The 52,494-nt window shown below is 42.3% G+C and carries 47 protein-coding genes and 1 other annotated feature; of the genes, 36 read left to right on the top strand and 11 right to left on the bottom strand.

Annotation, left to right across the window (positions count from 1 at the left end; translation table 11 throughout):
- The first annotated feature begins 155 nt into the window (after positions 1-155).
- A complete protein-coding gene (locus AAHB12_RS06870; RefSeq protein ID WP_342044726.1) occupies positions 156-1,418 on the top strand; it encodes an NAD(P)/FAD-dependent oxidoreductase in 1,263 nt (420 codons plus the stop codon).
- 214 nt (positions 1,419-1,632) lie between these two features.
- On the opposite strand, the gene AAHB12_RS06865 is transcribed toward AAHB12_RS06870, so the two are convergent.
- Positions 1,633-1,815: a sporulation protein Cse60 gene (locus tag AAHB12_RS06865; RefSeq protein WP_129727870.1), complete on the bottom strand. Its 183-nt coding sequence runs from the start codon at positions 1,813-1,815 to the stop codon at positions 1,633-1,635.
- A gap of 1 nt (position 1,816) precedes the next feature.
- Positions 1,817-2,047: a DUF2553 family protein gene (locus tag AAHB12_RS06860; protein ID WP_129727869.1), complete on the bottom strand. Its 231-nt coding sequence runs from the start codon at positions 2,045-2,047 to the stop codon at positions 1,817-1,819.
- A 258-nt stretch (positions 2,048-2,305) separates the two neighbouring features.
- On the opposite strand from AAHB12_RS06860, the gene AAHB12_RS06855 reads away from it, so the two are divergent.
- On the top strand, positions 2,306-3,955 hold the full coding sequence (locus tag AAHB12_RS06855) for a putative polysaccharide biosynthesis protein (protein WP_129727868.1): 1,650 nt from the start codon (positions 2,306-2,308) through the stop codon (positions 3,953-3,955).
- A gap of 378 nt (positions 3,956-4,333) precedes the next feature.
- Positions 4,334-5,053 (top strand): pseudouridine synthase, encoded by a 720-nt coding sequence (locus AAHB12_RS06850; protein ID WP_129727867.1) that lies wholly within the window; start codon positions 4,334-4,336, stop codon positions 5,051-5,053.
- A 129-nt stretch (positions 5,054-5,182) separates the two neighbouring features.
- Here AAHB12_RS06850 and AAHB12_RS06845 read toward each other — a convergent pair whose 3' ends face one another.
- Positions 5,183-5,404: a DeoR family transcriptional regulator gene (locus AAHB12_RS06845; protein WP_129727866.1), complete on the bottom strand. Its 222-nt coding sequence runs from the start codon at positions 5,402-5,404 to the stop codon at positions 5,183-5,185.
- Between the two features lie 353 nt (positions 5,405-5,757).
- Here AAHB12_RS06845 and pepV point away from each other — a divergent pair, with 353 nt between their 5' ends.
- The 5 genes from pepV to AAHB12_RS06820 all read left to right on the top strand — a co-directional run bounded on the left by pepV (position 5,758) and on the right by AAHB12_RS06820 (position 12,699).
- Positions 5,758-7,161 (top strand): dipeptidase PepV, encoded by a 1,404-nt coding sequence (pepV, locus tag AAHB12_RS06840; protein WP_342044725.1) that lies wholly within the window; start codon positions 5,758-5,760, stop codon positions 7,159-7,161.
- Between the two features lie 235 nt (positions 7,162-7,396).
- Entirely contained in the window at positions 7,397-8,596 is a 1,200-nt protein-coding gene (locus tag AAHB12_RS06835; RefSeq protein WP_342044724.1) for an MFS transporter, read from the top strand.
- A complete protein-coding gene (gene thpR, locus AAHB12_RS06830; RefSeq protein WP_129727864.1) occupies positions 8,593-9,144 on the top strand; it encodes an RNA 2',3'-cyclic phosphodiesterase in 552 nt (183 codons plus the stop codon). The genes AAHB12_RS06835 and thpR overlap by 4 nt, the downstream gene beginning before the upstream one ends.
- Positions 9,145-9,396: 252 nt before the next feature.
- Entirely contained in the window at positions 9,397-11,541 is a 2,145-nt protein-coding gene (pulA, locus tag AAHB12_RS06825) for a type I pullulanase (protein ID WP_342044736.1), read from the top strand.
- Between the two features lie 354 nt (positions 11,542-11,895).
- Positions 11,896-12,699 carry a phosphotransferase family protein gene (locus AAHB12_RS06820; RefSeq protein ID WP_342044723.1) on the top strand — a complete coding sequence of 268 codons (804 nt, stop codon included), beginning with the start codon at positions 11,896-11,898 and terminating at the stop codon, positions 12,697-12,699.
- Here AAHB12_RS06820 and AAHB12_RS06815 read toward each other — a convergent pair.
- Positions 12,696-12,974: a YtzH-like family protein gene (locus AAHB12_RS06815; RefSeq protein ID WP_129727862.1), complete on the bottom strand. Its 279-nt coding sequence runs from the start codon at positions 12,972-12,974 to the stop codon at positions 12,696-12,698. The genes AAHB12_RS06820 and AAHB12_RS06815 overlap by 4 nt on opposite strands.
- A gap of 414 nt (positions 12,975-13,388) precedes the next feature.
- Between AAHB12_RS06815 and trmB the strand changes: the two genes are divergently transcribed.
- A complete protein-coding gene (gene trmB / locus AAHB12_RS06810) occupies positions 13,389-14,042 on the top strand; it encodes a tRNA (guanosine(46)-N7)-methyltransferase TrmB (protein WP_342044722.1) in 654 nt (217 codons plus the stop codon).
- 76 nt (positions 14,043-14,118) lie between these two features.
- Positions 14,119-14,976: a YtnP family quorum-quenching lactonase gene (locus AAHB12_RS06805; RefSeq protein WP_342044721.1), complete on the top strand. Its 858-nt coding sequence runs from the start codon at positions 14,119-14,121 to the stop codon at positions 14,974-14,976.
- 143 nt (positions 14,977-15,119) lie between these two features.
- On the opposite strand, the gene AAHB12_RS06800 is transcribed toward AAHB12_RS06805, so the two are convergent.
- Positions 15,120-15,431: a PepSY domain-containing protein gene (locus tag AAHB12_RS06800; RefSeq protein ID WP_129727859.1), complete on the bottom strand. Its 312-nt coding sequence runs from the start codon at positions 15,429-15,431 to the stop codon at positions 15,120-15,122.
- Positions 15,432-15,879: 448 nt separating this feature from the next.
- Between AAHB12_RS06800 and AAHB12_RS06795 the strand changes: the two genes are divergently transcribed.
- The 7 genes from AAHB12_RS06795 (at position 15,880) to murC (ending at position 24,916) form a co-directional block, all read left to right on the top strand.
- Positions 15,880-16,950, top strand: coding sequence for a M42 family metallopeptidase (locus tag AAHB12_RS06795; RefSeq protein WP_342044720.1), 1,071 nt, complete (start codon positions 15,880-15,882; stop codon positions 16,948-16,950).
- 46 nt (positions 16,951-16,996) lie between these two features.
- On the top strand, positions 16,997-17,500 hold the full coding sequence (locus tag AAHB12_RS06790; RefSeq protein WP_342044719.1) for a DUF84 family protein: 504 nt from the start codon (positions 16,997-16,999) through the stop codon (positions 17,498-17,500).
- 64 nt (positions 17,501-17,564) lie between these two features.
- Complete coding sequence (locus AAHB12_RS06785) at positions 17,565-17,885, top strand: thioredoxin family protein (RefSeq protein ID WP_342044718.1); 321 nt, start codon at positions 17,565-17,567, stop codon at positions 17,883-17,885.
- Positions 17,882-18,691: a DUF1444 domain-containing protein gene (locus AAHB12_RS06780; RefSeq protein ID WP_342044717.1), complete on the top strand. Its 810-nt coding sequence runs from the start codon at positions 17,882-17,884 to the stop codon at positions 18,689-18,691. The genes AAHB12_RS06785 and AAHB12_RS06780 overlap by 4 nt, the downstream gene beginning before the upstream one ends.
- Positions 18,692-19,195: 504 nt before the next feature.
- A complete protein-coding gene (locus AAHB12_RS06775; RefSeq protein WP_342044716.1) occupies positions 19,196-22,069 on the top strand; it encodes a DNA translocase FtsK in 2,874 nt (957 codons plus the stop codon).
- A gap of 101 nt (positions 22,070-22,170) precedes the next feature.
- Positions 22,171-23,298 carry a nicotinate phosphoribosyltransferase gene (locus AAHB12_RS06770; RefSeq protein ID WP_342044735.1) on the top strand — a complete coding sequence of 376 codons (1,128 nt, stop codon included), beginning with the start codon at positions 22,171-22,173 and terminating at the stop codon, positions 23,296-23,298.
- A gap of 313 nt (positions 23,299-23,611) precedes the next feature.
- Positions 23,612-24,916, top strand: a complete 1,305-nt coding sequence (gene murC / locus AAHB12_RS06765) for a UDP-N-acetylmuramate--L-alanine ligase (protein ID WP_342044715.1) — start codon at positions 23,612-23,614, stop codon at positions 24,914-24,916.
- A 159-nt stretch (positions 24,917-25,075) separates the two neighbouring features.
- Here the strand turns inward: murC and AAHB12_RS06760 are convergent, their stop codons facing one another.
- Positions 25,076-26,191: an aminopeptidase gene (locus AAHB12_RS06760; RefSeq protein WP_129727852.1), complete on the bottom strand. Its 1,116-nt coding sequence runs from the start codon at positions 26,189-26,191 to the stop codon at positions 25,076-25,078.
- Between the two features lie 190 nt (positions 26,192-26,381).
- On the opposite strand from AAHB12_RS06760, the gene AAHB12_RS06755 reads away from it, so the two are divergent.
- The 3 genes from AAHB12_RS06755 to ccpA all read left to right on the top strand — a co-directional run bounded on the left by AAHB12_RS06755 (position 26,382) and on the right by ccpA (position 29,710).
- Positions 26,382-26,855 carry a DUF948 domain-containing protein gene (locus AAHB12_RS06755; RefSeq protein WP_129727851.1) on the top strand — a complete coding sequence of 158 codons (474 nt, stop codon included), beginning with the start codon at positions 26,382-26,384 and terminating at the stop codon, positions 26,853-26,855.
- 253 nt (positions 26,856-27,108) lie between these two features.
- Positions 27,109-28,200 carry a bifunctional 3-deoxy-7-phosphoheptulonate synthase/chorismate mutase gene (locus AAHB12_RS06750; protein WP_129727850.1) on the top strand — a complete coding sequence of 364 codons (1,092 nt, stop codon included), beginning with the start codon at positions 27,109-27,111 and terminating at the stop codon, positions 28,198-28,200.
- A 508-nt stretch (positions 28,201-28,708) separates the two neighbouring features.
- Entirely contained in the window at positions 28,709-29,710 is a 1,002-nt protein-coding gene (ccpA, locus tag AAHB12_RS06745) for a catabolite control protein A (protein ID WP_342044714.1), read from the top strand.
- Positions 29,711-29,934: 224 nt separating this feature from the next.
- Here ccpA and AAHB12_RS06740 read toward each other — a convergent pair whose 3' ends face one another.
- The 3 genes from AAHB12_RS06740 to AAHB12_RS06730 are packed head-to-tail and all read right to left on the bottom strand — an operon-like array spanning position 29,935 to position 31,896.
- On the bottom strand, positions 29,935-31,104 hold the full coding sequence (locus AAHB12_RS06740) for an acetoin utilization protein AcuC (RefSeq protein ID WP_446715521.1): 1,170 nt from the start codon (positions 31,102-31,104) through the stop codon (positions 29,935-29,937).
- Complete coding sequence (locus AAHB12_RS06735) at positions 31,101-31,250, bottom strand: hypothetical protein (protein ID WP_342044712.1); 150 nt, start codon at positions 31,248-31,250, stop codon at positions 31,101-31,103. The genes AAHB12_RS06740 and AAHB12_RS06735 overlap by 4 nt, the downstream gene beginning before the upstream one ends.
- Positions 31,251-31,263: 13 nt before the next feature.
- Complete coding sequence (locus AAHB12_RS06730) at positions 31,264-31,896, bottom strand: GNAT family N-acetyltransferase (protein ID WP_342044711.1); 633 nt, start codon at positions 31,894-31,896, stop codon at positions 31,264-31,266.
- A 234-nt stretch (positions 31,897-32,130) separates the two neighbouring features.
- Here AAHB12_RS06730 and acsA point away from each other — a divergent pair, with 234 nt between their 5' ends.
- The 5 genes from acsA (at position 32,131) to AAHB12_RS06705 (ending at position 37,768) form a co-directional block, all read left to right on the top strand.
- Entirely contained in the window at positions 32,131-33,849 is a 1,719-nt protein-coding gene (gene acsA / locus AAHB12_RS06725) for an acetate--CoA ligase (protein ID WP_342044710.1), read from the top strand.
- Between the two features lie 252 nt (positions 33,850-34,101).
- Positions 34,102-34,328 (top strand) — a binding site (T-box leader).
- A gap of 146 nt (positions 34,329-34,474) precedes the next feature.
- On the top strand, positions 34,475-35,731 hold the full coding sequence (gene tyrS, locus AAHB12_RS06720; protein WP_129727845.1) for a tyrosine--tRNA ligase: 1,257 nt from the start codon (positions 34,475-34,477) through the stop codon (positions 35,729-35,731).
- 65 nt (positions 35,732-35,796) lie between these two features.
- On the top strand, positions 35,797-36,519 hold the full coding sequence (locus AAHB12_RS06715; protein ID WP_342044709.1) for a mechanosensitive ion channel family protein: 723 nt from the start codon (positions 35,797-35,799) through the stop codon (positions 36,517-36,519).
- A gap of 195 nt (positions 36,520-36,714) precedes the next feature.
- Positions 36,715-37,107, top strand: coding sequence for a CidA/LrgA family protein (locus AAHB12_RS06710; RefSeq protein ID WP_129727843.1), 393 nt, complete (start codon positions 36,715-36,717; stop codon positions 37,105-37,107).
- Positions 37,082-37,768, top strand: a complete 687-nt coding sequence (locus AAHB12_RS06705; RefSeq protein WP_129727842.1) for an LrgB family protein — start codon at positions 37,082-37,084, stop codon at positions 37,766-37,768. The genes AAHB12_RS06710 and AAHB12_RS06705 overlap by 26 nt, the downstream gene beginning before the upstream one ends.
- 101 nt (positions 37,769-37,869) lie before the next feature.
- On the opposite strand, the gene rpsD is transcribed toward AAHB12_RS06705, so the two are convergent.
- The gene (rpsD, locus tag AAHB12_RS06700) at positions 37,870-38,472 is read right to left on the bottom strand and encodes a 30S ribosomal protein S4 (protein WP_129727886.1); all 603 of its coding nucleotides are present in this window, start codon (positions 38,470-38,472) and stop codon (positions 37,870-37,872) included.
- 332 nt (positions 38,473-38,804) lie between these two features.
- Positions 38,805-39,284 carry a GAF domain-containing protein gene (locus AAHB12_RS06695; RefSeq protein WP_129727841.1) on the bottom strand — a complete coding sequence of 160 codons (480 nt, stop codon included), beginning with the start codon at positions 39,282-39,284 and terminating at the stop codon, positions 38,805-38,807.
- A 157-nt stretch (positions 39,285-39,441) separates the two neighbouring features.
- Here AAHB12_RS06695 and refZ point away from each other — a divergent pair, with 157 nt between their 5' ends.
- From refZ to AAHB12_RS06640, 11 genes are all read left to right on the top strand, one after another.
- Positions 39,442-40,071 (top strand): forespore capture DNA-binding protein RefZ, encoded by a 630-nt coding sequence (gene refZ / locus AAHB12_RS06690; protein WP_342044734.1) that lies wholly within the window; start codon positions 39,442-39,444, stop codon positions 40,069-40,071.
- 695 nt (positions 40,072-40,766) lie between these two features.
- Positions 40,767-42,467 (top strand): septation ring formation regulator EzrA, encoded by a 1,701-nt coding sequence (gene ezrA, locus AAHB12_RS06685; protein WP_342044708.1) that lies wholly within the window; start codon positions 40,767-40,769, stop codon positions 42,465-42,467.
- A gap of 323 nt (positions 42,468-42,790) precedes the next feature.
- On the top strand, positions 42,791-43,930 hold the full coding sequence (locus AAHB12_RS06680; protein WP_129727839.1) for a cysteine desulfurase family protein: 1,140 nt from the start codon (positions 42,791-42,793) through the stop codon (positions 43,928-43,930).
- A gap of 4 nt (positions 43,931-43,934) precedes the next feature.
- Complete coding sequence (thiI, locus tag AAHB12_RS06675) at positions 43,935-45,152, top strand: tRNA uracil 4-sulfurtransferase ThiI (RefSeq protein WP_342044707.1); 1,218 nt, start codon at positions 43,935-43,937, stop codon at positions 45,150-45,152.
- Between the two features lie 80 nt (positions 45,153-45,232).
- Positions 45,233-45,433 (top strand): alpha/beta-type small acid-soluble spore protein, encoded by a 201-nt coding sequence (locus AAHB12_RS06670; RefSeq protein ID WP_129727837.1) that lies wholly within the window; start codon positions 45,233-45,235, stop codon positions 45,431-45,433.
- 268 nt (positions 45,434-45,701) lie between these two features.
- On the top strand, positions 45,702-47,270 hold the full coding sequence (gene mbcS / locus AAHB12_RS06665) for an acyl-CoA synthetase MbcS (protein ID WP_342044706.1): 1,569 nt from the start codon (positions 45,702-45,704) through the stop codon (positions 47,268-47,270).
- Between the two features lie 339 nt (positions 47,271-47,609).
- A complete protein-coding gene (locus AAHB12_RS06660; protein ID WP_342044705.1) occupies positions 47,610-48,242 on the top strand; it encodes a DUF2953 domain-containing protein in 633 nt (210 codons plus the stop codon).
- A 64-nt stretch (positions 48,243-48,306) separates the two neighbouring features.
- Positions 48,307-48,705 (top strand): GerW family sporulation protein, encoded by a 399-nt coding sequence (ytfJ, locus tag AAHB12_RS06655; RefSeq protein ID WP_129727834.1) that lies wholly within the window; start codon positions 48,307-48,309, stop codon positions 48,703-48,705.
- 396 nt (positions 48,706-49,101) lie between these two features.
- Entirely contained in the window at positions 49,102-49,602 is a 501-nt protein-coding gene (tpx, locus tag AAHB12_RS06650; protein ID WP_129727833.1) for a thiol peroxidase, read from the top strand.
- A 271-nt stretch (positions 49,603-49,873) separates the two neighbouring features.
- Positions 49,874-50,866 (top strand): class I SAM-dependent methyltransferase, encoded by a 993-nt coding sequence (locus tag AAHB12_RS06645; RefSeq protein WP_342044704.1) that lies wholly within the window; start codon positions 49,874-49,876, stop codon positions 50,864-50,866.
- Between the two features lie 230 nt (positions 50,867-51,096).
- The gene (locus AAHB12_RS06640) at positions 51,097-52,287 is read left to right on the top strand and encodes an acetate kinase (protein WP_129727831.1); all 1,191 of its coding nucleotides are present in this window, start codon (positions 51,097-51,099) and stop codon (positions 52,285-52,287) included.
- Positions 52,288-52,494: the final 207 nt, after the last annotated feature.

Raw genomic sequence — 52,494 nt, 5'->3', positions numbered from 1 at the left:
GTCATTCGACGTAGTCGGAAATTTTAGGAATACAGTATAAGTGCAACTACGCCTCTGTCTTCGCTCAAGAGCGGGGCTTGCCAGTCGGCGAGTTTTCTTTATTCCTTCCTTTCTGCTATGCTTAGTTTACAGTAATTCTTATGAAGGGTGATCGTATGAACTATGATGTAATTGTAATCGGCGGCGGACCGTCTGGCTTAATGGCAGCAATTGGCGCGGCTGAGGAAGGGGGGAAGGTGCTCCTTCTTGATAAGGGGGACAAGCTCGGACGAAAGCTCGCCATTTCCGGCGGTGGTCGCTGTAATGTCACAAATCGTCTTCCTGTCGATGAAATTGTTAAGCATATTCCCGGCAATGGCCGGTTTTTGTATAGCGCATTTTCTATTTTTAATAATGAAGATATTATCTCATTTTTTGAAAAGCTTGGTGTGCATCTAAAGGAAGAGGATCATGGGCGGATGTTTCCTGTTTCCGATAAAGCGCAGTCTGTTGTAGATGCACTGCTGCGCAGGTTAAAGGAACTGCAGGTTGAGATTCGTATAAATACGCCTGTCCAAACTGTACAGTATGAAAATGGACAAACAGCAGCAGTTATACTGCAAACAGGCGAAGTAATCCCTGTGAAGCACGTTGTCATTGCCGTCGGCGGTAAATCAGTGCCTCATACAGGCTCTACTGGAGACGGCTATGCTTGGGCGGAAGCAGCGGGACACACGATTACGGAGCTGTTTCCGACAGAAGTGCCGATTACGTCCAGCGAACCGTTTATTCAAGATCGCAGTCTGCAAGGACTTTCCCTCCGAAATGTTGCTCTAAGCGTAGTAGATCCGAAAGGCAAACTTGTCAAAACACATGTGATGGATATGATTTTCACACATTTCGGTATTTCTGGTCCAGCGGCTCTCCGCTGCAGCCAATATGTAGTAAAAACCATGAAAAAATTTCAAACAAAGACAGTAATGATGCGGATTGATGCACTGCCGGAGGAAAAAGAAGAACCGTTATTCCAGCGCATTATCCAGCAAATTAAGAACGAACCGAAAAAGGGAATCAAAAATGTGTTAAAGGGCCACGTGCCTGAAAGATATCTTCTCTTTTTGCTTGAGAAAAACAATATTGATCCAGCACATGCTGCCGGACAGCTGTCAGCTGAAAGTATTCGCAGCGTTATAAAGGACTTGAAAGGTTTTTCGTTCACTGTAAATGGTACACAGTCCTTAGAAAAAGCCTTTGTTACAGGAGGAGGCGTGTCAGTCAAAGAAATTTCTCCAAAAGAAATGGCCTCTAAGCTGATGAATGGCTTATATTTTTGTGGGGAAATTCTTGATATTCACGGCTACACAGGAGGCTACAACATTACCGCAGCACTCGTAACAGGACGAATTGCAGGTACATCTGCAGCGCGGTATGCCAAATAAGAAAGGCGGGTCTTGGGGGCTAGACATCCCCCCGAAAAGTTATACTTTCTTATCTTGTAAAGAAAACTCGCCGATTGGCGAGCCCTGCCCTTGGGCGAAGACAGAGGCGTAGTTGCTCTTATACTTTGTTCCTAAAATTTCTCGCTACGTCGAATTTGCTTTGATCTGGAATTTTATATTTTCTTAAAATATGAAAAGAGAGCCTAACGGATTGTTAGGCTCTGTATACAATCATAGCAGAAAAACAGTAGATTTGATTCTCCTCATCATTATTGCAAACTGCAACCTGATATTTAATATCTACTACATTCTCCTCATCTATTTTCTTTAAAAATACATTCACTGATTCTTCTAAATCTTTTTCATGACCTTCGTCAAATATCTTCACCCGAATCATCTCAGCACCATCCTACACTGCTTTCTTCTGAATGATTTCTATCACGACGCGTCTGAATCAATCGATAAAATCTTCCGTTTTCGTATATATATCCTTCTTCTAAATCATATTTCTTGTCTGCATGTATATAAAACTTGCCAATTCTAAATTTATGAGAATATAACTCCAAATATTCTCCTTTAAATTTCGCTGTTACTTTTTCAGTAATATCAATCTTCAGTGTTTTCTCCACACCTTCCCCCTCCCTTCAAAAGAGAGTGATTTGCTTTATTTTATTATGCAACAAAAAAATTATGATACGGGACATGTAAATTTCTTAAAGAAAACTCGCCGCCTGACGCCCTGCTCTTGGACGAAGCCAGAGGCGTAGTTGCCCTTATACTGTATTTCGAAAATTTCCTACAATGAAAGAAAAACGAGGCCTGTCTTTAGAAACTAACAGCAATTGTGATACAATACTAGGGTTAGAATGCATGAGGGGGCTTTTTTGATGTCCGATTCGAAGTTTTTGCGCGGCACGCTTATTGTGACGCTTGGAACGTTTTTAGTAAAGTTTTTAGGTATGATTTATGTATTTCCGTTTCACGCTTTAGTACACACAAATGGCGGCGCCCTATATAATTATGGGTATGTCCCGTATACTATTTTTTTAAGCGTTGCAACGGCGGGTGTACCGCTTGCGGTTGCCAAATTCATCTCGAAATATAATGCACTTGGCGACTACGCAACAAGCAGGAGAATGTTTCGTTCTGGTATGAAGCTGATGATCGTGATGGGAATTCTTTCATTTGCTGTTCTCTACATAACGGCTCCGCTGTTTGCTAAGGCGTTTCTTGGCAATGGGAACCTGGAGAATACAGTGGAGGAAGTAACGCTAATTATTCGTCTTGTCAGCTTTGCACTTCTTGTTGTTCCTGCGGCCAGCTTGATTCGCGGATTTTTTCAAGGTCATCAGTCTATGGGACCGACGACTGTGTCGCAAATTATTGAACAAATTATCCGTATCGTAATCCTTCTTGGCGGCAGCTTTGTTGTAATTAAAATTTTGCACGGTACTGTCGCTACTGCCATTGGTGTGTCGACGTTCGCTGCCTTTATTTCAGCGCTTGGGGCACTTGGCGTATTGCTAGTGTATTGGAAGAAGCGAAAGCCGCACTTAGACCGATTGCTGGAATCTCAGACAGTGCAGCCGTCTAGCGTGAGCACAGGACAGCTTTTTAAGGAATTGTTTGCCTATGCACTTCCATATGTGGTGGTTGGTTTGACGATTCCATTATATCAGGCTGTGGATACTGTAACCTTTAACCGCATGATGCTGGCAATTGGTGAAGGGAAAATTGCTGAAGCGGCCTACAGTATTTTCACGATGTGGACGCACAAGCTCATTATGATTCCTGTTTCACTCGCAACTGCTTTTAGCTTAACGCTTGTCCCAACGATTACCAAATCGTTTACAGAGCGCAATGCTGCCTTGCTGCAAAAACAAATTTCGCAAACTTTTCAAATCAATGCGTTTGTCACGTTTCCTGCCGTGGTTGGTATCTCAGCGCTAGCGTATCCTATTTATAGTGCGTTTTATGGTGCGAGTGAGCTTGGCGGTCAGATTTTGATGTGGTATGCACCAGTGGCGATGCTGTTTGCTTTATTTTCTGTAACAGCTGCTATTTTGCAAGGAATCAATCAGCAGAGGCATGCTATTATCGCACTTGCGATTGGTATCTCGTTAAAGCTGATTGGGAATCTTGTATTGATTCGATATTTCGAAACTGTTGGTGCTGTTCTCAGTACGGGCATCGGCTTTTTGGTCTCCATTTTGTATACAAATGTACAGATTCGTAAGTATGCAAACTTTGATTTTACGCTCGTGTATAAACGGATATTCCAGATAGCTATTCTAAGTGGCGTAATGACAATTGTTGTAAAGCTTGTGCAATGGGGATTGTCACCGCTGTTTGGAAATTCCAAAAGTCAGCTTGCAGCTGCTGTTGTTGTTGCAGCGGGGGCAATCATTGGTGTAGCTGTCTATGGTTTCCTGGCGATTCGGACGGGCATGCTGCAGCGGATATTTGGGGACGAGCTTTTGGATAGACTAAAACAGAGATTTGGAAGAAGATTTAAGATAAAGGCAAAAGGGGCATAAGCTTTCTTTTTGCACTGTAAGAGTATAAACTTTCAGTTAGAAGTGAATCCGACATAGTCGGAAATGTTAAGAATACAGTATAAGGGCAACTACGCCTCTGTTTTCTTTAAACCAGCCTCTTTCTGTAAGATATTCCTCAACATAAAAAGGCAAAAATGCTTTTGATGCTGGGGAATATTTTACACTGTAGGAAAGTATAAATTTCCAACTAGAAGTGAATTCGACGTAGTCGGAAATTTTAGGAATACAGTATAAGGGCAACTACGCCTCTGGCTTCGCTCAAGAGCAGGGCTCGCCAATCGGCGAGTTTTCTTTGTTATAGGAGCAAAGCAGGCTAGATCCGTTTTTCATATTGATAAGCATAAAGAAGGTGACAGAATGAGAATTGATAAAATTTTATCTAATATGGGCTATGGCAGCCGTAAAGAAGTAAAAAAGCTGTTAAAGGATGGGGCGGTACAGGTAGACGGTGTACCGGTAAAGGATGCGAAGCAGCATGTTGATGTAAATGAGCAGGAGGTTACGGTACACGGTGAAGTTGTCGAATATAAAGAATTTGTTTACTTGCTGATGCATAAGCCGCCAGGTGTGATTTCAGCAACAGAGGATGATGTTCATGAGACCGTGATTGATTTGCTTGAGCACGGGGATTTGATTTTTGAACCATTTCCTGTTGGACGTTTGGATATTGATACGGAAGGCTTGTTGCTGCTCACAAATGATGGGCATTTATCGCACCAGCTCCTTTCTCCCAAAAAACATGTTCCGAAAAAGTATTATGCGCACGTGCACGGTCGGGTAACAGAGGAGGATATCGAGGCGTTTCGAAAAGGAGTTGTGCTTGATGATGGTTACGAAACAAAGCCAGCAGAACTCACGATTTTGCGGCGTGGGGAAACGTCGGAAATTGAACTTATCCTCACAGAAGGGAAGTTTCATCAAGTAAAGCGTATGTTTGAAGCAGTCGGAAAAAAGGTAACATATTTGAAGCGTACTGAGATGGGCCCGCTTACGCTTGGCGATTTAGAGCTTGGAGAATATCGTGAGCTGACGGATGAGGAAGTGCAGCAGCTAAAGGAATACCGCGTAGAGGTATAGCTTGTTCTGAAGACAGGAGTAGTCGAGGGCTAGGCAATGGTTGTCAAAAGATATATGTTCCTATCCTCACAAAGAAGGCCCCTTTCTATTTATTTTATAGAAAGGGGTATGTATATACCGCGTTATTTGCTAAGATGTTAATTTGACTCTCTTTCCTGTTGTTGTCCATTTCCCCCGAGTCGGGCTGTATACGAGCTCGTTGAACTCCAGCACGTTTAAGTCGCGCTGTACCGTTCTAGGGGTAATACCGAATTCATCCACAAGGTCTTGTGTGGTAACAGTACCTTTTTCATTAATGTACATGTAAATTGACTTAATCCTTGTTAGCATACGAGAAGTTGTGAGTTTCAAAAAACCACTCCTCTACGAATTTTTTATTGACCAACAGAGAAAGAGAACTATTTATTTCCATTGTACTCTATTTACTAAAATTCATGCTCTTACTAATGTAATTTTAACATGATTTTAACATGTCTATCGAAAATGGAAAAGGTATGTTGTGTAATGTTCACAGAATATTTTTTATGATTTTCCATACATATAAGCAAAAATTCTACAAAAAATGAGGAAATCCTTTATTTTCTTTGGGGAATATTGGACTGTAAATAATTTGATCTCTTTATATATTTCTACGGTATTTTGTTTGATTTCATAAAAGGAATATATTTAGTTAATAGTTTTAGATTAATGAAGAGGTGAGTAGGATGTCGAGTATCAATTGGTTAGAAGAGGTGCAAAAGCAGCAGCAGGGTTTAATTGACGATACACAGCAGTTTTTACGCGTGAAAAGTGTTCTTGACGAAACAACCAAGGGTGATGGTGCTCCCTTTGGAGAAGGTATCGCTCAGGCTCTTTCATTTATGCTTGAGAAGGGAAAGCAGGATGGTTTTGTAACAAAGGATTTGGATGGGTATGCAGGTCATATCGAAATGGGGCAAGGCGAGGAGTTAATCGGTGTATTATGTCATGTGGATGTAGTACCTGAGGGAGATGGATGGAAAAGTGATCCATACGCCGCTGACATTCGGAACGGTAATATTTATGCGCGTGGTGCAATTGACGATAAAGGTCCAACGATGGCTGCTTATTATGCGATGAAGATTGTGAAGGAGCTGGGACTTCCTTTGCGAAAGCGCATTCGAATGATTTTGGGTACAGATGAGGAAAGCCATTGGCGCTGCGTAGAGCATTATTTTCGTCATGAGGAAATGCCGACAATGGGATTTGCCCCGGATGCGGATTTTCCAATCATTAATGCGGAAAAAGGTATTTGCGATCTCTATCTAGCGCAGCAGCCCTCCCCTACTGATGGGGAAAATGTACTTTTATCGTTCCAATCAGGCAGACGACTGAATATGGTACCAGATTATGCGAAGGCAATAGTACAAACAAAACAAGCGCAGCAGCTTGCTGCTGTATATGAAGCGTGGCTGCAGTCTGCGGGATACAGAGGGAAAGCAAATATGAGCAGCGATGAGGTAGAGCTTGAGTTAACCGGGCGTTCCGCACATGGATCAACTCCAGAAAAAGGTGAGAATGCAGGTGTGCGTTTAGCAGGATTTTTAGCAGAACACGAATTGGATAAGCAAGGTGCTGCTTTCGTACGTTTTGTTTCCCGATCTTTTGGAAGTGATACTAGAGGTATACATTTAGGCATACAGTATAACGATGATATTACTGGTGACTTAACTGTTAACGTTGGTCTTCTTTCCTATAGAAAGGAGGAAGGAGGTACATGCGGTCTTAATATTCGCTATCCAGTTACGACAGATTTAAAGGATACCTTGCGAGTTTTACGTAACTCTGTAGGAGCTCAAGGCTTTGGAGTACGAGATATCTCTGATTCTAAACCGCATCATGTAGATAAAGAGCATGTGTTGGTGCGGACACTTCAGCGGGTATACGAAGAACAAACGGGAGAAAAGGCTGAGCTGTTGGCAATCGGTGGAGGGACGTATGCTCGCTCACTACAAGCAGGTGTAGCGTTTGGACCGCTATTTCCGGGAAAGGAAGAACTTGCGCATCAAAAAGATGAGTATATCGAGATTGAAGATTTGCTAAGGGCAACTGCTATTTATGCACAAGCGATTTATGAATTGGCGAAATAAAGAAAACTCGCTGACTGGCGAGCCGTTAGGCGAAGACAGAGGCGTAGTTGCCCTTATACTGTATTCCTAAAATTTCTCACTACGTCGAATTGTCTTCTAGCTAGAAATTTATGCTTTTTTTAAAGGATAAGCATACCGCTCTCCGGGAAGGGGAGCGGGCTTCTTTTTGCTTTATAGCGTGGGAAAGGGACATTTTTTAGGGATGTGTCCGCTTTTCTGATAAGGAGGAAGAAATATGAATATCTCTACACAGATGGAAAAGCGAAATGTCGGAAACGTATTTCGTTTATATTATTTTGTTGTTTTCTTTGGTCTAGGAGCATTGTTTCCGTTACTTGGGGTATACTTAAAGGAATATGTGCATTTATCGGGTGTACAAGTCGGAAATATTATGTCCATTGGTCCGGTGATTATGATTTTTGCTCAGCCACTCTGGGGAATGCTATGTGATTATACGCAAAGGCCCCGGCAAATTCTGCTTCTAACGCTGCTTGTGACTGCAGGGATGGCTTTTTTGTATTCCATGACCGTAGTATATCCACTACTGCTTCTCATTGCTGTTTTGCTTGCATTTGGACAAAGCGGTGTTATACCTGTTTCAGATAGCATTACGCTCAGTTACGTACAAAGGGTGGGCGGCAATTATGGAGCCATTCGCTTGTATGGAGCGCTTGGTTATGCAGCAGCCGTATTAATCTCAGGGAAAGCAACGGATTATTTCGGTGTTCATGTAATTTTCTACATATTTACTTTTGTTTGGATTATGGCAGCGTTATTAACAGGGCTTTTGCCAAAGCAGGGAACACCCCTTCGCGCCAATATTATAGAGGGTGCGAAAACGTTGCTGAAGAAGCGTGAGTTTGCTGTGTTTTTAGTGTGTACATTTCTAATTTTCGGCCCATCTCAAGCAAGCAATACATACCTTGGTTTGCTTATCTCAGAGCTAGGGGGGACGATGACCGGTATCGGTTTTGCATTTTTGTTGGCCGCTGGCAGTGAAGCTCCGTTTATGAGAATGGCAGCGTATTGGATTCAGAAGGCGGGCATGAATCGAATCCTTATTCTTGCTGCTTCAGTCTCCGCGCTGCGCTGGCTATTATACTTTTTTGAGCCTCCTTTAGCGATTATATATGCAACGACAATTTCGCAAGGGATATCGGTTGGTTTATTTATTCCAACTGCCTTACAGTATGTTCGGGATATGACTCCGCCTTCCATGCAATCCACAGCTGTATCATTATATGCCACAGCTGGCGGAGGGGTTGGGGCGTGGTTTTGTACGTTTATCGGCGGTTTCCTGCTAGACCGATTTGGAATCCAAAGCGTATACTTAGCTTACTTCATTTTAACAATGGGCGGTCTATTAGTATTTCTGCTAGAAGCGGCGCGAACAAAACAAATAGAGGAAGGGCTAGAAAGAAAGGAGAGTGCATGATGAAGTCACATTACTTTCTTGCTGTTTCGTTGCCGGAAACGGTGAAGGATGCTTTAGAGGCATGGAGGCAGCAGCACCAAAAGGAGCTTCCATTTCAGTCATGGGTGCACCATGACGATTATCATATTACACTCGTATTTTTAGGAGAGGTGTCATCCCTCTTGTTATCTCGTATACAGGAGGAGATGCAGCAGCTTTCTATCAATCGAAGATTTTCTATTACTGTACAAGGAATTGGAGCCTTCGGGTTAGCTGAACGTCCTCGGGTTTTATGGGCTGGGATTACGCATCCGCCTGAGCTGTTTGCTTTGCAAAAACAAGTGTACAATTTTTGTGAAGCTCTTGGCTTTTCACTTGAAACACGTCCGTATCGTCCCCATATTACACTAGCGAGAAGATGGCGCGGCGAATATCCATTAACAGACTTGCAGCAGCGAAAAAACCATGAGCTATCATTTTTGGTTGAGAAAATTACATTATACAAAAGTCATTTGCAACGGACGCCAAAGTATGAGGAGATTTTTAGTATCCTTCTGTCTGAATCTTGAAACCGTTTACTTAAAATGTGAATATACTGTTACAAATAAGAAAGTGGAACACGACTCGTTTTGTTCCAAGAGTACAATGACTTGCTTACAAAACATGCGGCTTTAGCGAAGCTGATTCATGGAAGCCTTCTGGGTGTTCCTCACCCCGGAGGGAAATTTTTTCTCTCTTTTTGTATTGGTATTGCATAGAAGTTGGCAGACTGAAGAAGTAATATAAATTTGGAGAACGAAGGGAAGGATGGTGAGCACGGTATGCTGAAGATTGAACGTCTATTTGAGGCGTATTTAGACGGTATGGACTATATTGTTGTATTACTGCCGCACTCGTACGGTGTTTCTAGCCAATTTCTCCTACGGAAGGGAAAGCAGGAATGGCAGCTTCAAGTAATACACGTACACAATCTTCCCGGCTTTACCAAGTATGAATGCAAAGCAAGCGAGTATATCGAGATTGGAACGCCTTACCTTGTAATTGATGATCGGGAAAATGAGACAGACTTGCAAATTGGCGCTGTTATTCGTACGAAGGAGTTTGATGAGGCGTATTATTATGACGGAGATGATCTAGGGGTTACCTATACAGCACAAGAAAGTATATTTAAGGTGTGGTCTCCTCCAGCTTCTTTGATGAAACTGCGTGTGTATCAAGAGGATGGGTACATTGATCATGATATGACTCGCAGAGAAAATGGGGTTTGGAGCTATAGACTTTCCGGGGACTGGGAGGGTGCGCGATATACTTTTGTCGTGTGTGTTAACCTTGTGTGGCGCGAGGTAACGGACCCATATGCAAAAGCAATCACAGCTAATGGAGAGCATGGAGTCGTTATAAATATGGAAAGAACAAGAGAGAAGCAAACAATAGGTTGCCCGTCCCTTGTTAATTTTACAGATGCTATTATTTATGAAGCACATATTCGAGACCTTACAGTTCATCCAGATAGCGGAGTCCTGCAAAAAGGAAGATATTTAGGCATGACTGAGACGCAAACGATGAGCACAAAAGGGACAACAACAGGTCTTTCCTATTTGAAGGAGCTTGGAATTACGCATTTAGAGCTGCTGCCGTTTAACCACTTTGGAGAAGTGGATGAGCAAAATCCTAAGGCAACATATAATTGGGGGTACAATCCTCTCCACTTTAATGCGCCAGAAGGAAGCTATGCAACAAATCCAGCTGATCCGTACAGCCGCGTCATTGAATTAAAACAAATGATTGAAGCTCTGCACGAAAGCGGTATTGGGGTTATTATGGACGTTGTATACAATCATGTATATATACGCGAGGAATCATCATTTGAGAAGCTTGTACCAGGATATTACTTCCGTCATGATGCAAATGGCATGCCCTCAAACGGAACAGGGGTGGGGAATGATATTGCATCTGAACGGCGTATGGTTCGTAAATTTATTTTGGATTCTGTGCAGTACTGGTTGCAGGAATACGGCGTAGACGGTTTTCGCTTTGACTTAATGGGAATTTTGGATTGGGGGACAATGAACGAAGTCCGCCGCGTTGTTGATGCCATTCGACCCGATGTTTTAATTCTTGGGGAAGGTTGGGACTTAAATACACCGCTTCCTGCTGATCAAAAGGCAACCTTGGGAAATGCCAAATATATGCCGCGAATTGCGCATTTTAATGATCGATTTCGGGATTACATCAAGGGGAGTACTTTTTCGATCTTTGACCAGGGCTATGCATTTGGTAATTGCAGTCATCTAGATGAGGTTAAGCGAGTAATTAGAGGAAGTGTCCCATTGCAGCCGCACGACACGGATTTGTTTGCTGAGCCTGAACAAACTGTTAATTATGTGGAATCACATGATAACCATACGATGTGGGATAAACTATCTCAAAGTAATGGAGAGGAGTCAGAAGCGCTGCGCAAGCACCGTCATCTGCTTGCAACTGCCATTACCCTTTTATCGCAAGGCATTCCATTTTTACACGCCGGTCAGGAGTTTTATCGCACAAAGCAAGGGATTGAAAACAGCTATAACTCTCCAGATCATATTAATCAGATTGATTGGAAACGAAAAGATCAAAATAGTGCGGCAGTTGAATATGTAAAAGGACTAATTCGTTTACGCAGGTCACACGGCGCATTTCGTTTTGCATCAACCAAGCTTATTCAAAAGCATTGTTCTTTCTTAGATGCTCCTGCACCTATTATCTTATATCACTTACATGATGTGGCTGCTTTTGGTCAGTGGAAAGAGATTCTCGTGTTATTTAATACGGGTGTGGATCCAAAGGTAGTGAAATTGCCGAGTACGGGAGAATGGCAGGTGCTTGTCAATGAGACCGAATCAGGTTCTCTTCCTATTACTAGTCATGAGGGAGAAGAATTTGCAGTTGCACCAGTTAGCGCCTATGTCTTGGCGAAAATGTAGTATCGCTACTTGACGATAAGAATGTAATACAGGTAGAATTGATGAAGGTAGCTATTTTGGTCATAATACCATAATAGCTCTCTCTTTTTTTATAGAGGAAAGAGCAGCTCGGGCGTCTCTTTATTTTGTATGCTTGCTTCATTTATGGACTGTAAAGCATCATAGAATGACAAGGGAATCTTTACTTAGGAGTAGAGCTGTCTGCTATATTTTTGAAATTGCAATCCTGTACGAGTACTGATCATCAATTATATTTTGTATCGTATACAGGGTGTGAAATAATAAACGTGATAGAGACAGCAAGGAAGAGATGGATCGGAAATTCACTACAACAAAAGGAATTGTTAGCGGGTAATGAACATGAAATGGTTGGAACAATGGTTAGGAGAAGATTGGAAGGTGACACCGGCCGGCGGAGCGACAGGTGATGCATATATTGCTCAGCAGGGGGAACGAAAGCTGTTTTTAAAGCGGAACTCGTCACCTTTTCTTGCCGTGCTTTCGGCTGAAGGCATTGTTCCAAAATTACTTTGGACAAAGAGAATGACAAATGGAGATGTAATATCCGCCCAAGCGTGGCTAAATGGGAGAAAGCTGGAGTCTGCAGAAATGAAGAACGAGAGTGTAGCGCTTTTGTTACAAAAAATTCACTCGTCTCAAGCATTGCTGCAAATGATTCAAAAGCTTGGAAAGAAGCCTTTTCTTGCTAACGATATTTTAAACGAGCTCCTCTCTATATTAGAGGAGAAGGTGAGCCAGAAGGGCGCTGTACAAAAAGGGCTTCAATATTTGCGTAGTTCGCTTGCGGAGGTTGCACATGAGGAGCTTGCTGTTTGTCATTGTGATGTCAACCATAACAACTGGATATTATCTGATGATGATAAGTTGTATTTAATTGATTGGGACGGAGCAGTTATTGCAGACCCTGCTTTAGACATTGGGATGCTGTTATACTGGTATGTACCGCAAAGTGAATGGAAATCATGGCTGAAGCATTATGACATTGAGATGACGAATTCACTTTTACGCCGTATGGAATGGTACGTTATTGCTCAGTCTATTATATCTCTGCAGTGGTATACAACAAAGGGGAAGCAGGAGGAAGCTTCCTATTGGCATGATTACTTAGAAAGCCTCCTAGCCTCCCGCTCCTTTTAGGATAGGCTATCTATTCCAGAAATCCATTGAGAAAGTTCATTCTGGTGATTCGAAATATGCTGATCTAAATCAGGAGAATATTTTCCTGATTGGCTATAATAATAGACGTCGTTCAGCATAGTTCTTGTATCGTCAGCTACATTGTCGTTTGTCATGAGTGACTTGATAATGCGTTCCATTTGTTCGCATTCGGCTATAGTTCCGCAGCAGTCACACTGATGATTTGTTAGAATGTCTTTTAATACAGTCATTTGATGCTCATGGTTGAGAGGCATATCAACACATCCTTTTGTAAAAGAATAAGAAAGTAGAACATTTGGGGCTTTGTCTAGCGGACTCGGTCTAGCCCCTTTTTGTAAAAGCATCTTCTCTATAAACAGAAAAAGTGTCTTTCTGTGGGAAGAACCGTTTACTGTGGGAGAAACTTCAGCTGTGTCTGCTTTGCTTGTTGTTCCTTTGTAGTTTCCGTGATTGCTGTTTGTTTTATACGAGAGAAAGACCGAGTGCGCGTGTACTTGGTTTTTTACACTGTAAGAAAGTATAAATTTCCAGCTAGAAGTGAATTCGACGTAGTCGAAAATTTTAGGAATACAGTATAAGTAGGGCTACGCCTCTGTCTTCGCCCAAAGGCAGGGCTCGCCAGTCGGCGAGTTTTCTTTATTTGTTGGATTAAGAAGGGAAGAATACTGATGCGTCTTAGACATAAACCATATGCAATGGAAATGATTGAAACTTATCCGCAATTTGTAATTGCCGATCCAGAGGCTTATAAAGGCAGCTGGGGAAAACTTTTTGGAAATGATAATCCGATTCACATCGAAGTTGGGACAGGGCGCGGTCGTTTTATTTATGAAATGGCAAAAGCACATCCCCATATTAATTATATCGGTATTGAGAAATTTTCAAGTGTGGTTGTTGATGCCTTACAAAAGCTGATTGATGAAGAAGTGCCGAATTTGAAACTGATTAATAAGGATGCGAAGGATTTAACTGTATTTTTCGCAAGTGAAGAAATTGATCGTGTCTATTTGAATTTTTCTGATCCATGGCCAAAGGCTCGACATGAAAAACGGCGTTTAACGTATAAATCGTTTTTGCGAAATTATGAGCAAGTGCTGGTAAAGGATGGAGAAATTCACTTTAAAACGGATAACCAAGGATTGTTTGAATATTCTCTTATGAGTCTTGCGGAGTATGGCATGCTGCTGCACTATATTAGTCTTGATCTGCATAACAGCGATTTTGAAGGTAATATTATGACGGAGTATGAAGAGAAATTCTCAAGTAAAGGAAATCGTATTTATCGCGTAGAAGCAAGATTTCGTAATGAACCTGTGCTATGAAGCACAGGTTTTTTGCTTTGTTGTGTAATAACTTCTTTTAGGTATGTTACAATTACTGGAAAAGGGGAGTGGTAACATGGATACAATGCAGATAGGAGAAATCAGTGTTACATGGCTTACAGGCGGGCGAAGCAACTTAGATGGCGGAGCGATGTTTGGGGTGGTGCCAAAGCCGCTTTGGTCACGCAAGTACGAATATAATGAACAAAATCAAATTCCGCTTCGCACAGATCCAATTTTGTTACAAACAAAAGACGGGAATATGTTGATTGACTCGGGAATTGGAAATGATAAAATGAGCGACAAAATGAAGCGGAATCAAGGGGTAACCGCAGAGTCTGCTGTTAGTGAATCCCTTTCAAAGCTTGGATTAACACCTCAGGATATTCATATTGTTCTCATGACACATTTGCACTTTGATCATGCCTCCGGTTTAACAAAGAAGGAAAATGGACAATTAACGTCAGTATTTCCGAATGCAAGGATTTATGTATCAGAGGTTGAATGGAACGAAATGCGCGGTCCGAATATTCGTTCACGAAATACATATTGGAGAGAGAACTGGGAACCAATTGTGCATCAGGTGCAAACATTTCAAAAGGATATTAGGATTACAGAGCAGGTACGTATGGTGCATACAGGAGGTCATAGTGATGGACATGCAATTGTGCTGGTGCAGGACAAGGGGGAAATATTACTGCATCTTGGGGACTTATTGCCAACGTATGCGCATCAAAATGTTCTTTGGGTTATGGCGTATGATGATTATCCAATGACATCCATTTCGCAGAAACAACAATGGATATCATACGGTGTAGAACAGAAAGCTTGGTTTACGTTTTATCACGATTATTATTACCGTGCGGTTAAGTGGGATAGAGAAGGAGTGCTAACGGAAAAGGTGGAAGCAGAGGGAAATAAAAAGTCCCTATAAGAAGGACTTTACTTCACTGTAAGAAAGTATACATTTCCACCTAGAGACGAATTCGACGTAGTCGGAAATTTTAAGAATACGGTATAAGTGCGACTACGTCTTCGTCTTCGCCCAAGGGCAGGGCTCGCCAGTTGGCAAGTTTTTTAGTCTTCAATTACTTCTAAAATTGTTCCTGTCTTGGCATCTACTAAAAATTCAAATCGTTCCTGCATACCGTCGATGAGAGCTGTAATGCCACCGCGATACACATCGTATGTTAAATTGTAGCGTTCTAACACCTCTGGTACCATGTGAATCCAAGAGCCTGTAATTTCACCTTTATCTTCAAATGATTTTTTTGCCATGTGCAATGCTTTTTCGGACGAAAGATGACTGCCTTGCTGCAATTTTACTGCTGCGAAATATCCGGCAGTTACACCTAAGCCCATACCGATGAGCAAGCTTTTCCAATTCATCGCTTCCACCTCTATTGAACAGAATGGTTTTTATTTCACTGTAGGAAAGTATACATTTCCGGCTAGAAGTCAATTCGACGTAGTCGGAAATTGTCGGAATACAGTGTAAGTGCAACTACGCCTCTGTCTTCGCCTAACGGCTTATCAGTCGGCGAGTATTCTTTATCAAGTATAATCGAAAATCCTCAAAAAAAGAAGAAACTAGCGACATTTGTAGAATTTCGCTACAATAAGAATCAGAGTATATAGGAAAAAGTATCCTATGGGAAAAGTGGAATCGTCTCGTTTTGCTTTCTTGCACTTTAAGAAGGTATAAATTTCCAGATAGAAGCGAGTTCAACGCAGCAAGGAATTTTAGAAATAAAGTGTAGTGCACCTACGCTACGCTTCTAATAGCTCGCTAATCGGCGAGTTTTCTTCACCCTAATCAAAAAGAGGAGGTCATTTGATGAATCAAGAAACGTTGAATCTATTTCGTACATTAACGGAGCTTCCCGGCGCATCGGGGTTTGAACACAGTGTTCGCCGCTTTATGAAGGAAGAGCTTAAGAAATATTCCGATGAAATCCTTCAGGATCGTCTGGGCAGTGTTTTCGGCGTGAAAAAGGGCGATGAAAATGGTCCTCGCGTGATGGTAGCCGGTCATATGGATGAAGTTGGCTTCATGGTGACGCAAATCACGAAAAATGGCATGCTTCGCTTTCAACCGCTCGGTGGTTGGTGGAGTCAGGTATTACTTGCGCAGCGTGTACAAATTATAACCGATGACAAGCCGATTATTGGCGTAATTGCCTCCATTCCGCCGCACATCTTAAGTGATGAGATGCGTGCTAAGCCAATGGATATAAAAAATATGCTCATCGACGTTGGAGCCGATGATCGTGAGCATGCGCTGGCTCTCGGGGTCAAGCCAGGACAGCAAATTGTGCCGATATGCCCGTTTACGCCAATGGCAAACGACAAGAAAATTCTTGCAAAAGCATGGGATAATCGTTATGGATGCGGCTTAGCGATCGAGCTTTTAAAAGAGGTACAGAATGATAAGTTGCCAAATGTGCTGTATTCTGGTGCGACTGTGCAGGAGGAGGTTGGTCTTCGCGGTGCGCAAACGGCGGCAAATATGATCCAGCCTGATATTTTCTTTGCCCTTGACGCAAGTCCGGCAAATGATGCAGCCGGTGATAAGAAGGAGTTTGGGCAGTTGGGGAAAGGAGCGCTTTTACGTATTTTTGATCGCTCCATGGTTACGCACAAAGGAATGGTTGAGTTTATTTTGGATACGGCGGAAACAAATCAGATTCCGTACCAATATTTTGTTTCGCAAGGTGGAACAGATGCGGGGCGCGTTCATACTAGCAATTCTGGTGTTCCGTCTGGTGTAATTGGTGTATGTGCTCGTTATATCCACACACATGCATCAATCATGCACGTAGATGACTACGCCGCAGCAAAGGAGCTGCTTGTAAAGCTTGTGAAAGCAACTGATCGTACAACACTTGAAACGATTCGGAGCAAGTAATAGAAGAGTAAGCATTACTGATGTTTTAAAAACGGAGGAACGATGGATGAAGGTAGCAGTAGGTTCTACAAATAAAACAAAAACGGGTGCGGTACGGAATGCGTTTCCAGAAGCAACACTTGTCTCCGTTCTTGCTTTGTCTGGTGTAGCTGATCAACCATTTTCTGATGAGGAGACATTACAGGGTGCTGTGAATCGGGCTAGAAATGCCTTAGAACAAACAGATGCTGATGTTGCAATCGGCCTAGAAGGCGGTGTGCTTGAAACAGGACGAGGTCTGTTTTTATGCAACTGGGGAGCGCTTGTGACTCGTCACGGGGAAATGTTTTATGCGGGAGGAGCACGTATACAATTACCTGATGAATTTTTGCATCCGCTTCTTTCTGGAAAAGAGCTAAGTGAAATTATGGATAATTATACGAAACGTCGAGATATTCGCAGCAGTGAGGGCGCAATTGGTATTTTTACGAATGGGTATATAGATCGGGAAGAGATGTTTACCCATGTAGCAAAACTGCTCGTTGGGCAATATATGTATTCAAAAGCATAACAGTTGCAAAAGGCCCGCTGGGACAAGTAAAGTAAACAGCAGAAGAAAGAAGGAGAGTGTACATATGAAAGTACTTGAAAGCGTGGAACAGTTCCAGACATTACAACAAGAACAGAACGTTGTATTTTTATTTTCAGCAGATTGGTGTCCGGATTGTGTATTCATTAAGCCATTTATGCCGGAGGTGGAAGAGGCATATAGTGATTTTACATTCGTTTTTGTTGATCGTGACAAGTTTATTGACCTTTGCCGCGAACTAGATGTATTTGGAATTCCGAGCTTTGTTGCTTATAGCAAGGGAGCAGAAATTGGAAGATTTGTGAATAAGGATCGAAAAACGCAAGAGCAAATTGAGGCATTTTTGGAAGGACTTCGCAAGCAATGAAAATAACAAGCAAGAAAGTGAAGGATGAGCTGATCAGGAGGCTGGAACGGCCAGAATGGCAGTTTCAATATGACAGGGAAAAAGAGACGCTACGGATCGAGGATAAGGAAACTAAAAAAGGTATTACAGTTTCCTTGCCAGGTATCGTTGCAAAATGGGAGCAAAAGCAAGAGAAGGCTGTAGAGGAAATCGTGTATTACGTAGAAGAAGCACTGCTCGCGATGCATAGAGAAGGGACACAGGCAGAGCGGATTTTACCTGTTATCCGCTCTACTTCCTTTCCTATGGAGCAAGAGGAAGGAAATCCGTTTGTTACAACAGAGCACACAGCAGAAACAAGGATTTATTATGCTCTTGATTCTGAAAAAACATATCGTCTCATCGATCAACGTCTCCTTCAAAATCTAGGTCTTGATGAACAGCAGGTAAGGGAGATGGCCCTGTTTCACCTTCGCTCCCTGCCGCGTAAGGTAAAGTCTGACGAAGTAGCGGGCAATGTATTTTACTTTTTTAATCAAAATGATGGTTATGATGCCAGCCGAGTGCTAGATGATTCCCTTTTAATAGATATGAAGGGGCAGATTGAAGGAGATATGGTCGTTGCGGTGCCGCATCAGGATGTGTTAATCGTTGCAGATCTTCGAAACGAGATTGGCTACGATATTATTGCGCAAATGACGATGAAATTTTTCTTTGAAGGTCGCGTTCCAATTACCGCTCTTTCTTTTATGTATGAAAATAAGGAACTAGAGCCAATTTTTATTTTAGGGAAAAAACGTCGGCAGAAGGATAATGAGAAAGAGTAAAAAGTCTGTGAATCCATTATGTTTTCTTAGGTAATTACTGCTTTTGCACTTAAGAAAGTATAAATTTCCAGGTAGAAGTGAATTCGACGTAGCCAGAAATTTTAGGAACAAGGTGTAAGTGTAACTACGCCGCTACTTTTGCCTAACGGCTTGCCAATTAGTAAGTTTTCTTTACCCTACAGCGACGATAAGGCAGTAGCATCTAATAAATGGATTCAAAAGCAAAAGCCGCTATCTAGGTGGTTTTTGCTTTTTTGTGCTTCTAAGAAGGCGTAAATTTCCAGGTAGAAATGAATTCGGTGTAGTTAGAAATTTTAGGAATGTAGTATGAGTGCAACTACGCCTCTGTCTTCGCCCAAGGGCTGGCTCGCCAATCGGCGAGTTTTCTTTACATATTATGTAGTGTTGCTAGGGGATTTTGTCTCCTATAATTTTTTTCCCCACATTCGCTATAATGCTGTTACAATAAAAGATGTTATTATTTTGCAGAAAGAGTGGTACTGCATGTTAGATTGGATGAAAAAACTGTTGAAGAAGGAAGAGAGTGTACCTGAAGCTCCTCAAACAGATCATTCGCCTGTTATAGACAAATATGAACCGTTACAAAAAGAAATAGAGGCTAGAGTGACTTATCAATACCCAAAGGGGAAATTTCGGTTTCCGCTAGATATTAATGAACCGCTTGAGAGACGTGAGCCTGTTCGAACTGATCAGGTAAAAAGGCAGCCTTCTATAGAACAGGATAGAAGCAGGCCTCGCCCTCGTTCATTGCAGTGGGAGCAGCCTGAACAAGCACGGCCTTCTGTGCCGCAGCATGTAACGGAACCTACATTGCAGCAGCCTGAGGAGCAGGTCGTTACTCGTCCACAATTGCCAGAGTCTAGCCGTGTTCCTTTTCGTCCGACTGAAGTCCCATCGCCTGTTTTTGGTTATACACGTCCAGGGCAGGTGGAAGAAAAGCGTCCGCCTGTTGAGGATGAGGATATCATACTGTCAAATGAAAGAAAATCAGTAGTGGATGCATGGCTTGAGAAAAATGGATACGTATCAGTTTTTGAGAAGACGGAAGCGATACACATCGAAAAGGCATACGGAGATACTGAAGAGCAAACACTCTTAAGTAAGGAGTATGTGGAAAAGGCTTATGAAAAGCCAGAGGTAGTGCAAGTTGTGCAGAACGAAGCACTAACAGAACTAAAAACAGTGGGGCTACCTGAGCTGGAGGATTTTGCATCAGAAGGAGAACAGCAGGAGCAAGGACCCTCTGAAGAGGCAGAGGCAGTAGAAACAAGTGAGCTATTGGAGGAAGAGGAAGCTAAAGAGCAGCAGGAGCAAAAATCTTCTGAAGAGACAGAAGTAGCGAGTGAGCTATTGGAGGAAGAGGAAGCTAAAGAGCAGCAGGAGCAAGAATCTTCTGAAGAGACAGAAGTAGCGAGTGAGCTATTGGAGGAAGAGGAAGCTAAAGAGCAGCAGGAGCAAGAACCTTCTGAAGAGGCAGAAGTAGCGAGTGAGCTATTGGAGGAAGAGGAAGCTAAAGAGCAGCAGGAGCAAGAATCTTCTGAAGAGGCAGAGGCAGTAGAAACAAGTGAGCTGCTGGAGGAAGAGGAAGCTAAAGAGCAGCAGGAGCAAGAATCTTCTGAAGAGGCAGAGGCAGTAGAAATAAGTGAGCTGCTGGAGGAAGAGGAAGCTAAAGAAGAGCAAGAGCAAGAACCTTCTGAAGAGGCAGAAGCAGTAGAAGCGAGCGAGCTACTAGAGGAAGAGGAAGCTAAAGAAGAGCAGCAGGGACAAGAGACTTCTAAGGTGGTAGAGGCAGCGGAAGAAAAGGGGCCTCTTGAAAACCCTCAGTCTGTAAAGGTCGAGGGGCGTGAGAGAAAGCGGTTTGTGCCGTATAACGTAATGATGCTTAAGCAGGACAGGCTTCGCTTGGAGCAAAAGCAGCAAGAAATGCCACTATATACGCTACCGCCTATACATTTATTGCATGTTCCATCGCGTTTAGAAGTGAATGATGACGAGTGGCTGCAGGAGCAAATGGAATTGCTCAATACAACATTCTTTAATTTTAATGTAGGTGCCAAGGTTGTGAATCTGACACAAGGACCTTCTGTTACGCGTTTTGAAGTACAGCCTGACCCAGGAGTCAAGGTTAATAAAATTACTAATTTATCCGATGATATTAAGCTGAATTTAGCTGCACGCGATATTCGTATTGAAGCGCCGATTCCGGGCAAGAATGCAGTTGGCATTGAGGTGCCGAATAAGGAAAGCAAGCCAGTGTTTTTGCGAGAAATTTTGCGTAGTCCTGAGTTTGCAAAAAGTGATTCGCCTCTAACGGTTGCGCTTGGTTTGGATATTTCCGGTGCACCGATTGTAACTGATATCCGCAAAATGCCGCATGGGTTGATTGCAGGCTCGACCGGATCCGGAAAGAGTGTGTGTATCAACGCAATTTTGACAAGTATCTTATATAAAGCTATGCCTCATGAGGTGAAGCTTATGTTGATTGACCCGAAAATGGTCGAGTTGGCACCGTATAATGAAGTGCCTCATCTTGTATCTCCAGTGATTACAGATGCAAAAGCAGCTACGGCTGCGTTGAAGTGGGCTGTAGAAGAAATGGACCGTCGATATGAGTCATTTGCACATGCAGGTGCCCGTGATTTAACAAGGTATAATGATCTTGTTGAGCAAAAGCAAGCGCCAGGACAGCAGCTGCCTTACATTGTCATCGTAATTGATGAGTTGGCAGATTTAATGATGGTAGCAGCTGCTGATGTAGAAGAAGCTATTTGTCGTATTGCGCAAAAGGCGCGTGCATGTGGAATTCATTTGCTTGTCGCGACGCAGCGCCCGTCTGTGGATGTAATTACTGGGCTCATTAAGTCAAATATACCGACACGTATTGCTTTTACTGTATCGTCTCAGGTTGACTCTCGGACCATTATCGATACTGCAGGGGCAGAAAAATTACTTGGACGCGGGGATATGTTATTTTTAGAAAATGGCACATCAAAAACGGTTCGTCTGCAGGGGGTATATGTATCAGATGAGGAAATTGAGCGTACCGTGCAGCATGTAAAACAGCAAATGAAGCCATGCTATATGTTTCAGCAGGATGATTTGCTGGCGAAGGCAGAGCAGCACGCAGCAGAGGATGAGCTATTTTATGATGCTTGTCAGTTTGTATTGGAGCAGGGCGGCGCATCTGCCTCATCTGTGCAACGCCGCTTCCGAATTGGTTATAATCGTGCTGCACGTCTTATTGAAGAAATGGAAGCACAAGGCATTATTTCGGAGGCTCGGGGAACAAAGCCGCGTGATGTTCTCATCACAGAGGGAGAGCTGGCTGCTATGCAGGATATGAATGGACAAGGATAAGGGCATTGACCTCCTCTTCCTGTTTATAAACACACGGAAGCTGGATTAGACGGGTTATACTAAAAGAACTGATGAGATGGATGGGTAGGGAATCAATCATGATGAAAGAAATAGAATGGAAGCTACAAGGCAAAATTAAGCGTCTTACAAATCAAACCTTTAAGTTTGATGAGCGCGTTGGAGAAGGCTGGTTTTCTGCGGTTTACTTTTTGAAGACTCGTGAGATTATTCAGCATACTCGTCCGGGAACAGTAGTAACTATGCAGTTTTTCCAGCGGGAGCATGCGGTTTTATGCGGTACGGATGAAGCGATTGCGTTATTGCAAACTTTTGCGGCGCATCCGGAGAAGCTGGAAGTCCATTCTTTAAAGGATGGCGATAAAATTAGTCCGTTTGAAACAGTACTAACCATTCGTGGACCTTATGAATACTTTGGATATTTAGAAGGTGTTATTGACGGTATTTTGGCTAGACGTACATCAGTGGCAACGAATGTGTACAACGTTGTGCAAGCAGCGCGCAGCGGCAGCAGAGAAAAGCCAATCATTTTTATGGGGGATCGTGACGACCATTTTACACAGCAGGCAGGAGATGGGTATGCAGCCTATATTGGGGGAACAAGTGCTCAGGCAACTCATGCGATGAACGAATGGTGGGGAAAAAGCGGTATGGGTACAATGCCTCATGCGCTTATTCAAATGTTTGGCGGAGATGTTGTTGAGGCGACAAAAGCCTACTATCAACAATTTCCAGAGGATGACTTAATCGTGCTGATTGATTATAATAACGATGTGATTACTGATGCGCTTCGCGTGGCGAGGGAATTTGGTCAAGACTTAAAAGGTGTACGCCTTGATACATCTCGTACAATGATTGACCAATATTTCATTCGGCATCCAGAGGTGCTCGGCACTTTCGACCCGCGTGGTGTGAACCCGCAGCTTGTTTTTGCGCTTCGTCAGGCGCTTGACGCAGAGGGCTATGAGCACGTGAAAATTGTAGTAACCGGCGGATTTGATGAGAAGAGAATCCGTGCATTTGAGTCACAGGATGTCCCGGTGGATATGTACGGGGTGGGAAGCAGCTTGCTTAAAATGAATATTGGCTTTACAGGGGACAATGTGGAGCTTAATGGAGAGCCGCAAGCAAAGGCTGGACGAAAATATCGTCCGAACCCGCGGTTAGAACGTGTTGAGTTATTAGAAAAACAAGAGGTATATGAATTCTAACACTGATTGTGCTTGTTATGATTTCAGATATGCTTGGGCGTGCTGCAGGGTACAGTTTTTTGTGCCTGCAGCACGCTCCTAGATTGTTAAGAAGCAGTTGTGTTTTTCTCGGCCGAACCGGTTGCAGCATTGTTTCTTGGTCCTATGCAGCTTGGGGAATTGTCTATAATGGCTACGTTATGTGTTTGTTTCGTGTTTCGAGATAACAATACAGGAAGAATTTTTATTGTCATTCCCAAAAACGAAAACACCATCATATACTGTCTTACAGATAGGCCGTTGTATTAGTTATAGATGTTGGAGGTTCTTTAAAATGACAGTTTATCACTTTGTAGGCATCAAAGGAACAGGTATGAGTGCGTTGGCGCAAATCCTGCATGATATGAACTATGCCGTTCAAGGATCTGATGTGGATAAGCATTTTTTCACCCAAACAGAGCTTGAAAAACGTGGAATCGCAATTTTGCCTTTTGATAAAAATAATATTCAAGAGGGGCAAGTGATTATTGCTGGTAATGCATTTCCAGATACGCATGAAGAAATTGAGCGTGCGAAGGAGCTGGATTTGCCGATTTATCGTTATCATCATTTCCTTGGTGATCTAATGAGCCGTTATACGAGCATTGCTGTTTCCGGTGCACATGGTAAAACATCTACGACCGGTCTGCTTTCCCATGTGATACAGGGCGCATATCCAACGTCGTATTTAATTGGTGACGGAACGGGAAAAGGCGTAGAAGACAGCAAATATTTTGTGTTTGAGGCATGTGAATATCGGAGACACTTTTTGTCTTATCACCCAGATTATGCAATAATGACGAACATCGACTTTGATCATCCGGATTATTTTGCGGACATTAACGATGTGTTCAGCGCGTTTCAAGAAATGGCGCTGCAAGTGAACAAAGGGATTATTGCCTGCGGTGACGATGAGCAGCTACAGCGAATGCAGGCCAAGGTACCTGTCATCTTCTACGGCTTTGACGAGCATAACGATTTTCAAGCGCGCAACATCCAAAAGGGAACAGATGGAACACGTTTTGATGTGTTTGTACGAAATACGCACTATGGAACATTTCAGATTACGGGATATGGCAACCATAGTGTTTTAAACGCACTGGCAGTTATTGCACTATGTCACTATGAAAATATATCTATAGATATTGTGAAGGAGCAGTTAACAACCTTTGGGGGCGTAAAGCGCCGTTTTAGCGAGAAGAAGTTTAGCACACAAATTATCATTGATGATTATGCCCATCACCCTACAGAGATAAATGCTACGATTGAAGCAGCGAGGCAAAAATATCCAACGCGCGAAATTGTTGCAGTATTCCAGCCGCATACATTTACGCGTACGAAAAAGTTTCTAGATGAATTTGCAGCAAGCTTGCAGAAAGCAGATCAAGTCTATTTATGTGACATTTTCGGTTCTGCACGAGAGGATCAAGGAGAACTTTCCATCCGTGACCTGCAGCAAAGGATTGATGGCTCTGAGCTTATTAGCGTCATGACAACAGATGTATTGAAAAAGCATCATGATGCCGTGCTGATCTTTATGGGTGCAGGAGATATTCAGAAGTTCCAAAAAGCCTACGAGAAGGCAGTCGAAGTGAAGTAGAAAAGAGGAGGCGGAAATTCCGCTTCCTCTTTTCTTTACACCCTGGGAAAGGATAAATTTCCAGCTAGAAGTGAATTCGACGTAGTTGGAAAATTTAGGAGTGCAGTGTAAGTGCAACTACGCCTCTGTCTTCATCTAGCGACTCGCCAATCAGCGAGTCTACTTTAAATTCTCAGGGTTTAATGCTTCTAGCTCAGCAATTACAAAACGGCCGTCTTTTCGAATGAGTACATCATCGAAGTATATTTCGCCGCCTCCGTATTCTGGACGCTGAATGCAAACTAAATCCCAGTGGATATTAGAGTTGTTTCCGTTATAGGCTTCGTCATATGCTTGGCCTGGTGTGAAGTGGAAGCTGCCGTCAATTTTTTCGTCAAATAAAATATCGCCCATTGGATGGAGAATGTAAGGATTAACACCAATAGCGAATTCCCCGATAAAACGAGCACCTTCATCTGTATCAAAAATGTCATTAATTCTTGAAGTATCATTTGCCATTGCTTCCACGATTTTACCATCTTTAAATGTAAGCTTTACGTTTTCAAATGTGTAACCGTTATAAGGAGACGGTGTGTTATATGTAATGGTTCCGTTTACGGAGTCTTTTACTGGAGCTGTAAACACCTCACCATCTGGAATGTTCATTTCGCCCGCACATTTAATGGCCGGGATGTCCTGAATGGAGAATGTTAAGTCAGTACCAGGGCCCGTAATTCGTACTTTGTTTGTACGATTCATCAGCTCAACGAGTCCGTCCATCGCTTCATTCATTTTGCCGTAGTCAAGGTTGCAGACATCAAAATAGAAGTCCTCAAATGCTTCAGTGCTCATTTTTGCAAGCTGTGCCATAGAAGCTGTCGGATAGCGAAGGACGACCCATTTTGTTTTCGGGACACGAATCTCACGGTGTACCTTTTGACCGACTGTTTGGTTGTAAATCTTCATCTTGTCACTTGGAACATCTGCCAGTTCATTAACATTGCTGCCGGAGCGAAGTCCGATGTAAGCATCCATGCTTTTCATGACTTCTGCTTCAAAGTCTGCAATTTGCGAAAAATGCTCTTCTGAGGCATCCATCATTAATGCACGGTTCACCTGGTTATCTTTTAAGGATACGAATGGATAGCCTCCTGCTGCGTATGCTTCCTTAATAAGTGCACTGACTAGCTCACGCTCAAGCCCGAAATTTTCAATTAAAACTTTTTCACCTTTTTTTAGTTTTACAGAATAATGAATGAGGTTGTTTGCTAACGTTTCAATACGTGGATCTTTCATATGTGTACCCCTCCTAAATTGAGATATCAAAACTATTGTAACCCACTTTTTCTCGTTTGTTTACTAAGATGCTAGCTATTTTCCAAAAAAATGAAATGTTTGTATCGTTTCGGGTCATCTTATGAGAAGATTAGAATAGCAACAAAAATCGTTGTATAATACTAACAATAGAGCCGAAGGGGTGAACGGTATGGAAATCATTTTATATGTAAGTGCGCTAATTGCAGCTATTGCATTTGCGGTGCTGGCGGCGTACCTTGGCAATACACTCGTGGCAATGCGCAAAACGCTGCTAAGTCTTGCGCGTACAACAGCTGCGCTGGAGAAGCAATTACAGGGTGTTACATATGAAACAGAGCAGCTGCTTCACAAAACAAATGCATTAGCTGAAGACATTCAGCAGAAATCCCAGTCACTGAATAAGGTAGTAAAGTCAGTAGAAGGCATTGGCACAACAATTGATTCTATTAACGGTAAGCTGGCTCAGGCGACGAACTCTGTTACCCATCAGGTAGAGCAAAATGCAGATAAGGTCGCACAGGTCATGCAGTGGAGTACGGCAGCGATTGAGGTATATGGCCGTCTTCGAAAACGAAAACTTGAAAAGGACGAGCAACGGGAGCGCAAACAGGAGAGGCCTCCGGTGCGGGTACGCGGTGAATAAATGAATAATTAGAGCAAGCGCATTACTTGAAAAATGATTTTTATGAAAAGATTTGTAAATTTTCAGAAAAATACATTGACGAGCTCTACATTTATAGTATTAAATGGAAAAAATGGAATTTCTGTGTGTGAAGTTGCAGCGTGATAGTGTAAGGGATGTATACAAGAGACTGCAGACAGTAATTTCCCTTTTTGCTAGGCTAGAACAGCTATTTATAATGTTTGGTATACCATTTCTGAAGGGGGTCTTTACCTTGTCATCAAAAGATTTGGAAACATTACGCTTGCAAGTGGATGAAATCAATTTAAAGATTTTACAGCTGTTAAATGATCGCGGCAAGGTTGTACAGGAAATTAATAAGCTAAGGGAAGTGCAAGGTGTAAAGCGGTTTGATCCTGTGCGTGAACGTAAAATGCTCGATATGATTTCAGAGAATAATAATGGACCATTTGAGACGTCTACACTGCAACATATTTTTAAGCAAGTTTTCCAAATGAGTCTTGAGCTGCAGGAAGATGACAATCGAAAGGCACTGCTTGTCTCTCGTAAGAAGAAACCGGAAGATACAATTGTTGAAATCAATGGTGAGAAGATCGGTGACGGTCAGGTTCATTTCATTATGGGACCATGCGCAGTGGAAAGCTATGAGCAGGTAAGGAGCGTTGGTCAGGCGCTGCAGAAGCAGGGATTAAAACTCATGCGAGGTGGTGCCTTCAAGCCTCGTACATCTCCGTATGATTTTCAAGGGCTAGGCGTGGAGGGCTTGAAGATCCTCCGCCAGGTCGGTGATGAATATGGTCTTGCTATCGTAAGCGAGATTTTAAATCCAAAGGACATTGAAATGGCACTGGATTATGTCGACGTGATTCAAATCGGCGCGCGCAATATGCAAAACTTTGATTTGTTGAGAGCTGCGGGTGATGTGAAGAAGCCGATCCTATTAAAACGCGGTCTTTCTGCTACGATTGAAGAGTTTATTTACGCAGCTGAGTACATTATCGCGCAGGGAAATGGTGAAATCATTCTTTGTGAGCGCGGCATTCGTACATATGAGCGTGCAACGCGAAATACGCTTGATATCTCCGCTGTACCAATTTTGAAACAGGAAACGCATTTACCTGTTGTAGTTGACGTTACACATTCGACGGGACGCAGGGACTTGCTGCTTCCAACAGCAAAGGCAGCAATCGCAATTGGCGCGGACGCTGTCATGGCAGAGGTGCATCCAGATCCAGCCGTGGCATTGTCCGATTCTGCTCAGCAAATGAATATCCCGCAATTCCATTCATTTATGGATGAACTAAAGGCATTTAAAAACATAAATGTGCAAACAAGGAAAGTATAAGTGACACCGTTTAGCAGCAACAGGCAGCTTATTTAATTGCGAAAGGCCAAGCACTAGCGTGGCTAGAACAATACTTTCTTATCTTCTTAAAAAGGGCCGGGGAGTGGTTGGATATGATTCAGCTGTTCCTCGGCTTTTTTGTATCCCATTAGAGATATATTCCAGATAGGGGTGAATTCGAGGTAGCAGAAATTTTCAAGAACAAAGTGTATGAGAATAAAATTTCAGCTGCTTGAAGTATTTACAGCTTCAGGAAGGCCAAAAATTTTCTTTTTGGTGAAATTGCACAAAAAAGAATGGATATTTTTGTTGTTTTTTATACTTTTTACGCAATATTTAAGAATTTTTTTTGTACATTTGAGGGAATATATTGTCTGAATAAGTATTTATATCGTATGATTAAAGATGTATGTATAATATTTTTAGTATGTTTAAATGCATCTCATTATGTAAACGGATAAAGAACAATTTTACATAGAGCAAGTTTATAAAAGGAGCGTATGACCTGATGAATGTTACAATATATGATGTGGCACGTGAAGCGAATGTATCCATGGCAACTGTTTCGCGTGTTGTAAATGGTAACCCTAATGTGAAACCTACAACAAGAAAAAAAGTACTTGAAGCGATTGATCGTCTTGGATACCGTCCAAATGCAGTAGCAAGAGGATTGGCGAGCAAGAGAACAACAACAGTCGGCGTAATTATTCCTGATATTTCTAATATTTTTTATGCTGAGCTGGCACGCGGTATTGAAGATATTGCAACGATGTATAAATACAATATTATTTTAAGTAACTCTGACCAAAACAAGGAAAAAGAGATGCACTTGTTAAATACGATGCTTGGAAAGCAAGTAGATGGCATTGTATTTATGGGTGAAAACATCACGAAGGAGCACGTAGAAGAGTTTGAAAAATCACCGGTACCTATCGTACTGGCTGCTTCTTTTGACGGAGAAAACATTACGCCATCCGTAAACATTGATTATGAGCAGGCAGCTTATGATGCAATTAAGCATCTTCTTGATAAAGGACATACTCGAATTGGCTTTGTTTCCGGTCCATATGCAGAAGCGGCCCTTAACCATAAAAAGCAGCTCGGGTACCAAAAGGCGCTTGCAGAGGCTGGTATTCCTTATGATGAAGCACTTGTAGCCGAAGGAGATTACACATATGACTCCGGAATGGAGGCATATGAGAAATTAGCGGAGCTTGAAAGCAAGCCAACAGCTGTATTTGTATCTTCAGATGAAATGGCACTTGGTGTTATTCATGCAGCACAGGACCAAGGTGTTCATATTCCTAGTGAATTAGAAGTAATTGGCTTTGATAATACACGTCTTGCAACAATGGTGCGTCCGCAATTAACAACTGTCGTACAGCCAATGTATGATATTGGTGCGGTTGCGATGCGTTTGCTCACTAAGTATATGAACAAGGAATCGGTAGAGGATCATAATGTAATCCTGCCACACCGTATCCAGTTCCGTAACTCTACAAAGGAATAGGGAAGAAAGCTCGCCGTTAGGCGGAGATAGAAGCGTGGCTACACTTTCTTAAGTAAAAAAGCGGATGTAAGTAAAACTGCATCCGCTTTTTTCTTACACTTTCAGAAAGTATAAATTTCTAGCTAGAAGACGATTCGACGTAGTGAGAAATTTTAGGAATCCAGTATCAGGGCAACTACGCACGCCTCTGTCTTCGCCCAAGGGCAGGGCTCGCTTTTCTTTAGCTACATAATCATATTTTTCAGGTTTGTTCGGAGCGGCTCGAGACATTTTGTTAAGGATAGATAGTTTTTTTCTTCAATCTCCTTTTTGCGTGGAATGGACTTGTAAATATTCTCTGGATCCTCCCAATGCAAGGGAAGCTGTACAGGCGCTTGCTGTTTCCATGCATCCACCCACTCAAGCGGCAAGAGTCCTGATGCAACATTGCGCATATGATTCATTTCAAGCCATATAAGCGACCATGCACGAGGTACAACACGCCAAATATCGTATCCACCTCCTCCTACCGCAATCCACCGCCCATTGCAGTATTCGTGAGCAATTTCGTGAGCGATTTTTGGAATTTCCTGATAGACATTGATAGTAGCGCAAAGGTGGGTAAGAGGGTCGTAGTAATGGGCGTCTACACCGTTTTGCGTGAGAATAACATCTGGCTCGAAGTAGGCCGCAATTTCCCGAATTAGCGTACGATATGTGTAAAGAAAAGATTCATCCTCTGTGAATGCATCTAAAGGGACATTGAAGGAATATCCATAGCCGGCACCTTGCCCGCGCTCATTGACATCTCCAGTTCCCGGAAACAAGTATCGGCCTGTTTCATGGATAGATACAGTGCACACATTTGGGTCATCATAAAATGATGCTTGCACACCATCCCCATGATGGGCATCTGTATCAATGTACATGACACGCAGTCCGTATTTTTTCTGTATATATTTGATGGCGATAGCGCTGTCATTGTAAATACAGAAACCGGAGGCTTTATTATGAAAGCCATGATGCAGTCCTCCGCCTAAATTTAAGGCGTGTTCTGCTTTTCCCTCTAATACATAATCGACCGCTGTTAACGTTCCTCCTACTAACAGTGCACTCGCTTCATGCATGCCTGCAAACATGGGCACATCATCGGTGCCAAGTCCATATTGCAGAGCTGTTTGTTTATCGAGTTTCCCTTCGCCAGCCTTTTTTATTGCCTCTATATAGTTTTGATCATGGATAAGAGCGATTTCTTCCTCAGTCGCAATACGTGGCACAACGATTTGCTCTTCACGAATGAATCCCCCTTTTTGCAGTAAATCATAGGAAAGTTTTACACGTAACTGATTAAATGGATGCTCAGGGCTAAATCGATAGGTCTGAAACGCATCGGAGTAAACAAAGACATTCTTCATGATGATGTTCCCGCCAAGTCGGACCATAGTACCTTACAGTCTTTTTTGTGTAAATACTCGCTGATTTTTAGGGGATGCATTGTTTCAGTTCTGCTTGTCGAGCGGAGCGTTGCAGATGTTGTATTCATAGTTTCTTCGACCATCATAGACTTTCCCCCTCTAGTACATAAAACGATTTTGAAAACGAATTCTGTCAAACATTTCAATAGATTGCTGGTTAACACGTTTTCCGATTCGTACCATTAAGCAATTAGCTGGATGTGAGCAAATTTCAGGATCATCCGTTGCCATCCAAATAAGCCCGCTAGCGTTCATCATTTTCTCCATTATCTTTCTATACTCCCACACATTTAAGCCTGTTCCTTTTAAATCCCAGTGCCAATAATATTCGGTTGTGATAATAACGTAGTCTTCCATGTAATCGTCCATCATGGAGACTTGGAGCATATTTTGACCGACATGACATCCGCGAAACTCCGGAATTACTTCGATGGCCCCCAATTCTACTAAATTGTCCATGTTTGACTCTGACCAGCGTTCAAGCGGGTCAGGATACAAATATGTGACATACCCTACAATCGTATGTTCATGCCGTGCGATAATAACACGTGCTTCCGGGAGGGTTGAAATTTCAATGATGGCTTGATGCTGCTGATGTGCGGGTCGAAAAGCCTTTAAATCCTCATGAAATTCACAATTTTCTAAAGTAAGAGCAGGGACTGGTCCTTCTATGATGAGGTTACCTTTTGAGGCCTGTAGCGTTTGTGAATGATACACCTTGTTGTGAATCAATTAATCTCACCACCTTTTTGGAGAGGAAGCAAACAATCTAACTGTATCTTCTTTTCATAGTAGCGTAAAACAACTTTGAAGTGAACTATAAATATCGTCAGAATTATGTAAAATATTCTGCAGTAATTTAGGATATTGTAAAAAAATATAAAATTTTGTAAGAAAAATACTGAAAGTTCGGAATAGTTTATATTATAATAAGCATTAGATTCCATAACGAAGGGGGATTTAACAATGAAGGTGGAAGCGCTTCCTGTAATGAAAGGTGATAGCAATCTACTTAGTTATGAAGACACGTATAACAGCTTTGACTGGGTAGAAGCAGAGAAGGATTTTTCTTGGTACGAAACGGGACAAGTAAATATGGCGTATGAAGCAATTGATAAACATGCTGCATCCCACCGAAAAAATAAGATTGCCCTTTACTATCAAGATGCAAATCGTAAGGAAAAATACACATTTAAGGAAATGATGGAGCAATCCAACAAGGCTGGGAACGTGTTAAAAACTTACGGTGAGATCGAAAAAGGTGACCGTGTTTTTATCTTTATGCCCCGCTCTCCGGAATTGTATTTTACAGTGCTCGGCGCGATGAAGCTCGGTGCAATTGTTGGACCGTTATTTGAAGCCTTTATGGAGGTAGCCGTGCGCGATCGTTTAGAGGACAGTGAAGCAAAGGTACTTGTTACAACACCAGAGCTTCTTTCACGCGTTCCGCTCAATGATCTTCCTGCGTTAAAAACAGTATTTGTGATAGGTGACAACATAGAAGAAGGCGGTAAAATTATCGCGTTCAACCCACTATTCGAACAGGCTTCTAAAAAGCTCGACATCACATGGCTCAGCCGTGAGGATGGTTTAATTCTTCATTATACATCTGGATCTACTGGAAAGCCAAAGGGTGTTCTGCACGTACAAAATGCAATGATTCAACATTATCAAACAGCAAAATGGGTTCTTGATTTAAAAGAAGATGATGTATACTGGTGTACTGCTGACCCAGGCTGGGTAACCGGAACATCCTACGGTATTTTTGGCCCTTGGCTAACAGGAACATCCAATGTTATTTTAGGCGGGCGTTTCAGCCCTGACACATGGTATGAAACGCTGCAGGAATACGGTGTAACCGTATGGTACAGCGCACCGACCGCATTCCGGATGTTAATGGGTGCCGGCGAGGATGTGATTAAAAAATATGATTTATCCTCTCTTCGTCATATTTTAAGTGTAGGTGAGCCTTTAAATCCCGAGGTTGTACGTTGGGGCGTTAAGGTATTTAATCTTCGGATTCATGATACGTGGTGGATGACAGAAACGGGTGCGCAACTAATTTGTAACTATCCGTGTATGGAAATCCGTCCAGGCTCCATGGGTAAGCCGATACCAGGTGTACAAGCTGCTATTGTTGATAATGAAGGCAAAGAGGTTCCGCCGTATACAATGGGGAATCTCGCAATTAAGAGCGGCTGGCCGTCTATGATGCGGTCTGTCTGGAACAACCCGGCGAAATATGAATCCTATTTCATGCCAGGCGATTGGTATGTATCGGGTGATTCTGCTTATATGGATAAAGATGGCTATTTTTGGTTTCAAGGTCGTATTGACGATGTGATTATGACAGCGGGAGAACGTGTAGGCCCGTTTGAAGTCGAAAGCAAGCTTGTTGAGCATCCGGCTGTTGCTGAAGCTGGTGTGATCGGTATCCCTGACCCAGTTCGCGGCGAAATTATTAAGGCGTTTATCGCGCTTCGCGCAGGCTACAAGCCTTCCGAGGAGCTCATTGAGGACATTCGTTTGTTCGTAAAGAAAGGCCTGGCTGCCCACGCGGCTCCACGTCAAATTGAATTCCGTGATAAGCTGCCGAAGACGCGCAGCGGTAAAATTATGCGCCGTGTCTTGAAGGCCTGGGAGTTAAATTTGCCAACAGGTGACCTCTCTACTTTAGAAGATTAATACTATTGTAAATAAACCAAGTCTGAGCGTCCTGTTCGGCTTGGTTTTTCTTGCACTTTAAGAAAGTATAAATTTCTAGCCGGGAGGCCATTTGACGCAGCAAGAAATTTTAGGAATACAATATAAGGGCAACTACGCCTCTGTCTTTGCCCAAGAACAGGGCTCGCCAATCGGCAAGTTTTCTTTATACTGTAGAAAGCTGTATTTGACATGATACCGCTATCAATGGTATAAAGATAGTAAATCATGAATATTTGCGCGTTGAAAGGATTTAGTAGCAATCATTTCCCTGTCACAGAGAGCTGATGGTCGGTGTGAATCAGCACATAAATGATTACGAATTACACCCTGGAGCATTCTTCTTCGATTGAATTATTACGCAAGAGGGGAAGGACGGCACGAGCCGTTATCAAAATGGAGCGGTGACAATATGTCACAACTAGGGTGGTACCGCGATTATATATTCAATCGTCCCTTCTTTTTAAGAAGGGGCGATTTTTTTTATACTTTAAAGAATTATAAATTTCCGGCTAAGAGGCTATGTAGTAGGAGTTTTTAAGGAGAAAGTATAAGCACAACTAGGCGATCGCCAAGTTTTCTTTATTTGAATGGAGGAGAGAAGACAATGGATATTTTACAGGACTTAGAGTTTCGAGGATTGATTAACCAACAGACAGATGCGGAAGGACTGCGTGAGTTATTAAACAAAGAAGTGGTAAAGCTGTATTGCGGTTTTGACCCGACAGCAGATAGTCTGCATATTGGTCATATGCTGCCTATTCTTATTTTACGCCGCTTTCAGCAGGCTGGACATCAGCCAATTGCGCTTGTCGGCGGCGGCACGGGTTTAATTGGTGACCCGAGTGGAAAGAAGGCAGAGCGTCAGCTTAATGAAAAAGAAACAGTAGCAATGTTCAGTCAGCGTATTAAGGAGCAGCTATCCCGTTTCTTAGATTTTGAAAAAGAAGAGAATCCAGCAACTGTTGCCAATAACTATGATTGGATTGGAAAGCTTGATGTTATTACGTTCCTGCGTGATATCGGAAAAAACTTTGGATTAAACTATATGCTTGCGAAGGAGTCTGTCTCTGCTCGTTTAGAAACAGGTATTTCCTTTACAGAGTTTAGCTACATGATTTTACAATCTTATGACTTTTTAAATTTATATCAAACACATGGCTGCAGACTGCAAGTTGGCGGCAGTGATCAATGGGGCAATATTACAGCCGGCATGGAATTAATTCGTAAATCAGAGGAAGATGCGAAGGTATTTGGTTTAACAGTGCCGCTTGTAACAAAATCAGACGGTACAAAATTCGGTAAAACTGAAGGCGGAGCGATTTGGCTTGATCCAGAAAAAACGACGCCATATGAATTTTACCAATTCTGGATTAATACGGATGACCGTGATGTTGTAAAATATTTAAAATACTTCACATTTCTGTCCCATGAAGAAATTAACGAGTTAGAAAAGCAAATGCAAGAAGCGCCAGAGCAACGTGCGGCACAAAAAGCATTAGGAGCAGAGATGACGAAGCTTGTGCACGGTGAAGCAGCATTAGAGCAAGCAATCAAAATTTCAGCGGCACTCTTCAGTGGCTCTGTAGCAGAACTTACAGCAGAGGAAATTCAGCAGGGCTTTAAGGATGTTCCATCTTATGAGCATACAGGGGAAGAGATTTCTTTAGTTGATTTGCTTGTTGCAAGTAAAATTGTTTCCTCCAAGCGCCAGGCACGTGAAGACGTATCGAACGGCGCTGTATCAGTAAATGGAGTGCGTGAACAGGATGTAAACCGTATTATTACGGCTGCAGACCGAATCGAAGGACAGTTTACAATCATTCGCCGTGGTAAAAAGAAATATTTCTTGATTAAGTACTAACAATAATAAAGGCGTAAGATTTTCTTACGCCTTTTATTTTATTTATTAGAGGGGGAGAGAGTAGAGTGGTAAACATACAGCATTGGTTTCAGAAGTACGTATTCAATCCAGATAAGCTCGTAGCATTTGGCGGAGCGATTGTGGAGATTATCTTTATTTTTGTTGCAGCCCGCATTTTCTTATATTTTGCCAACATGACTGTAGAGAAAATGTTTAAGATTCGTTTAAAAGGACCATTGCGTCAAAGTGAGCGGCGGGAAGCGACGCTTGTTAAGCTTTGCCAAAATATCCTTACTTATGCTACGTATTTTATTGCGATTATTACTGCAATCAAAGCTCTTGGCGTTGATATCACTGCATTGTTGGCAGGTGTTAGTATTGCTGGGCTTGCGATTGGCTTTGGTGCACAAAACTTAGTGAAGGACATTGTAACGGGTTTCTTAATTATTTTCGAGGATCAATTTTCTGTTGGAGATCAGGTTAAAATTAATGACGTGGGTGGAACAGTGGAAGAGGTTGGGCTACGCACGACAAAGCTGAAGGCGTTGGACGGTGAGATTTATTTCTTTCCAAATAGCGCAATTACAAAGGTTGCAAATTATACATTGGGCGGAAGGGAGCTAGAGAAGAATAGTGAAGCTTCAGCAACGCCGACAACTCCAACACCATCTCCCTCACAGTCTGCGGCAGTTCAGGCGCCTATTAAGCCTCTAGAATCATTAGAGAAGGGGGCAGAATCATCCCCAAAAGGGAGTGATGCGGTGGAAAAGCAAGGGGAACCGCAATGAAGGAAGGAGAATCTCTAGCTAAGCAAGGCGGGGGATCCTAATCTAGAACAAGCCGATGCAACTGCATCGGCTTGTTCTCAGATTATGAAGAAATATAAAGAAAGTCTTCCCTTACGAGTAGGAAGAGATTGAAACAATATAAAATAAGGTTTATTATTAACCTTATAAAATTTTACTAGACTAGGAGCTGCGAATATGAAAAATTTTGTCTTTCTCATTCTCCAACTTCTCGGCTTATGGCTCCTCAATGAAGCGGGTTATTGGATTGTAGAAACCCTTCAGCTTCCTCTTCCAGGGAATGTCATGGGAATGCTGCTTCTTTTTGCTTTGCTGGCAACTAAAACCATTCCGTTACGTTGGATTGAGCAGGCCTCCGGGCTATTGATTAAGCATCTTGCCTTTTTTTTCATCCCAATTGCGGTTGGCCTTATGAATTTCGGAGACCTTTTCTTGCAAAACGGTGTTGCCTTTATTACAGCTATAATAGGAAGCGCTGCCATTGGGATGCTTATTACAGGATTCACATCTCAAAAGCTGGCGTCAAAAAAGGGGGAGAGTGTTGGTGAACACCATCGTAACGCTATGTAGTATCACCCTTACTGTTGGAGCGTATCTTATTTCACGCCAAGCCGCAAGGAGATATCCATCTCCATTTACCACACCCGTTTTCTTCAGTACAACGATTATTATAACCATACTGCTTCTTAGTAATGTGACATATGCTGAATATGAGCCTGCTAAAGACATTATGACCTTTTTACTTGGTCCCGCGACAGTTGCTTTAGCGGTTCCTCTTTATAAAAACAAAAATATAATTTTGAAAAACCTGGCTCCTGCCGGGATAGGACTAGTTGTTGGATCTTTTGCCACAATACTATCGGCTGTGTTGATAGCCAAACTGTTCCATTTATCCAAAACAATCCTTGCCTCCATTAGTGTAAAATCTGTAACTGTTCCAGTTGCAATCGAAGCAGCAAAAATTATTGGCGGTGATCCTGCTTTAACGGCTGCATTTGTTGTTGGTACAGGAATTTCAGGCACAATGATTGGACCATGGCTCATGAACAAGACGGGAATTTCCCATCCATTATCAAGAGGTCTGTCTTTAGGGACGATTTCACATGGACAAGGTACAGCCGGTGCAGCGACTGAAGGAGAGTTGCAAGGAGCAATAGCGGGCGTTGCGATGGGGATTGCTGCCATTTTCACCTCTATTGTTGCACCGCTTCTTGTTCCATTTCTATACTAAATGTAGATAAGGGTATTTAATTTCCGTTGCTGATTTGTTGTTAAGGCTAAACATAAAGCCAAAATAAAAATACCGACACGCAGGTGTCGGTATTTTTATTATTAACGAGAGTAGAACTCTACGATTAATGCTTCGTTGATTTCAGCTGGTAATTCAGAACGCTCTGGTAAGCGAGTGAATGTAGCTTCTAACTTATCAGCATCGAAAGTTAGGTATTCAGGAACGAAGTTGTTTACTTCTAGAGCTTCCTTAACAACAGTTAGGTTAAGAGATTTTTCACGTACGCCGATTGTTTGGCCAGTCTTTACGCGGAAAGACGGGATGTCTACGCGAGCGCCGTCAACAGTAATGTGACCATGGTTTACTAATTGGCGAGCTGCACGACGAGTGCGAGCAAGACCCATACGGTAAACTAGGTTGTCTAAACGGGATTCAAGAAGAATCATGAAGTTTTCACCGTGTTTACCGGACTGTTTGCCAGCGATATCAAATGTGCGGCGGAATTGACGCTCATTTACGCCGTACATATGGCGAAGTTTTTGCTTCTCTTGTAATTGTAAACCGTATTCAGACAATTTTTTACGTTGACCTGGGCCGTGTGGACCTGGTGCGTAAGGGCGTTTTTCTAATTCTTTACCTGTGCCGCTTAGAGAGATTCCAAGACGACGAGAAAGTTTCCAAGATGGACCTGTATAACGAGCCATAAATAGCTCCTCCTTCAATGTTTTTATTTTACGTAAAATAAAAACAGACGTGAGACTTCCGTTTATGCGCATTTTATTTTCATGTACCATCGCTCCAGCAGCAGGGAGTTACACGATACACCTCCTCGGAGGAATAAAATACAAACATAAATATATTCTCAAAGGCTGCCTTTTTATTTTACACAAACGCTATTATATCCTTTTCTGTAAATAGAGTCAAGGCAGTTTCCTTGCACTGTAAGAAAGTATAAATTTCCAGCTAGAAGTGAATTCGACGCAGCAGGAGATTTTTAGGAGAAATAAGCGTGTGTTTATAGGTGCTATAACTGTTGTTACAGACCCTTTACTAAAGACTGTGCGAATTTCTCTAAATATGTTTGATCGAGCTCGTCAAAACGACTTTTGCTAGGGCTGTCGATATCAAGTACACCAATTACTTCACCGTTTTTGATTAACGGCACGACGATTTCGGAATTCGAAGCTGCGTCGCACGCGATATGACCAGGAAATTGATGTACATCCGCCACGAGCTGCGTTGTTTTCGTTGCCGCAGCTGTTCCACAGACCCCTCTGCCAAATGGAATACGTACGCAAGCAGGAAGGCCTTGGAAGGGTCCGAGCACAAGCTCATTACCCTCTGTTACATAAAAGCCCACCCAGTTAATATCTTGAAGAAATTGATGCAAGAGAGCGGAAGCGTTGGCCATGTTAGCTACTGCGTTCGTCTCTCCTGCAATTAATGCTTCTAATTGTCGAATCAATGTGTCGTAATTTTTTTCTCGTGATCCGCTGTATGTCTCTGTATGAAACATCAAAATGTCTCCCTTCGTCACGGAATGTGTAGAGTCTTGGCAAAAAGCGTGTATTTCGCTTTAACTTTGTCGATAGAAAGTTAAAGGAATTTGTCTTAAAAGTCAAGAAGTTAGAATGCAGAGAGTGTCGACGAAAGGGTGAATTGACGTGACACAGATGAATACAAAGAAGAAAATTATCGATGCGGCGATTATGTTGTTCAATACGAAAGGCTATGATGGCACTACGGTAAGAGAGATTGCCAAGGAAGCGAATGTGAACGTAGCAAATATCTCCTATTATTTTTCTGGAAAGCAGGGATTATTGGAGTATGTAGTCACCAATTTTTTGGAAGAGTATATTCGGATCCTGGAGAGTGCGTTTACACAAGATGGTTTATCGCCAAAGGAGATGCTGCTTGTTATTGTCCGCCAAATTCTTCATTATCAGTCAAATCACCGTCAGCTCACCCGCTTTTTTTATCGTGAAATTTCTTTAGATAGCGTACTAATTCGAGAGATTATGACAACATATTTAGTAAGAGAAAAATATTATTTCCAAACGATCATTCATAAGGGGATTCAGCAGGGCGAATTTCAAAAGGTTTCATTTCCAGTATTTATGGTACAGCTAAAAGGGATGCTGCAAAGTCCATATTTACATGCGCAATATATTGCGGAGGTACTGTACGCGTTTCCGACGGAGCCCTATTTTGCAGATCGTTATGCAAAGGAGGTTGAAAGCTGGTTAGCTCATGCACTGTACAAACCATCAATAGTGCCAATGCCCGCAGCCGCTCAGTTTTAGTGAACTACCACGAATCTAAAGGTATCGTGGTTTTACGCCCACAAATATAAAAGGTGTAAATATCACCCGATTATTCTGCAGAAGGAAGGACCAACTTAAAATGTTGGAATCCTCCCTGTGCTTTTAATGAAAGGGGCGATGTAAAAGCGTCTTTGCTGCTCTTACATTGGCTCTTTTTTATTCTTTAAGAAGGTATAAATTTCTAGCTGGATGCCAATTCGACGTAGCGAGAAATTTTAGGCATAAAGTATAAGTGCAACTACGCCTTTGTCTTCGCCCAAAGGCAGGGCTCGCCAGTCGGCGAGTTTTCTTTATTCTTTAAGAAAGTACAAATTTCCAGCTAGAAGCGAATTCGTCGCAGTCAGAAATTTTAGGAGTGCGGTGTAAGTGCAACTACGCCTCTGTCCTCGCCAATCGGCGAGTTTTCTTTACACTGTATGTAAGAAACGGATCAACAGGCTTGTACAGCGAAAGACGAATCCTGAAAAAAATATAAAAAATGAGGTCAAAAACAGTATATAACATGGTATCATTAGTACATTGACATTTTCCAAGTATTGATACATATAGACAAGAAATATTATTGATTTCGAAATAGGATAAACATTGCATCGCAGGGCCGTTTTAGTTATTTTGACAATAGTTATCAAGGAAGTCCTCATACAAGAGATAAGAGCAAAAGAGGAGGAAAATGGATGGGTTCTATCCTGACGATCATTATCACTGTAGTGAGCTTTATCCTTATACTGCTTACGATAGAGCTTGTGATAAGAAATCGTTTACATAAAGATTTGCAAGAGGGGAAGCAGTATAAGCAAGAACTGAAAGAAAAGCCGATAGCCGATGAACTGAAAAGGGTAAAAGATTTGAATATAACCGGTCAAACAGAGGCGTTTTTTGAGAAATGGCGCCATGACTGGGATGAGATTTTGACTGTAACGATTCCTGAGGCAGAACGAAAGCTGCAGAAGGCTGAGAGCCACACAGCCCAATTTTCCTTTAAAAAGGGGCGTGCTGTGCTCAATGAAGCTCTTGGTTTGCTGGAGGATGCAGATCAGCGGACGGATCAGATTTTACATGAGTTACATAATCTGCTTGAAAGCCAGCAGAAAAATAGCAACCAAATCGAACAGCTTCGCGAGGCCTACCGGGAGATGAAGAAAAATGTTCTCGCGTATCGCCACATGTTCAGCATAGCAGAATATAAACTAGAGGAGCTGTTAGATGAAGCTTTGCAGAAGTTTCAAACCTTTGAAGAAGAGACCGGCAAAGGGAACTATTTGGAGGCGCGTGACATTGTGCTGGGCTTGGAGGAAAGTATTTCGTATATGCAGTTTTTAATCACTGAAATTCCAGATTTACAAGTTGAATGTCAATCAGCGCTTCCTAGTCAATTGGATGATTTGCTAAATGGATATGAAGAGATGAGCAGACAAGGATATATGCTGGAGCATCTTGAAATTCCGCGGGAAGTACAAGAATTGAGAGAAGAGCTGCAAAAGTGTACTATAGATCTTCAAAATGTGGAAATTGTGAAAGTACAGGAGCGTATCGCCTTTTTAAAGGAGAAGCTGGATACATTATATGATCAATTAGAGGTCGAGGCTACGTCCAAGCATTATGTCGATAAGGAATCATATATTTTGCACGATATGCTGGAGGATGTGCGCGAAAAGGCAGCAGAGACGAAGGAAGAAACCCAATTCGTAAAGCAAAGCTACGAATTAAGGGATGAAGATGTAGAGATGCAAAAATATATTGAAAAGCAGATCAATGTGTTGCTCAAACGATATGATGCACTACATCTTCGGATTGCACAGCAGGATATTGCATTTTCCGTCATTCGTGAGGAAATTGAGGATATTCATGAGCAAGTTGAGGCGGTTAAACGCGCACATCAACACTATAAAGAAATGCTGCAAACGCTGCGAAAAGAAGAGTTTCAGGCGCGTGAAGCGTTACAGCATATGCGCGGCACGATGATGGAAACGAAACGTCTTTTACAGCGATCGAATCTGCCAGGTTTACCGGAGCATTTTTTAGGCGGTGTGCAGCAGGCGCAGCTTTCTGTGCAGAGGGTATACGAGCAGCTAGAGCACAAGCCTCTAAATATGAAGGCAGTAAATGGGGCTTTGGAAGAGGCGCTTTCGCTTGTGAATAGTACTTATGCAGATACAGCTGCACTCATTGAAAAGGCCTGCTTGGTAGAAAAGGTGATTCAATATGGGAACCGATATCGAAGCCAGGATATGCGTATTGCTGAGGAATTAGAACAGGCAGAGAAACGTTTTCGACAATTTGAATATGAAGCAGCGCTTGAACAGGCAGCTGGGCTGTTAGAGCAATTGGAGCCGGGTGTGGTCCAAAAGATTGAGGAGTTCATCAAAACAGAGTAATATACAAAAAGGTATGTGAAACAGACCGTCACGGAAGTCCTTTATGTTATAGGATTTTGCATGACGGTCTATTTCGCGAGGTGGTTCAATGGAATCACCTCCTTTTGTTGTGGATAGATAGGAAAGGCTCATGCAAGTTGTCTAGCACCTGCGGCTGCTTTTCGAGTCTCCCATGTATGCCCTCTTGATGGGCGACCAAAACTAAATGTAGGGCAGGACGGAATCATCTGTTCTTAGTAAGTGTATAGCTGGTTATGTAACCGTATGGAAAACAGCAAGAGATGCCGCACACAGCCTGTAAAATGAATTAGGGGGAAGCTTTAATGATTTATCTAGATAATAGCGCTACGACAAAGCCGTATGATGATGTGCTGCAGTCTTATATAACGGTTGCACAAAACTACTTTGGCAATCCGTCCTCACTTCATGCGCTCGGGGGGGAAGCGGAGCGGCTGCTATCGCAATCTCGTTCTGTTATCGCGGGATTACTTGGTGTAAAGCATACAGAAATCGTCTTTACATCTGGTGGCACAGAGGGGAATAATTTGGCAATTAAAGGAACGGCAATTGCACTTCGTTCCCGCGGTCGCCACATTATTACGACAGCTGTGGAACATGCATCTGTGTCCGAGGCGTTTAAGCAATTAGAGACGCTCGGCTTTGAAGTAACATATGTACCTGTTGATGAAAATGGAGCTGTTTCAGTACAGAGCATTGAGCAGGCATTGCGTCATGATACCGTTCTCGTATCTATTATACATGTTAATAATGAAACAGGAGCCGTGCAGCCAATTGCAGAAATCGGCAGGCTGTTGCGTAAACACCCAAAGGTGCGCTTTCATACAGACCATGTGCAAGGTGTTGGAAAAGTCCCTCTTGCCTTTTATGACGCAAATATTGATCTTTGCACAATCTCTGGGCACAAATTCCATGGAGTGAAGGGAACAGGAATTTTATATGTGAGGGAGGGCGTGTTGCTTGATCCGATTTTATCAGGAGGACAGCAGGAGAGCCAGTACCGAGCTGGAACGGAGAATTTGCCTGGCATTGTTGCGATGGCAAAGGCGTTGCGGATGACGCTTGAAAAGCAGGAAAACAAAATACGGCATTTGAATGAAATGAAGCAGGCATTGCTTTCTTTTTTTGGCAGTATGACAAATGTTATATTGAATACGCCTAACGCTTCTGCTCCCCATATTGTGAATGTTTCTTTTCCAGGTTTAAAGCCAGAGGTAATTGTGCATGCGCTTGAGGAACGAGACATATTTGTATCGACAAAGTCTGCTTGTTCATCAAAGGCAAAGGAAGTGAGTCATGTTTTGCTCGAGATGGGAAGAGGGCGTGAGGCGGCAGAAAGTGCGATTCGGATTAGTTTATCTGTAGAAAATACTATGTCTGAAATTCAGCAGTTTCAACAGATTGTCCAAGAAGTAATTCCAAAATTATATGAAGTGACGAGGTAAAGAAATGAAGTATGATTATTTATTGATTCGTTATGGCGGAGAACTGACGACAAAAGGGAAAAATCGTTCGAAATTTATTAGTATTCTAAAGGAAAATATTAAATACAGACTTAAGAAGTTTACAAGCTTGCAATATGAGGCAACGCGGGACCGCATGTATATTCAATTGAACGGGGAAGACCATGAGGCAGTTGCAGAGCGACTGAAGGATGTGTTTGGCATTCACTCCTTTAGCCTATCCTTAAAAGTGGACACTGAGCTTGAGGCAATGAAGCAGGGCGCTCTTGCTGCATTTTTAGAAACCCGGAAGAAGAAGGACGTGCGTACTTTTAAAGTATCTGTACATCGTGCGTATAAGCACTTTCCGCTGCAAACAAATGAATTGAACCGTGAAATTGGTGGATACGTTTTACAAAATACGGACAATATTACAGTGGATGTTCATACTCCTGATGTAAATGTGCGCGTAGAAGTTCGCTCTGATTTTACGTACATTATGTGCGATGAGCAATCGGGAGCAGGCGGTTTGCCAGTCGGTGCTGGCGGTAAGGTTATGCTGCTTTTGTCAGGTGGCATTGATAGCCCGGTAGCAGGATATTTGGCGATGAAGCGCGGTGTAACGCTTGAAGCTATTCACTTCCATAGTCCGCCCTTTACGAGCGAACGGGCAAAGCAAAAGGTTATTGATTTGACGCAAGAGCTTACGAAGTATTGCAGAAGAATTAGCTTGCACGTCGTTCCTTTTACGGAATTGCAAAAGGCTATTCATAAGCAAATTCCTGATAGCTATACGATGACCGTTATGAGACGGATGATGCTGCGTATTGCAGAGCGTATTGCACAGCAGCGCGGTGCATTGGCACTTGTGACAGGAGAGAGTCTTGGGCAGGTGGCAAGCCAAACGCTCGACAGCATGCATACGATTAATGAGGTTACGAATTATCCTATTCTTCGTCCGCTTATTACAATGGATAAACTGGAAATTATGAAGATTGCAAATCATATCGACACCTATAATATTTCAATTCTTCCTTATGAGGATTGCTGCACAATCTTTACACCGCCGAATCCTTCCACGAAGCCAAAGCGCGAGAAGGCGAGCCGATTTGAAGGGTTCGGGGATTTTGAACCATTGCTACAGGAAGCAATCGAACAAACAGAAACGATACTTATACAGGCAGCAGAGGATAAAGTGGTCGAGGAATTTAAAGAACTCTTTTAAAACCATAAATTACCAATATATTTTTTGAATGAAGTTATGTGTTTTTTCACACTCTATACTCACAAGGAGGTGAAACACACATGGCAAACAACAACAGCAATCAATTGCTAGTTGCAGGCGTTCAATCTGCATTAGACCAAATGAAATACGAAATCGCACAAGAGTTTGGTGTACAGCTTGGTGCTGACTCTACATCTCGTGCGAACGGTTCTGTCGGTGGCGAGATTACAAAGCGTTTAGTCGCAATGGCTGAGCAACAATTAGGTGGTTTTGGTCGATAATCATATATAACTTGGCTTTGAGAGCGGGACTTCTCCCCCGCTCTCTTTTAATTGTTGGGGAAATGCTGACATAACGAGAGCACAGAAATAGAGGTTCTTTGTAATATAATTTATAATCATAGAGACAAGTGCTGCTGGAAAACCTCTACTATTGTTACCAGTTCGTCAGGAAATAAACAAATTTCTCGGATGAAAGAGTGTTTAAAAATAATGTAAATTCTTTATGATAAATAAGGGAAGTATCACCGAGATAGAGGAGGAACAAAAAATGGATCATGAAGAGTTAATTGCACCGGAATCTTATAATCTTGTGCAGGAGATGGAGCGTTATGCTGCAGACAAAGAAAAGCTTGCGCTCATCTGGCAAAATAAAAGTGGCGATAGACGAGAAATTACATATGATCAGCTTATAAGAGGCGCAAATAGGATTGGGAATGCCTTCTTGCGTGAAGGTTTGCAACAGGGAGATAAGGTGCTGATTATGGTACCGAGAATTCTTGAAGCGTACATGACATACCTTGGTGCTATTAAAGCGGGCTTAGTTGTCATTCCTAGTTCGGAAATGCTTCGTAAAAAAGATATTGAATATCGAATTAGCCATGGGGATGTAAAAGCAATTGTTAGCTATGCTCCTTACGTTGGCCAGTTTGATGGAATTGCTGCAATTCATTCACTTGTAAGATTTATAATTAGTGAAGTAGCTATCGATGGATGGGTCAATCTCACAGAGCGATTGCACACGGAAAGTGATGTGCTTGAGGCAGCGCCGACAAAACGCGATGATATGGCGTTTTTATCCTATACATCCGGTACGACCGGAAATCCAAAGGGTGTTGTGCATACACATGGCTGGGCCTATGCTCATTTGCGTACAAGTGCCCCGAATTGGCTCGGTATTAGAGAAGGAGACCTTGTATGGGCAACGGCAGGTCCAGGTTGGCAAAAGTGGATTTGGAGCCCATTTTTAGCGACGCTCGGTTCTGGTGCAACAGGTTTTGTGTACCACGGAAAGTTTGAGCCGCGTACATACTTACAGCTGTTAAGTGATTATGGTGTTCAGGTGCTCTGCTGTACGCCGACAGAATATCGTTTGATGGCAAAGGTGGAGAATTTAGAGCAATACAATTTATCCGCGCTTCATAGCGCTGTGTCGGCTGGGGAGCCGCTAAATCGCGAGGTAATCGATACGTTCCGTCGTTATTTTAATATTACGGTGCGCGATGGCTATGGTCAGACAGAAAATACTTTGCTTGTTGGTGTAATGAAGGGGATGGATATTAAGCCAGGCTCTATGGGAAAGCCGACTCCCGGAAATGCAGTGCAAATTATCGATGAAAGCGGCAATCCTCTTGAAGTGGGTGAAGTGGGAGATATTGCGGTGCATAGAAGTACACCAGCTCTCTTTCAAAAATACTATAAGGATCCTGAACGTACGGAAAAGCAATTTAGAGGCGACTACTATGTAACAGGTGACAGAGCAAGGCAGGACGAAGACGGTTATTTCTGGTTCGAGGGAAGAAATGATGATATTATTATCAGTTCCGGTTATACGATCGGACCGTTTGAAGTAGAAGATGCGCTTGTAAAGCACCCATATGTAAAAGAATGTGCAGTAGTAGCAAGTCCTGATGAAATACGGGGGAATGTTGTAAAAGCGTTTATTGTATTACAGGAAGGGATAGAGGCAGATGCTGCTCTTATTCCTCTTTTGCAGCAGCATACAAAAGCATTCACGGCACCGTATAAATATCCACGTAAAATAGAGTTCGTCAGTGAGCTTCCAAAAACAGCATCTGGGAAAATCCGACGTGTAGAATTACGTCAGCGTGAACAGTAGCTATTGTCTAACTAAAAGTGCGTGAGAAGACAGAGAGCTTCTGTTTCACTTTAAGAAAGTATAAATTTCTAGCAGGAAGCCCATTGGACGTAGCGAGAAATTTTAGGAATAAAGTATAAGTAGGGCTACGCCTCTGTCTTCGCCCAAGGGCAGGGCTCGCCAATCGGCGAGTTTTCTTTATCTCACGTATTTTCGGATGTGACCGAAATACCTATCGGGAACCGCTGTATATAAACGCTAAAAACCGGACATAGAGCCTTGTCCGGTTTTCTGTTTTTTGAAGGTTTATTTCCTTTTTTTTCCGTCTATACTGGTTACGGAATGAAAGGATGAACGCGTATGACTTGGTACACTATAGTCCCTGCAATTTTAATTTTATTATGCTTAGTCATTTTCATAACGAAAATTTCCATAAAGGCAATTATTTTGTATACACCACTAGAAAGACAAGTAGTCCTTCGTGTACGTGTATGGTTTATTCCCTTTACGATTGATGTGCTGAAACTGTTGCAAAAACGGAAGGAGAAGCAGAAGCAGAATAAGGAGCCGAAGCAGGAGGAGGACTCGGAGGATTCTGTATCAGAATGGCTTGAAAGAATACCGAATTTGATAAAAAGCGCTGGAGATATCCATACTATACTTAAGGGTTTTCTCCAGAAAATCAAGGTAAAGAAGTTTTCATGGAGCTCTCATATTGGCACAGGTGATGCGGCAGCCACTGGGATACTGGCTGGACAAGTTTGGTCTGTAAAAGGAATAGCAATTGGGCTGATCAGTCATTATATGCGTGTCGTAGGGCAGCCTCAGCTAGAGGTGCATCCTGTGTTTCAAGGAACAGCGGCAGCCACTCGTCTTGAGTGTGCTGTTTCATTTCGAAGCGGTCCAGTTATTTTTACGGCAATTAAGCTGCTTCGGTATATCAAGAAACATCGTTCTGTCTTGATTGGTCAAACAGAGCAGCTGCATCAATAGGAACTGTCGGTGTGATAAAACGATAGGAATAAATGGTAAATAAAAGCTGGAGGAGGTCCAGATTATGGCAGAGCACCCGATTCAAAGCTTAATGACAACAGCTATGGAAAATCTAAAGGCGCTCGTTGATGTAAATACAATTATTGGAGAACCTATTCAATCTCCAGACGGCAGCGTGATTTTAACTGTTTCTAAAGTAGGCTTTGGCTTCGCAGCTGGCGGAAGTGAATTCGGTAAAGATAGTGGAGGGAAGCGGCCGTTTGGGGGCGGAAGCGGCGGAGGTGTGTCAATTACCCCTATCGCGTTTCTTGTTGTGAACGGGAAAGGGATCAAAGTGCTTCATCTTGATGAAAATACACACTTACTTGATAAAGTGATTGACATGGCTCCACAGGCAGTTGAGAAAATACAGGATATGCTCAAGAAAAGTAAACAAGAGGCGGATCAAACGCATTCTTATTAGTACAAAGGGCTGATGTCGCTTGACATCAGCTCTCTCTGTGGATTCATGAAAAAAAAACGGAATGGTAGAGGAGGGCTTTCTCATTTTCCGACAGAAGGCTCCTGCTTCAAGCACATACTGCAGCGTGTATAGGGTGCAACTATCACTGCTTACAAGAAAGTGTGAGCTCTCCCTATTTGTCATATGAGAGGCCAGTTGAATGGATTTGTGTTTCGTTTGTGGAAATAAAATATAAAACACCCACCTTTGGCCAATGGGAATTCTCTTTGTGGGAAAGGAGGTGGGGTGTCATTCAATATTTTTCGACAAATGAAAGCCTTTTTGTTGCATTCCATTTCTGTTCCCTCTATCATGGACACTGTACATACTTTTTGGTAAAAAAAAGGAGGATTTACAATGGCAAACGTTACATTTAAAGGAAATCCTGTTACATTGCTTGGCAACGAAGTGAAGGTAGGAGAACAAGCGCCAAATTTTACGGTGTTAGCTAACGATTTATCTCCTGTAACATTAGATACTTACAAAGGTGCAGTGAAGTTGATTAGCGTAGTGCCTTCAGTAGATACAGGCGTATGTGCTGCGCAAACACGTAAATTCAATGAAGAAGCTGCAGGTCTTGATAATGTGAAGGTATTAACAGTTAGCGTTGATCTTCCATTTGCCCAAAAGCGTTACTGTGCGACAGAAGGTCTTGAGAATGCTGTTACGCTTTCGGATCACCGTGATCTTTCCTTCGGTAAAGCATATGGTGTTGCAATTGAGGAGCTTCGTTTATTAACTCGCGCTGTGTTCGTAATCAACAGTGAAGACCAAGTAACATACGTAGAATATGTAAGTGAAGCAACAAATCATCCAAACTACGAAGCAGCGCTTGAAGCTGCAAAAGCTGCGAAGTAAGCAGTGGTATAAGCTACGAGACCTCCCGCAAAGGGAGGTCTTTTTTGTACTGTAAGAAAGTCTAAATTTCTATCCAGGAGGCCATTCGACGTAGTAAAAAATTTTAGGAATAAAGTATAAGGGTAACTTACGCCTCTGTCTTCATTCAAGGGTGTGCTAATCAGCAGGAAAGATATCGTGTCTGCTTTTCTTGCAGTACGCCAATACTGAATAATATGAAACAGTGTGGTACACTATGTTTGTTTTGTGATTTTTGAGAGGAGTGTAGAAAATGAGTTCTAAAATAGAGGTGTTATTTTCCATTCTAGATACATCCACGAACATTTTACGAAATGAGCTGGATTTTACATATTTAGAAGCACTTGCAGAAGCAGGCGATAATATATTCGAGGGAGCTGTTTTGCAGGAAGAATTGCGGCAGTCTGCTAAAGAACGCCTGCAACGGGAATATGGAAAATTCCATGAGGGAACATATACAAGTGAAGATATTCGTAAAGCAGTTCAGCTATGCCTGCTGAAGGGAATGAAGGAAGGGATACAGGCTACGCATGAAATGACACCTGATGCAGTTGGCATGTTTGTGAGCTATTTATTTAATAAATTTACAATGGGCCGAACAGATTTAACTGTTCTTGATCCGGCTGTTGGTACGGGGAACCTACTAACAACCTTGTTTAACCATCGAGAAAAGGGCGTACAGATAAGCGGATTCGGTGTAGAGGTTGATGATGTGCTGCTTCGCCTTGCCTTTATGAATGCAAATTTGCAAAAGCATAAAGTTGAACTGTTTCATCAAGACGGTCTAGCACCGCTCTATATTGACCCGGTTGATGCCGTGGTATGCGACTTGCCGGTTGGCTATTATCCAAATGAGGAGCGAGCGAAGGAGTATGCGCTACATGCAGAAAACGGCTTGTCATACGCACATCATCTTTTTATAGAGCAAAGCATCAAGCATACAAAGGAAGGTGGCTATTTGTTCTTCTTGATTCCGAACTTCTTGTTTACGAGTGATCAGGCACCAAAGCTGCAAGAGTTTATCAGGAAACAGTGTCATATTCAAGGAGTACTACAGTTAGCAGTTTCCATGTTTAAAAATGAAAAAAATGCAAAAAGTATATTTGTTCTCCAAAAGAAGGGGCTGGGGATACAACCGCCGAAGCAGGCGCTGATCGTAGAACTCCCAGCATTCTCAAATCTTAAGGCTACAGAAAACATAATGTTGCAGCTCAACCAATGGTTTTCAATGAATAAAGGTATATAACAGATAGCAACAATTGTATAATACAGTTAGAAAAGATTGTAATTTTTTACACTATTTAAGTCAGGAATTTCGTTTTTTTATAAATCTGTAATATAAAAAAAAATGAAGTGTTTCATTTTTTTCTCTTGAAATATAACGAGTACGGTGTTTAAATTAGTAGTGTGATAAAAAATGACAAAACTTGCGAAAATTCTACATCGTTAACAAGATATAAAGGGGCGAAAAACCAGATGACAAAAGTGATTGCCATTAATGCAGGCAGTTCATCTTTAAAATTTCAATTGTTTGAAATGCCAAGCGAGACGGTTTTAACAAAAGGATTAGTAGAACGTATTGGTTTAAACGATAGCGTATTCACGATTACAGTGAATGATGAAAAGCAAACAGATATATTAGATATTCCAAACCATGCAGTGGCTGTAAAAATGTTGCTTGAAAAGTTAACTTCTACAGGCATCATCCAATCTTTAGATGAAATTGGCGGTATTGGACACCGCGTTGTACATGGCGGGGAAAAATTTAATGATTCAGTATTGCTTACGGAAGAGATACTACAAGAAATTGAGGAATTGAGCGATTTAGCACCGCTACATAATCCTGCTAATATCGTTGGTATTCGAGCGTTTCAAGAGGTACTTCCAAACGTTCCTGCTGTTGCAGTGTTTGATACGGCGTTTCATCAAACAATGCCGGAAGAATCATTTTTATACAGTTTACCGTATGATTATTACAAAAAGTACGGCATCCGTAAGTATGGCTTTCACGGTACATCCCATAAATATGTTACAGAACGCGCTGCGGCAATGCTTGGTCGTCCAATAGAGCAGCTTCGTCTTATCTCTTGTCACTTAGGAAACGGAGCAAGTATTGCGGCTGTTGAGGGTGGAAAATCTATTGACACTTCTATGGGCTTTACACCACTTGCAGGCGTAACAATGGGGACGCGCTCTGGTAACATTGATCCGGCATTAATCCCATACATTATGGAGAAAACAGGAAAGACTGTAGAAGAAGTATTAGATGTTTTAAATAAAAAGAGCGGAATGTTAGGGATTACTGGCTTCTCTAGTGATTTACGTGATATTGAGCAGGAGAGCGCTGAGGGAGAATATCGTGCACAGGTAGCTCTTCGTGTGTTTGCAAGCCGTATCCATAAATATGTCGGTTCTTACGCAGCACGTATGAAGGGTGTTGACGCTATTATCTTTACGGCAGGTATCGGAGAGAACAGTGATACTATCCGCGCTCGTGTGTTGGAAGGATTAGAGTTCATGGGTGTGTACTGGGATCCAGCACGCAACAACGTACGTGGGGAAGAAACATTTATCAGCTATCCGCATTCACCCGTTAAAGTATTGATTATTCCTACAAACGAAGAAGTAATGATTGCACGCGACGTTGTACGCATGGCTAATGTATAAGAAAAAAGACGGGATATCCCGTCTTTTTTCATTTGCGCTGTAGGAAAGTATAAATTTCCAGCCGGAAGCAAATTCGACGGAGTGAGAAGTTTTAGGAATAAAGTATAACGTTTCGGATCATTGCTTAGATCCACAGGCTGCCTTCTCTCGAATAATTTCCAGTACAAAAAGGAATGGCAGTTACAGCCATGTTCTTTAGGGTAAGTA

Source organism: Bacillus sp. OTU530 (assembly GCF_038440375.1).
This window is presented reverse-complemented; position numbering and strand designations above follow the sequence as displayed.

Bases quoted from the DNA above. Each gene is read 5' to 3' on its own strand.
- ezrA (WP_342044708.1), top strand. From the start codon at position 40,767: ATGGGTTCTATCCTGACGATCATTATCACTGTAGTGAGCTTTATCCTT.
- AAHB12_RS06800 (WP_129727859.1), bottom strand. From the start codon at position 15,431: ATGAATTGGAAAAGCTTGCTCATCGGTATGGGCTTAGGTGTAACTGCC.
- pulA (WP_342044736.1), top strand. From the start codon at position 9,397: ATGCTGAAGATTGAACGTCTATTTGAGGCGTATTTAGACGGTATGGAC.
- refZ (WP_342044734.1), top strand. From the start codon at position 39,442: ATGAATACAAAGAAGAAAATTATCGATGCGGCGATTATGTTGTTCAAT.
- AAHB12_RS06735 (WP_342044712.1), bottom strand. From the start codon at position 31,250: ATGATGGTCGAAGAAACTATGAATACAACATCTGCAACGCTCCGCTCG.
- rpsD (WP_129727886.1), bottom strand. From the start codon at position 38,472: ATGGCTCGTTATACAGGTCCATCTTGGAAACTTTCTCGTCGTCTTGGA.
- AAHB12_RS06740 (WP_446715521.1), bottom strand. From the start codon at position 31,104: ATGAAGAATGTCTTTGTTTACTCCGATGCGTTTCAGACCTATCGATTT.
- AAHB12_RS06645 (WP_342044704.1), top strand. From the start codon at position 49,874: ATGAGTTCTAAAATAGAGGTGTTATTTTCCATTCTAGATACATCCACG.
- AAHB12_RS06855 (WP_129727868.1), top strand. From the start codon at position 2,306: ATGTCCGATTCGAAGTTTTTGCGCGGCACGCTTATTGTGACGCTTGGA.
- tyrS (WP_129727845.1), top strand. From the start codon at position 34,475: ATGGATATTTTACAGGACTTAGAGTTTCGAGGATTGATTAACCAACAG.
- AAHB12_RS06790 (WP_342044719.1), top strand. From the start codon at position 16,997: ATGAAGGTAGCAGTAGGTTCTACAAATAAAACAAAAACGGGTGCGGTA.
- tpx (WP_129727833.1), top strand. From the start codon at position 49,102: ATGGCAAACGTTACATTTAAAGGAAATCCTGTTACATTGCTTGGCAAC.
- thpR (WP_129727864.1), top strand. From the start codon at position 8,593: ATGATGAAGTCACATTACTTTCTTGCTGTTTCGTTGCCGGAAACGGTG.
- AAHB12_RS06780 (WP_342044717.1), top strand. From the start codon at position 17,882: ATGAAAATAACAAGCAAGAAAGTGAAGGATGAGCTGATCAGGAGGCTG.
- AAHB12_RS06760 (WP_129727852.1), bottom strand. From the start codon at position 26,191: ATGAAAGATCCACGTATTGAAACGTTAGCAAACAACCTCATTCATTAT.
- AAHB12_RS06775 (WP_342044716.1), top strand. From the start codon at position 19,196: ATGTTAGATTGGATGAAAAAACTGTTGAAGAAGGAAGAGAGTGTACCT.
- trmB (WP_342044722.1), top strand. From the start codon at position 13,389: ATGCGTCTTAGACATAAACCATATGCAATGGAAATGATTGAAACTTAT.
- AAHB12_RS06670 (WP_129727837.1), top strand. From the start codon at position 45,233: ATGGCAAACAACAACAGCAATCAATTGCTAGTTGCAGGCGTTCAATCT.
- AAHB12_RS06770 (WP_342044735.1), top strand. From the start codon at position 22,171: ATGAAAGAAATAGAATGGAAGCTACAAGGCAAAATTAAGCGTCTTACA.
- acsA (WP_342044710.1), top strand. From the start codon at position 32,131: ATGAAGGTGGAAGCGCTTCCTGTAATGAAAGGTGATAGCAATCTACTT.
- AAHB12_RS06680 (WP_129727839.1), top strand. From the start codon at position 42,791: ATGATTTATCTAGATAATAGCGCTACGACAAAGCCGTATGATGATGTG.
- AAHB12_RS06640 (WP_129727831.1), top strand. From the start codon at position 51,097: ATGACAAAAGTGATTGCCATTAATGCAGGCAGTTCATCTTTAAAATTT.
- AAHB12_RS06805 (WP_342044721.1), top strand. From the start codon at position 14,119: ATGGATACAATGCAGATAGGAGAAATCAGTGTTACATGGCTTACAGGC.
- AAHB12_RS06850 (WP_129727867.1), top strand. From the start codon at position 4,334: ATGAGAATTGATAAAATTTTATCTAATATGGGCTATGGCAGCCGTAAA.
- AAHB12_RS06835 (WP_342044724.1), top strand. From the start codon at position 7,397: ATGAATATCTCTACACAGATGGAAAAGCGAAATGTCGGAAACGTATTT.
- ccpA (WP_342044714.1), top strand. From the start codon at position 28,709: ATGAATGTTACAATATATGATGTGGCACGTGAAGCGAATGTATCCATG.
- AAHB12_RS06870 (WP_342044726.1), top strand. From the start codon at position 156: ATGAACTATGATGTAATTGTAATCGGCGGCGGACCGTCTGGCTTAATG.
- AAHB12_RS06710 (WP_129727843.1), top strand. From the start codon at position 36,715: ATGAAAAATTTTGTCTTTCTCATTCTCCAACTTCTCGGCTTATGGCTC.
- thiI (WP_342044707.1), top strand. From the start codon at position 43,935: ATGAAGTATGATTATTTATTGATTCGTTATGGCGGAGAACTGACGACA.
- ytfJ (WP_129727834.1), top strand. From the start codon at position 48,307: ATGGCAGAGCACCCGATTCAAAGCTTAATGACAACAGCTATGGAAAAT.
- murC (WP_342044715.1), top strand. From the start codon at position 23,612: ATGACAGTTTATCACTTTGTAGGCATCAAAGGAACAGGTATGAGTGCG.
- AAHB12_RS06815 (WP_129727862.1), bottom strand. From the start codon at position 12,974: ATGCCTCTCAACCATGAGCATCAAATGACTGTATTAAAAGACATTCTA.
- AAHB12_RS06755 (WP_129727851.1), top strand. From the start codon at position 26,382: ATGGAAATCATTTTATATGTAAGTGCGCTAATTGCAGCTATTGCATTT.
- AAHB12_RS06795 (WP_342044720.1), top strand. From the start codon at position 15,880: ATGAATCAAGAAACGTTGAATCTATTTCGTACATTAACGGAGCTTCCC.
- AAHB12_RS06785 (WP_342044718.1), top strand. From the start codon at position 17,565: ATGAAAGTACTTGAAAGCGTGGAACAGTTCCAGACATTACAACAAGAA.
- pepV (WP_342044725.1), top strand. From the start codon at position 5,758: ATGTCGAGTATCAATTGGTTAGAAGAGGTGCAAAAGCAGCAGCAGGGT.
- AAHB12_RS06820 (WP_342044723.1), top strand. From the start codon at position 11,896: ATGAACATGAAATGGTTGGAACAATGGTTAGGAGAAGATTGGAAGGTG.
- AAHB12_RS06865 (WP_129727870.1), bottom strand. From the start codon at position 1,815: ATGATTCGGGTGAAGATATTTGACGAAGGTCATGAAAAAGATTTAGAA.
- AAHB12_RS06695 (WP_129727841.1), bottom strand. From the start codon at position 39,284: ATGTTTCATACAGAGACATACAGCGGATCACGAGAAAAAAATTACGAC.
- AAHB12_RS06660 (WP_342044705.1), top strand. From the start codon at position 47,610: ATGACTTGGTACACTATAGTCCCTGCAATTTTAATTTTATTATGCTTA.
- mbcS (WP_342044706.1), top strand. From the start codon at position 45,702: ATGGATCATGAAGAGTTAATTGCACCGGAATCTTATAATCTTGTGCAG.